Origin of the sequence: Photobacterium sp. 1_MG-2023 (assembly GCF_030547945.1) — a bacterium.
Taxonomy (GTDB): Bacteria; Pseudomonadota; Gammaproteobacteria; order Enterobacterales; family Vibrionaceae; genus Photobacterium.
In genome coordinates this window covers 1-45,872 of the sequence record NZ_JAUORR010000033.1, presented here as the reverse complement: position 1 = coordinate 45,872, position 45,872 = coordinate 1, and the positions used below count along the sequence as shown (strand labels likewise).

The window sequence follows — 45,872 nt, the reverse complement described above, 5'->3', positions numbered from 1 at the left end:
GCCCCGCCGATGTACAGCTCACCCACCGCGCCCTGCGGCAGCAGCTGCTGATGATCATCCAGCACATACAGCTGGGTGTTGCTGATGGGCTGACCAATCTCATTCAGGTTACGGCGTTCCGTTAACTTCCCTGCCGCATAGATACTCGCCTCAGTCGGGCCGTAAAAGTTATACAGCGCATAATGTTGGTGCCAGTACAGACAAGCCTCTGGGTCACAAGACTCACCGGCAAACAGGATTGTCTTTAAAGAATCATGTTGCTTCTGAGGTAACGCAGCCAAAACCACCGGCGGCACATACAGGATATTGAGCGCCTGCGAATCAATATACGCACTCAGTACATGCGGATCTCTCCGACACGATTCTCCCAGCAAATGTAACTCACCACCGAAAAGCAAACTATTCAACATTTCAGAAACAGACACATCAAAGGTGTACTGGCTGAAGCAGGAAACCCGGCTTCCTGAAAGGTCGAAATCATAAACAGCCTTCATCGATCGCAGCGTGTTTTCCGCACTCTGATGCGCCACCATCACGCCTTTCGGCTGACCTGTGGTCCCTGAAGTGTAAATCACATAGGCCAGATCTTCCGGCAACGGACCGTTGTCCAGATTTCCGTCCGGCATTCCCTGCAACGCAACACTGTCGGCCAGAATCATCCGCGCATCCTGTCCTGTCGACACGAGCGCCTCAACTTTCTCCCGCTGCGATGCATGAGTGATCACCAACGGCGCCCGGGTATCTCCTAAGATAAACGTACTGCGCTCTGTCGGGTATTCCGGCGAGATGGGCACATAAGCCGCCCCAGCCTTCAACACCGCCAAAATACTGATCACCATCTCCGGGCTGCGATCGAAATACAGTGCCACCAAAGTATCGGCGGGCAACGCTGCCTGATGCGTTTCTCGGTACACCAGCCTGATCTGCCGCGCCAGCTGGTTCGCTTTACTGTTCAGTTCACCGTAGGTCAGGGACTGCCCTTCAAACACCAGTGCAATGTTGTCCGGCGTCCTTGCCACCTGAGCCTCGAACAGCGCCGCCAGACTCTGGTCCTTCGGGTATGGTACTTCGGTCTGATTAAAAATGGTCAGTAAAGTGTGTTTTTCATCACCTGAAACCAGGTCAATTTCACCGACTGGCTTAGCATGGTTCTCAACAAAGGTCGTGAGCACTTTCACAACTCGCGCAATCAGTGTCTGACTCTCTTCCGGTGTAAAAAATGCGTCCAGAACATGGGCTGACAGGACGAACGGGCTGTCACGATCATAATCTTTCAGCCTCAGTAAAAGTGCCTGACTGATGCCTTGCTCATATACTCGCGTTCTTTGATGCCCGGAGCTTTCTTTACCAAAGGCTTCATAATTGACCGTCACGTTTGGCAATGCCCCCCCGTAATCACGCGCGAGCCGGCTCAGATGGGCTGCCGGATACCGGCAATGTCGCAAAGCACTGTTCAGTGTTCGCATACAGTCTCGAATGTAATCCAGACTGGCCGCCTCAGGAGTCACCGTTATCGCGACCGGATATTCATTTGAGTGCATCCCGACAACCTGCATGCCCTGACGTCCTTGCCTGCCATGAGTCACCGTACTGAAACAGAGCTCGGTTTGGCCGTTCATCTGTGACAACACCACACTCACTGCGCCAAACAACATCGCCTGCACCGTCACACCGTGTCGTTCGCAGTAATCCTGCATGGCATGCTTGAACGCCTCCGGCAAAGCCTGGGTTGAGTAATGACTCCCTTTCTTAAGATACCGGGCGGAAAGGCAAGTCATCTCATGCTTCTGAAAAAACGCCGCCCAATGCGCCTGATCTTTTTCATATCGAGGCGAGTCCAGATATTGTCTGGCCCGTTCAGCAACAGGCTGATATTGAGGAATATCGCTCAGCCACTCGTGGTTCTGCTGGTCCACAATATCCTGATAAAGCTGGTGTAAATACTGCTGAAGCTGGTACATCCCCGTACCATCGCAAATTAGATGGTGCAGCTTAATAAAAAGGTAACTGGTATGGTTATCCAACCTGATCAACGTCAACTGATGGAGGTTGTCTCCGAGATAGTCGAATGGCTGCGCCATATCCTCACTCAACCAAAGCTCCGCATCTGCTTTAGGTGTCGAACTGGCGCTAAAATCAACGATATGAACGGTATCGTCACCAATCTCAGGCGACAGGATTTGCCGCACCTCACCATCAGAAGAAACATTGAAGGTCAGACGCAGTGCATCCAGGTTCGCCACCAGCAGTGACCAGACATGCTGCAGAATCAGGGGATCAATATGCTTTGCTAACGTATAAGCCCCGACATTATACCGAGTACTTAATGGCGTCAGCGCCTGATCGTAAAAGATGTTTTCTTGAGTTGGATGCAAAGAAAAGGTCTGAGGAAACAAAATAATATCCTTTTAATAATTGAATCATTCACTTTGCACAGGATTTTATCAATTGATTTAAACTCAATTGGTATGGGAGGCAGACTATATTAAATGAGCATTACCGTGACATTTGAATGAACGGATGAACCAATAAACAACTTATATTTAACAAACTCTAAACGCATATAAATTGCAGTCATAATCATTCTGCCATTCAATTATACCTTTAGAGACAGGAAGAAAAATCCGCTGTTATTTTAGTGGTTTAATTTTTATTTTCAGAGCTAGATGGGCCTCACCTGCGCCCCGAGAAGATGCCTTCCATTTAATTCCACGTCAATACAGATAAAGATAGATTAAAGCTATAAATTGAAGTCAGTCGCAAATGATTAACTTAATATTAAATTGACATTAAAATGAAAAACAGAGAAACAAAAAAATTAACACAATAAAATGCTGATTACGCCCGCCCCCAACAAATGACAAAATCATTTATAATTATAACTATAGATAGAGACCCGAATCACTCCCTTTGCATCAACACCAACCCAACCCCTCTTAATGACGTGACCATCAATTATTTCAACTCATCATCACAGGAATTTTCAAAAATCATTATTTCCCATAAAACTTGTATTCAAATATTGATTGATCTGGCACAAAAAAGCGCGATGAATCGCGCTTTTCAATGTCAAATTCAATTCTCTGCAAGCTTACTGAACCAACTGAGTAAATTTCAAGTCTATGACCAGATAGGTTGCCGCGTACATTGCAGCGATTAAACCAACACTGACCCCCATAATCAGTTTTGGCGGAATCACCCGTCTCAACGGGCGACTGAGCGATGCTGCTTTTAAGTTGACCAACTGCAACTTTTCCTGATCGGCCAGCCGGTCTTCTCTGATCAATTGATAAATCGTATCTGCAATATCAGCGATTTTTTCATTGCCGCGATCAACGCGACCATATTTGCCTTTAAAGCCAACCTGCAATAAGAAGTACAGAAATTCAATCAGATGACGATAGCGCTTGGGATCCTGTCGTAAACGCTCAAGAATGGTGTAAAACTTATCACCACCTGAGGTTTCATTATGAAACTCAGCCAGCAGACTGTTTGTACTCCAGTTACTCTTCTCCCCCCACTCCTGACTGTACACGGCTTCATCTACCGCAGCACACACGCAGTAGCGCATCACGAGTAATGATGCACGATCCGTATTTGCCAGTAATAACCGCTTCTCTGATTCCTGGATCTCACGGCTGATCTGCTCGCGCAAAGGCGTTGGATCATCCAGCCAGGGAATCGAGGGAATACACGTCAGACAAGCCAGCACCCAGGTGAACTCGTCCACCAGCGTGTTGATCCCCATTTTCTGAATTTCCAGCTGTTTCACCGCAATGTTGCGCGGTACTTCTGGCGCCGGCATCACCTCCATGGGTTTGCCCGGCTCTGACTGGAAGAGGACGACGGTTACATCATCTTCAATTGAACTCATAATCTGACCGCCCACAATTGCAGTTCCAGATTCGGGAAGTCACCGGAAACATGCATCGCAATGCCAGACGAAGCAGCCAGCGCCTGCCATTCTTCAGAGGCTTTATCCAGCTCGAAGTAAGTAAACCCGGCATGATAGGGTAACTGTCTTGGCACAACCGGCATGGGTTTAATGGCAATCCCTGGTAACTGGTAGTTCACCAGATCACGAATATTCTCCAGGCTGCCCACTTTCGCCTGAGACACAAACCGGGTGTGCAGCACATCCAGCGTGACATCCGCTTTCACAGCCAGAATAAAGGTGGTGGTGTGGATAATTTCCCGATCAGCAATATTCGCGACACGGACACCGTATCCCTGCTCTTTCAGCACCAGTGGGATTGCACGCTGCTCCGACATCACGGTCAGGTTCATCCGGTTCCGGCTGATCAGCGACCACATACAATCCGTCAGTTCGCCCTGATTGTAAGGTAAATACGATTCCGGGCGTCTGGAAGGCGCGCACAAGGTTGCCAGCTCGCCTTCTGCCTGCAAGAGCACGCGATACAGGGTTTCAGGATGGACCCCTTCCAGGCCTGCGATATGCCAGAAAACCGGTTCCAGTCGGTTCACAACCTGCAGTAACATGAAATCGGCCACTGAAGAGACGCCCTGCTGATCCACCACCCCGAGGCGTGACACGATCGATTCAGCGCGATGCTTGAGCAAAGAGGCAAATTCAGTCACAAATTTAGTCAGTACAGCAGAAGCGCGGATATCCAGACAAGTCGGAATGAATTTATCATCCAGCAGCACCGTGCCGTCGCTCTTCACTTCAGAAATTTTCAGCACAGGAATAGACGTATACGCAGAGCGATCATCACTTTCCAGCATCAGCCGGAAGTTCAGACTGCCCACATGAATGGTTGTGGTATCTTCGCTGTCGTAGAGGCAATCGACAACTTGCTGTTCCTGTAAGTGATAACGGGCACCATCACCCGACTTCGTGTACAGCTCCCCCTGCTCAGACGGCAGCGGACAACACAGATAAACCACTTTATCGACGGTTGAAGAATCTACTTCGAGCAGTGCTGGCGCCGGGGCTTCTGCCGGGAGCGCAAAAGGGGTGCGATCCTGCAGGATCCCTTCTGCGACCGTGACGCCAATCTTGCCCATTTTCAACAATTCATGGTTGATTTCCAGTCGGCTGATCCCCCAGTTCAACGGTGCACTGAACGCGGTGAATAAGCTCATCTGCTGAGAATGAAACCGATCCAGTTGCTGGAAATGCTGCGGTTTCATAAACATCCCGTCTTGCCAGACAACAGGGTTATACAATGACATACTAACTTCCTTAGAAATAAATCTGCTCTACACCTTGGGTGTGTTCCACCGCTAACACGTTATTCTTCAACTTCACGTCCAGAAAATAACTTTTCCGTTCCTCGACCGTATGAATGGTTCGCCAACTGGTGCCATTGATCTCCCGGAAAGCCACGGCAAATCCGACAGCACGGGTTTCCGGCTGGAGTTTCAGAAACTCGGTTAAATCCTGCCCAGGCTCCAGCTGATACTCGTACCGTTTGATGTATTCATCTCCCAGTGCGGCTTTGTCATTTTCAAACAATGAGAAAAAATCCAGACTCCGGAAGAGGACGGGCGAAGAAAGCTCATAGACTCTCAGAATGGCTGGGGACGACAGCCCATTCGGGCGTACATTCAGACTCTTATCCGTCGAAATCTGCACTTCAATCTCTGCAGTTTCAGGGATCAAACCCGCTGTGTCTTTAAACTGTTCCCAGACGGCACAGCCGGAGAGTGCAAATGCCGCAAAACATCCCAGTAAGTAATTACGCATTTTGCTCCTGTGTGAGTTCTCTGTACTTTGCCGCAAGACTGTCGTTCAGAGCGTCTTCCGGTTCAGATTGCCATGTAGATTGCTGTTTCGCGAAGTACGCCTGATAGGCATGCCAGGTTCGCTGATTTTTCAGCCAGGTCCCCCGGTTTTCTGCATCAAAGACCGTTGGGGAGAGCGTTTCCAGATGCTGCTGAAACAGGGCTGCTTTCGCTTGATTCAGGCGCGCCCGATGAATCTCCAGCTCTTCCTGGATATGCTCAACCAGTTCTGAAGGATCAAGCACCGAGTCTTGATACAGCGACATCATGCTGTCGAGCAAGTGTGTTTGCGCCTTTCCGTGTTCCCCTGCGAAAGCCAGTGATTGATTGAGCTCCGAATTCATCACATTCAGGCAAGCTCTCAGACAAAGCCCCATTTGTTTGTACCAGTTGTCATCACACAGATGCCGGTGCTGCGCTGATAAGCCCAATCCATCGAGAAAAGCAGATTCAGCAGATTGGTTCACAGCAGTCAGCGCCCCGGTTGTAACAGGCAGACCAACCGATCGCGGTTCCGTCACGGGTTCAGCAACGGCTTGCTGTTTGGGCAGCACAGGTTCCGGCACATATTCCGGAGCGGGGGCTGACTGCTGGACCGGAGGCTTTGCGGCTGGTTTAGCTTGCGGCTTCGGTTGATCCGAGCCAAAATTCCAGTTTTCCGGGATCAGGCTGGGGATATCCATTTCTGAGTGAATGCTATCACTGTCATCCAGCATCTGGCGCTGTTGGTGGTGTTGCGTTAAGTCCACTTCAGGCTGAGGGTGTTCATCTTTCAGCAACGATTCAGACACGTCGTCTTCGTCCTGCAGATGATACAAAGGTTCCGTGGAATCCGCTTTGGTATCTTTCGGTAAGAACAGCTCTTCCACGGTGCCTTCTGTCATTTCCTCTGGTTTCGGCGGCAAAATGACATCCAGGGTTTCGACCGGGTCAATACTTTTCATTTCCGGCATGATGTCATCAGCAAGATTGATATGCTGGACCTGATTTTCAAAATGCACCGTAAACTCATAACGACCCACGGACACCGCGTCCCCTTCCTGTAAGGCAGAAGGCTGATTTTTCAAAGCCCGCTTCCCATTAATAAAGGTGCCATTGGTGCTGATGTCATTCAGATAAAACTCACCGTTATAACTGGTGATGAGCGCATGTGTCCCAGACAGGTATTTATTGTGATCTTCCAGGTGAAAATAACACTGAGCACTACGGCCGATACTTCCGCCCTGACTGTCAAATTCCATTTTCTTCACCCCGACGTATTCTTCCGGGGCACTGTTCACTGTGAGAATGAGCGTTTTGTGCGTCATAAGCGATTTAGAATAATAAGGATAGAGAAAACTCAATGCCGCCCAGGCCGTCATTCACAGGAATGATGAAAGTCGCCTGCGGCACTAACTGTAAATGAGCATCCGGGTTGCTGCCGATTTTCAGGACAGTTCCGGCATTCAGCAACAAACTTGCCTCAAAGGCATTTTTATCCGGTAGCTGGGTGCCATATTTAAACTGGTCTGAATCGACAATCCAGCGCTCGTCGTACTCACTGTAAGCCAGAGATACGCCCGCACCGATATAGGGCGTCAGCCAGCTCGCAATCGGAAACGCATACTGGGGCAACACCCTGAACTCATAGTTGGTGATTTCCTGGTAGATGCCATTCTGAGGTGCCGGAATGCTGTCCTGCAGATAATTCAAACCGAACCACCAGCGCCACCGGGCACTGTTATCATCAATGGGACGGGTATGGACCAACCCCCAACGCAGACTTTGGTTTTCACCGGCCTCACCTTCTTCTGCAGTGGAAGTAAAGTCGTAGTAAGCACCAGTCACACCAAAGCGCTCCCCCTTGGCAAAGGCAGTCGTCGCATGAATCAAACAATAAGAAACAAAAAATACTTTCAGAAGACGAGGCATAATGTTCGCGTTCACTAAATTAAAAACCTCTGAAAGATAAACGCATGAATTAATGAATTCAAGCCTTCATTGGCCCCTCTATAAATTTAGTTATTTTGCCTGCTGATAGTTTCACTTTCACTGACAAACCTGTGAATTTAACACCTCACTCCGCTTCCCTAACCACGTCATTCAAAACAAATCTGTCAGAATTATCTGAAATTGAATTGTGAAGTCTGTTCCACTTAATTTTTTTAGTGCACATTAAATTCTGTATTCCACATATGGAACACAAATCACAAACAATTTAAAAATCAATGCATTCAATAGGTTATATAAGAACAAAACAATCAATATATTATTTACAACAGCATCAGAAATCGGCAATATTTCAATAACAACGAATAAAAACAGAGACCTAGAGTGCAGGGGGAATGATTCTGTGATCTTAACCCAGCAAATATGTCATACACTTAGTTTCGTATACTTGATATGTTTAGAATGTTCTCAATTAAAGGGTGCTAAATACAAAACGAAGTTCGTTTATTGACAATAAACAGCCCCGAATGACGAATCGAAAGGGCAAGATGATTTAAAGGAATATCAATCAAATCCTCAGAGATGAAAAAAGAGAGAAAAATTCTCATCGGAAACTAAAAAAAGAACCCGATCTGGCCGTGGCTGCTCAGCGTTTTTCAGCTACCACAGATTTTATTGCTTATTATTTTTAAGTTGGCTAAATCACAATGAAATTCACTGATATTGCACTTCGACCAATATCGGCGCAGTCGCCAGTTGGTCAAGATCCACGCTCACTGGATCTGTTTTCTGATCTCAAGCGCAACGTGAACCGACTCAGCAGTGTCGTGTCCCCTGCGCCGTGGCGAGAGATTTTTTCTGCCGCCGAAATTTTGCTGACCTCCCACAGTAAAGATTTTCGCTGTGCCAGTTATTACTGTGTGGCAGCCTGCCGTATTGAAGGCTTAAAAGGCGCAGTGAACGGGCTGAGTGTGCTCAATGACCTCTGTATCGTTTACTGGCATACCGCCTACCCGAGTGTTCATAAACCCAATGCCAGAATTCAGTCGTTCGACTGGATTGCAGAACAACTGCCCATCGCTTTGAAAAAAATCCGGGTGACCCTGAAAGATCAGGCGCTGGTTGAATCCGGGCATCGTTTTGCCCTGAATTTAGAAAAAGAATTACAGCAGCAATTGGGCAGTCAGGCGCCCTCGCTGGGCCCGGTCCGTCGACAGTTTACGGAATGGAAAGACTATCTGGACGAACTGGCCGAAAAGGAAAAATCCAGAAAAAAAAGTCAGTCGACGGTCATGGCCGCTCCCACGCACCGACCTGAGACACAATCTCATACGAATCCAACGGAGACATCCGAAAAACCCCATAAAAACAAACAGAAGCTTCCGGTATGGTGCTACTGGTTAGCGACGGTGTTCATCTTGGGTTGCCTGGTGTTCTCAATTGCCGCAGTTCGCCAGTATCTTTATCAGCGGGATATTCCTGCCGCATCGGCTGCACAACTGGAAAAAATCACCGGGCAGCTGATTCTCGCGGAACCCTATTTCAAAAACCGGCTGAAAGAAGATGTTCTGGCCCGGACCAATGCGTTAATGCAGGACTGGACGGCTTTTCCGGAACGGGTCTATCACCACCAGATTCTGGAGCAGCTCGCAGAGAACGTGAATTTACTGTATCCGGATTCAATCGCCGCGAAAGCCTCTGTTTCGCAATATCACGCAGGGAAAGCGACGCTGTCCGGTGATTATCAGTCGATTAATCAACAATTTAAGAGAGCAAGGACCATCATTGCCAACGCCGCACTGGTCGATGACAGCGACAATACCAATGCCGCATATAAATTCAGTAATACTCTTTTCCCATTCCTTGGTCGCTTAGATTATTTGGAGAAAGGTCACATTAGCCAGGACGACATTTTAAAAGCACAGAAAACCTTAAGTGCTTACCAGTACCGGCTTATGGAAATCGCAAATCAATACAAAGAACAAAACCAATAACAACGACAGGCGGGTTATATCTTGATGCGTAAACTGAAAACTCCGGGAGTAGTGATTCTGCTCTCCGCCGTACTGCTTTCTGTACTCTATGGCGTATTCGCATACTTCGTTCTGGACTTATCTCCGGGTCATTACCTGACCTGGGGACCTATCGCACTGGTGTTTATCGCTGCAGTCCTGCTCTACATCGGCTATGAAGTGAAAAAGCGGAAATCCAGAACCAGTACAGACATCGAAACCGAAGAAGAAACACTGAAAGGTCTGCTGGCATCGCTGCTGAAGGGAAACAGCCACAAGCCGATTTACCTGTTGCTGGGCAATAAAAAGTCAGGCAAAACGTCCCTGCTGACCAGCTCACATGCGATCAAACCCATTGATCATAAAAATACCCTGCAGACAGATTATTTCGTCTGGTACGAGTCTGATCACGCCATTTACATCAAGCCTGCGCCACGGTTGATTTATCAGGATACGTCCAATACGGATCAGACACTGTGGAAAGCATTTCTGGATAAAATCATCGCAACCAAACCACGCAAACCCTTTGCCGGTTGCCTTTATGTGGTTGATCTGGAGTTTCTGATCACACAGGAAGAATCCCAGCGCGATTACATTCTGGATATCATCAATACCCGGTTAAGTGACATCACAAATATCACTTACAGTGCCCTGCCCGTGTATGTCTTCCTGTCGAAGATCGACAAACTGCAGGGGTTCAAAGAGTTTGTTTCCCTGAGTCCGCTGAAAGCACAGCTGGAACACCTGTCGATTTCGCTCAAAGATGCGAAAGGCACACTCAATGACATTTTTGACAACGGCTTCTACGCCATTCTGAGTAAGATGGAACAAAGCACACTGGATTGCGCGGCCATGGAACGCTCTCTGGTCAATAACAGTGCGCTGGTCACGTTCCCGAAACAGTTCGAGCTGTGTCATGACCTGCTGAAAAACACACTCAATAAAGTCCGCCTGGAAAAAGACGGCTTCCATATGGTCGATATCCGGGGACTGTATTTTACGTCCAGCCATCAGGGTGGACGGAAATACAACCTACTGGCCAAAGGCTGCAGTAATTATTTCAATGTCCCGATGATCGCGTCGGAACATGATCAACTGACAGAATCGCCGCTGTTTACCCGGTTTATTATCGATGAGCAGGTCCTGCCAGAAGCAAACTTTGCCGGTGAGAATAAGCGCCACCTCAAACAACTGATCCGTAAAAGCCGGATCACCATGGCCGCTTGCGTGAGTTTACTGGGTGTGAGTGGTTACTATTTCCTGACGACCACGCAAAATAATATCTCTATTATCAATCAATTGCTGGATGTGGCCGCCGATCAAACGCAGGAAGACAGCCGGGCACAACTGAGCCAGCAGATTGCGACGACCTCCAACGGCATTCAGCCACTCTATCTGGCCTGGGTGGATGCCAGCCGCCTGCTGGATGAGAAAATGATTGATATCAACGTGGACAAACTGGATAAAACGACGCAAATCGCTTATCGCCATTTGCTGGACAGCGTTCACGAAAAATTGATGCCACTGATTGAAACCCATATCCGTCAGAAACTGGCCCAAAACAATCTGTCTCATCAGGAAAAACTGCACCTGCTCAAAACCTACCTGATGCTGAGTGAAAAAAATAAGCGGGACTACAGCTTCATGCTGAAGTCTATTTCCCGGATCATCGCGGACGACTTTGGGACACAAGGCAGCTATGCCAATGTGAAAGACTATCTGGCTGTTTATTTCAAAACCAATTTTCCGGCCATTCAGATCAACTGGGATCTGGTCCGGACAACACGCCGTGAGCTGCTGTCTCAGTCTAAAGTTGATATTGCCTACAGCCAGATTCTGAACAGTGGCCGTGATGCAGATTTGGGTGTTCTGAGCATTCCGCGTGCGATTGGCTTTAATTTCGGGGAAGTATTCTCAACAAACAACGGCAATCAGGATGAGTTAAACATCAATAAAATTTACACCGCGACAGGTTTTACAACCTTCTACCGGCCGTTGTCTGAATCTCTGTCTCAGGATTTGATTGCCGACAACTGGGTGCTGGGACTGTCGAACAACACCCAGCCGTCTGAAGAAGAACTGAAAGCCTTCCAGGCTAAAGTGCGCCGCAAGTATACCGATGATTACATCAACGTCTGGCGGACAGCGATCAGTGATCTGCGCTTCAAGCGCTTCAGCAATATCGTGGATATGACCAACGCCATCGACATTATGTCTGGCCCGGCTTCGCCTTTAAGTACGATTCTGAACCTGCTGTATACCAATACCAAGTATTCGCCGGAAGCGTCTGCTCTGGCTCAGTTAGCACCGAAAGACCAACGTCTGAATCAAGCCGCTGATGCCTTAAAAGCGACGGCAGAGAAAGTGATTGAGCCGGATTATGAGCTCATGAACCGGGTCGAAAAAACATTCGCGGTCATTAATAACCTGCAAACCAGCGAAACTGAGAATTCTCAGGCCCCCTGGGATCAGGTCATCAGTTCCCTGAGTAATCTGCGTGCTTATCTGAAGCAAATTACAGATGCACCGAATGTTCAGCAAGCCGCGCTGGCAGCCGCAAAAGCCCGCATGCGTGAAACCGAAGCAGACCCGATTGTGCGCCTGAAACAAGTCGCGCAGAAAACGCCTGAACCGGTGAAAAGCTGGCTGAATGAAATCGCTCACCAAGCCTGGGCAACCCTGCTTTCAGAATCTGAACTGGGCATTCAGGAACTGTGGACCAGTAACGTATACAGCCAGTTCGCGCTGGTTGGTCAAAACAAATATCCGTTCAATAAACAGGCACCAACCGAGATTTCACTGACAGATTTTGAAGCGTTTTTTGCCGCGCAGGGTACGCTGGACGGGTTCATTAAAGATAACCTGTCGCCGTTCTACGATACCAACCTGTGGCAAGCCAAACGGGTGGACGGTGAAACGCTGAAACTGTCGCAGGAAATGATCACGCAGATGAAAAATTACACGATGATCAAAAACGTTCTGTTTGATCCGACCTCCAATAAATTCAAGATTGATTTCAGCTCACGCTTTATCGATCTGGACTCCAGTGCCATTCGTGCCAATGTCGATTTTGGCGGCGAGTCGCTGGATTACTACCACGGTCCGGCCAAGAGCAAACAATTTGTCTGGCCACCGGAAAGCAACGAGTTTTTCGTCAACGTCAATATTCAGGACATAACTTCAAGTGGAGAGCAGCACAAAAAAGCTAAAGAGGGATTTTGGTCCATCTTCCGTCTGTTGAACGAGTCAGAACTTCAACCAACAGCCGATGGTGGATTTAACGCGGACATTCTTGTATCGGGACGCCAAATGACGGTGAAGATCAAGCCGTCGAATTCTAATAATCCGTTCCTGCTGCAGGAACTCTACAACTTCGCTGTTCCAGAACAGATTCAGTAAGTTGGACGCCTAGGTTAATCAAAGTCGAGAATAAAGATAATGAGTACTTTACATAGCAACAGCATTGACAGAATTGATAGGAAGATATTGTCAAGTCTGCTGGTTAACGGACGTGAATCAATCGCCAATATGGCCCGCAGTGTGGGCCTTTCCAGAACAGCAGTGGCTGAGCGGATCACCCGCATGGAAAAGTCAGGCGTGATTGAAGGTTATACTGCGAAAATTGGTCAACAGAAGAGTTCGAGCTTAACCAGCTGCTATTTACTGATTAAATGCCAAAACGGCTGGAAGAAAAAAGTCTGTGACAGTCTCCGGGAAATCCCGGAGATCAAAACCATCAGCGTGGTCGGGGGTGGTTTTGACATCATCACCCTGCTGGAGGCCTCTTCTCTGCATGTGATGAATGAACTGTGCGACGAAGCGGAAAATATTGCCGGTATTAAGGAGTTACACACGACGGTCGTGTTCCATAGCCCAATTTGCCGCTGAAGCGCCGACGAATGTAGAAGCATCGCACTCAGTGAACTGAACCGCGCACTTCACTTTATCGTTCATCAGAAACAAATACAGGCACACCGCCCCGCTGCCAAGTGCAGCAGATGCCGTGTGCCTGTTTTCGATGAAAAAATCACACCGCGCCAATGACAACAACAGTTTCTTTCTCTCCCTGAACATGACCCAGCCAGCTCACCTGTCCCAGTTTGTTTGCGCCTGCCACGCCCAGAATACTGGCCGGTAAACCATCGGTTCTGACTTCCATTTTCAGATCCCAGGCCATCGGGTCGCGCAGTACAAATCGCATCAGCTCTTTTAACAGGACATAGCCCTGTTCACCCGGCAGAAAATGACAGTACTGCTCAAAGCTCAAATCATGAAACACCAGGTTAAACTTCCCGGTAATATCGGTCAGATGATCCCCTAGGTGATAATCACGCCCCAAGACACAATTGACATGGCCCAGTTGATTCAGCTGAGACGGCGCAATTTTCACTCGGCGGGGAATCCACTCTTCGATACTGACTTTATTGAGATTGAAGCAGTGAGCCACCACACCGGAAACCAGATTCGGGGAACGGGTGCGGGAAGAGAGCTGACCGATGTAAGACAGCAGCTTTGCCCTGTCGAAATGAAAGTCGCTTTCTTCACTCAGCTCAGAGGAGATACCAATCAGGTTGAACAGATTCCGCGACAGCGGATCAATCGCCCCGGATTCATACCGAACGTGATATCTGTACTTCTTCCAGATCCGGTAAAGATGCGACAAATACCGGTGATGAAAGAAGTCAAAAAAGTCTTTGACTGGGTTATCTTCCCCATCACGACCCGCCAGTTTTTCGGTATAAGCCGACGGCAGCGGCGAGCCTGTGCCGTGCAATCCCCCGAAGTTGACGATCAGGTTCGGCACGTCCCGGCCTCCCCAGTGCACCTGATCAAACTGCGTGATATCCGAACGGGGAAACCCTAATTCAGGAGAAATCCTGAAGCGGATAAACTCTTCCGACTGGGTTTTCGCCAGACCTACCGAGGCAAACTGCTCAGGGTATTTTTTCTTTGCGTTGGCCTCCAGCAGATACACCGCCTGAAAGAAGGCAAACTCATGGCTGGATTGTTCAATCTTCTCGATCATATGACCGCCTGCTTACCCTGATTACCGTCCCAGCGATAAATTTCACCGGTTTTCACATCGACCACTTCCAGCTCTGAAAATGAATTGATACTGGAATACAACGAGAAAAACTCATTCAGAATCGAAACCAGCAAGTACATATCGCCTTCATTGGCAAACATGGCTGAGTCCATCTGAAGTTCAATCAGATTGCCCCGGATCGGTAAGCCGCGATAAATCCGTTCAACCGGCTTCATACTGATCGCTTTGATGCCATTCAATCGGTTGGCCGAAGCCCGCTGAGACTGACGATCGCTGCGCGAGTGAAAGTCATAAATACTCAGCATCATTTTCAGCACATCGGTATCAATCAGCGACAGATAGTTCAGCGACATATTGGCAATCAGCTGCCAGTGCAGACTGCTGTCAATTTGCGGACTGACCGACACCGTCGGCTTGGTCAGGTTGGTGAAATCCGCATAGTTGGTCGACTTGTGCGTGGTGAAACTGATATCGCCCGGCGCTAATCGCTGAGGCAACTTGCCATTGGTACAGGTCAGCTTGATCAGCACGGTTTCGGTTTCCAGATTGGCAACGCCGGCATTGTGATCAAAGAAAGAGATGTAATGCGATAAACCTTTCCCGGTCACATGCTCCGAGACTTTCACATTGTAATAATGGCGCTGATGATCAATGCCCAGCTGATGCTCAAAAGATTCAAACGGCAGATAATCAACCTGACGCCGGTTTTCGTTACTCCAGCCGCGCACCTGATTCACCGAATAGACTTCAAAGTTCTGCTGACGGCTGCTTTGCGGGCGCACATGGTATTCGGTGCGTTTGTGATCCAGACGGATAGGGTCTGCATCCATATCAAAAACATTGGCAATCGGCGTACAGAACAGGCGCAGGTTTTTCTCCCGGATCGTCACTTCCGACGGCAAAGAACGAGAGAAATTAAATACCAGACTCATGGTGTTCTGGTTCGGCACCCCTTTCAGCCAGTCCAGCCCGACAATATCAAAGAACATGAATTTGTCGGGCATCGCAAAGTATTCCTGCACTAAACGGTAACCCGAAAACGAGTTGGGTCCGTAAGGCATCAGGGACTGATCATCATCAAACCCGACTTTCTGAATACAGGATGCCGGTAGTTTCCGGCTGCCGCCCCCGGCAAGGACCACTTCGACACTGTCGAGGTAACGAAACAGCCACAAATACAGAATGCGCGAAATATGAAGTTCGCCATGAATATGAAAACGAAGTGTATCTAACCCAATACGTGACAGCTCTACGCCACTGTCTGTCGTCAGTGTGATATTCAGATGGCTGTTGGACCGTGTATTTTGTTGTGTGACCGATGAGAGGATCAGCGGATACAGATCCACGTCATAACAGGTCCGGAAAATACACTGCGAATCGTCCACCTGTGTGCTGGCCATTTCATGGCCACGGGTGACCGTGGTTTTTTGCGTCACACTGGCTTCATGTGGTTTTAACTGCGCAATACTCATTGAAGGCACGGAGCGCAAATAATGCGGCCAGAGTAAAGCAATCAGGGATTGAGTCAGTTCAGGAAGCTCATCATCCAGCTTCTGGCGGAGTTTGCCGTTGAGAAATGCAAAACCTTCCAACAACCGTTCCACGTCCGGGTCATTGCTGCTTTCAGACAGAAATTTCGTTAACTGCGGGTGACTTTTGGAAAACTCAGAGCCTGCTTCTTTGAGAAAGGAAAGCTCGTCCTGGAAATACTTGCTATAAGTCATACTCGTCGGCTCTATACAGAAAACTTACCGTCTACGCCTACGGATAAGTCGATATTCATCATGGTTTTCTTGTCGTTGTGATACACCTCGCCACTGACGGCAAAATTCAGCTGCAGCGGATTATCCGCGTGGGGAATATACCGGACGACAACACCGGTTAATCGGGGTTCATATTTTTCGATTGTCTGTTTCACACTGTGCCGGATTTCCCTGACAATGTTGGATTTATCCGCCAGCACATCATTAAAATCAGGCAGCCCGTAATCCAGTGCGATCATGGCGTTGCCAGTATGCGTATTCAGCAAATCCGCCAGATGATAATGAATCGACTCAATCAGAAACTGAGTTGATCCGACGGTATCGTAGCTGTTTTTCGATTCACCCAGCTCAATGCGTTCCAGTAATCGGTAACCTTTATCCATTGATTTCCACAGAAATAATTGAGCGGCAGTCTGTCAGGCGCCTCAGAGAAGCGCATCACAGCCACCGCTCCTTAACGAATTACTGATCCAGTTTACCTACCAGAGACAGCTCGAAGCTTGCACCCATGTACTTGAAGTGCGGACGTACTGCCAGAGAGACACGGTACCAGCCCGGATCGCCTTCCACGTCAGACACTTCAACACGTGCTGCACGCAGTGGACGACGGCCACGAACCTCTGCCGGTGGATTTTCCTGATCAGACACGTACTGACGGATCCACTTGTTCAGTTCAATTTCCAGATCCGTACGCTCTTTCCACGAACCAATCTGCTCACGCTGCAGCACTTTCAGATAGTGCGCCAGGCGGTTGATGATGAACATGTACGGCAGCTGTGTGCCCAGCTTATAGTTGGTTTCTGCTTCTTTGCCTTCCGGCGTGTTGCCGAAGAACTTCGGTTTCTGAACCGAGTTGGCCGAGAAGAATGCCGCATTATCAGAACCTTTACGCATGGTCAGGGCAATAAAGCCTTCTTCTGCCAGTTCGAATTCGCGACGGTCAGAGACCAGTACTTCTGTTGGGATCTTGGTTTCAATACGACCCATGGATTCAAAGTTATGCACCGGCAGGTCATTCACCGTTCCACCGCTCTGCGGACCGATGATGTTCGGACACCAGCGGAATTTCGCAAAGGACTCGGAAATACGAGACGCCAGTGCATACGCTGAGTTCCCCCACAGATAGTGGTCATGACTCGCCGAAACATTCTCGTTATAGTCGAATGCTTTGATCGGGTTGTCGGCCACAGAATATGGCGAACGCAGCATGAAGCCTGTGGTACACAGACCCAGATAGCGTGAATCTTCGTGCTCACGCAGGCCGCGCCACTTGGTGTACTGCGGACCTTCAAACACAGATTTCAGATCTTTCAGGTTTGGCAGCTCTTCATAGCTGTCGACCCCGAAGAACTGAGGACCGGCAGAAGTCAGGAACGGCGCATGAGACATCGCACCCACGTTTGCCATGTATTCCATCAGTTTGATGTCTGGTGATGCAGACGTCAGTTTGAAGTCACAGATCACCGCACCCACAGGTTTACCACCAAACTGGCCGTATTCACGGGTATAAATCTGCTTGTACAGACCCGATTTCACCACTTCCGGCGCGTCGTCGAAGTCATCCAGCACTTCGTTTTTCTTCGCAGAAATCACTTCAATCTGAATGTTCTCGCGGAAGTCCGTCTGATCAACCAGATACTTCAGGCCACGCCAGGACGATTCGATTTGCTGAACCTCTTCTGAGTGCAGAATCTCATCAACCTGAGCAGACATCTTCTGATCAATCTCGGAGATCATCAGATCCACCAGCGACTGATCAACTTTGTCGGATACGTTTTTACTCAGCAGTTCAGAGATAAACGCTTCCACGCCCCGTTTCGCCACGTCAAAGCCTTCATCGGATGGCTTCATACGGGTTTCATTCAAAATACTGTCTAACAGAGAACCGGATTCAGCCAGTTGTGCATCCTGTTCCGGTGTCATCGCTTCAGTTGTCATGTGCCACCTGCTTATTCTTCTTTGTTTGCATCGATGCTCAGTTCACTGAGCAGTTTGTTTCGTGCTTCGTCGTCTTGCAGTACCTGAGCGATACGCTTACGGAAAGCCGGGACGTTACCCAGCGGGCCTTTCAGCGCAACCAGGGCTTCACGAAGTTCCAGCAGACTGCTGAGTTCAGGGACCTGACGGGCAATCGCTTCGGGAGAGAAATCTTTCACATTCTTAAACGTCAGATCAACGCCCAGTTGCGCACCTTCTTCGTCGCTCAGACGATTGGCAACATTCACTTTCACGTTTGGTGCGAATGCACTCAGTACATCGTTGAAGTTGTCTTTATCAATGCTGACCGGATCCCGATCTTCGATTGGTGTTTCGTCATCACGGCCCGTGAAATCACCAACCACCATCATATTCAGGGGCAGTTCGACCTCTTCCTGAGCATCGCCCGTGGCAGGCACGTACCGGATATTAATTCGCTCTTTCGGAGCGACTGAACCATCTTTAGACATAACTTGTCCTTCTTAGCAGCTATATGTTAATGAACGGCTTTCAGCCATTCTCTGTACTTATCGGGAAAGGCTTCTTCCCGTGAATAAATCTGAGTCAGTGTTGAAGACAGTAACTGCTCCAGTTCGGTATCCAGGTGTGGTTCCCAATAACTCAAATGAACCCGCTCTCTTTCCGGCCAGATCACTTCCAGGTGCGGTAACGCCAGGCTGAACAGCCCGTTGTTGTGCAGTAATTTGGCCAACTGCAGATGCAGGAGAAACTTTGAACGTCCGGACTGCGCCTCATCCAGTTTTGCCGAAGCAGAAACCAGCAGTTTTCCGAGCGCTGCGCCATCCAGATTGTCGCCATCCAGCTCACCCAGCAGCTCTGCCAGTCCTTCGCTGACGCCCTGCCCCGTACCTGACGGCCCTGCCGCCAGCCATTGCCGGGTGGCGTCATCCGCAAATGGGGTGGCATCCTCAAACGTCAGCGCATCAATGCCTTCCAGACGCTGTGTTAACCGGCGCGTCTCTTCGCGCACCGCTTCAGCGGCCGGGTCAAACCCCATCAGTTTAAGCATGTCAAACATCAGCCGGTGGCCGCTGAGCCAGAACGGTGTATTACGCAGGCTCTTTTCCAGACGCCGGTAATGCTCATCAACCGATTTGGCCGAGATAGCCGCCTCATAATCCGCCCGCGTGTCCTGATTTACCGGCAGACGCAGGGGCGTTTTGCCCTCAGCATCGTGCGGCGGTAATTCATCCACGTCCATCCAGGTCAGATAACGTCCAACCTGATACGCCAGCGGCATCGCCGGGTTCTGGTGGATCAGATGCTCTGCCATTTGCTCCAGCGACTTTCTATCGGTATCCCCGCTCAGCGACGTCATCGTTGAAGGGACAGGCGAAGTTGCCACCGGCTTCGGCTTGGCTGTCGGTGCCGCAGGAGCTTCCGCCACCGGAGCCGGTTCAGGCTCGGACGTGCTCACCTCGGGTGAAGGTGGCGCACCCATCTGACGGCTTTGGGTCGACAGTGCATCCCGGGCCCCCAGCATGGACGCTTCAGAACCTTCAAACACTTCGCTCATTGAAAAGCTGATGTCCTGACAGAGCGCAGCGCAAGCTTCCAGATCGGCGTATGCCGGGTTTTCCAGCTTCGGAACGACCCCCTCGATCTGTTTGTTCAGCCATTCAATCGCCCCGTCCCGGCCTCTGGCACGTGCCGGATACAGCGCCTTACCAAATTCCTCCAGGGCTGATTTCAGCAGCTGTAAGCCAGCTTTCAACCCTTCACAACCGTGGTGCTCTGCCCAGGCACGGCCCATGTAGGCCATGGCTTTCAGATCCTTGCTGTGCTGGAGCAGCACGATTTCTGCCTGTTGCTCCACCACCTGCCAGTCAACCGTTTCGCCAAAAAGCGAGCCAAACTTTTTCACTTCCGCTTCCATAAGCTCATAACACAGCTCATAGCGGGCATCTTCACCGACAGGCTGATCCGCACTGATGGGCGATAACAATGCATCCAGACGAGTGTTCAAATCACTCATGCTTCCCACTCCCAATCCGGTAAAACAATTGCGGTGACATTCTTGGCATTAATGCTCAACGCTCCCGCTTTAAACTGGGACTCGCTGCCCTGCTCAATATCTTGCTTTAATTGCGCTTTCACTTGCGCCAGTCGCTCGGGCGCAAATGTTTTCACGTCCTGATAGGCTTGCTGAATAATGCTTTTATCCACTACCAGATCAGACTGCAGGGACTGCCGCAGGATATATTCCCCGCGGCGGGCATACAGCAATGCGCCCATGGTGCGAATATCTTTGCTTTCCGGAAAAACTTTCTGCGCATTTTCAATCAGGGTGGAAGCGTCTTTAAAATTCGCTTCGTCCATCAAACTGGAGACCTGAGCCAGTGTTTTGACGACGGTCTGATACCGGACTTCACGGGCATAGTAATAGGCTTCCGCCGTTGCTTTTTGCCAAGCCGATTCAAAGGCCTGACGGGCAAACACAACATCACCGACTTCCATTAAATTCAGGGCTTCATCGGGTGTGATTGCACTTTCACGGTTGAAACCTTCATTTTGCAGCAAGGTATTGACTCGCCCCTGAGCACTGGCCAATTGTTTTTCAATATGCACAGAGTCACTGGCTTTTCCGCCCTGCATTAAACGGCGCATGGTAATCAGTTCATTTTTAATCGCGGTCAGTTGTTCCTGACGGATTTGGTGTGCTTGTTGCTCATCTTCCAGCACCGAACTTAAACGCAGATAAATTTGTTTTTCCCGTTCCGACTTTTTCCGGTCATATGCTTCAACAATCGCGACGGCTGTTTTAGAAAGCTCCGGTGTTTCCGACGTAAATTCATTTAAAAACTGGTAGGTGAACCATGAGGTATCGTCCGGCTGAAAGACTTTACCGTCGTACACAAAACTTGCTGGCTCAGATGGGACGACCGGGCTGTCCGCCTCAAATGCGAAGGTATACAGGTTTCGAAGCACCAGAAACGACACCAGTATCAACGTGGCGCAGATCAGGGTGATTTCCAGCGACTTCCAGCTGTCGACCGCCTCAAACGCGCTGTGTTTTTTCCTGCTTAAGACCAGATCTGCATTCCGCATGCTGCTGAATAAGGGTGCGTTCGACAGCGGGGTGTCCGAGTCAATCTGGCCCAGTACCTGGGCAAACTGAATCGGCGTATAACCATGGTAGCGAGGCTTACTGATCACCGATTGAATCGCTTTCCAGACATGAGGCGGAATCACAACCGGTCGTTTCTGGCCGTGAATCACCATGCCAATCTCCGCGCTGGCAGTGACGCCCAGATATAAACAATAGGCCAGTACAGCCAGGGAATACACGTCATCTTCCGGCTGACCAACCCCGGTCCGGACGTAATCCGGCGAGGCGTAGTTCAGGCTGGCTTCTGCATACTCACCGTCTTCGCCAATATATTGCGCGGCACCAAAATCAACCAGGCGAACCGCGTCATCCGTCCCAACCAGTACATTGGACGGTTTAATGTCCAGGTGGCAAACGCCCTGCGTATGCGCGTAATCCAGCGCGCCTGCCAATTGATAAATCAGCCATGCGATATGATCCGCACGGAAACCGCCCTGTTGATGGCGACTGATTTTCTGAGTCAGATTCTCGCCACTAACCCATTCCATAAAAAAGTAGGGGGTCGAAAATTCATGACCGACCTGAATAAATTTCACCACATTCGGGTGCTGACACACTTCGAGTTTGGTTGCTTCACTCAATAAAGCTTTTTCTGCGTCGGCGTTCCCGCGTTCCTGAACGGATTTACAGCAAATCACCTGATTGGGATCGTCTTTATCCGCCAGTTTGTACAATACAGTGCCACGGCCAGGCTTGGTGATTGTCTCCAGAATATCAAACTTCGCTCGCAGGCTTTCCTCCAGAGAAGGCTTGCTTGCAAGTTCCAATTCCATTTGACGTTTCTTTTTTTTCATCAGCGCACGGTTGATGACTTCATCAATCGCAGAAACGTGTTGATTACCAGACTCAGACAAAGGAGACACCAGCCATAATTGAACAGATGGCAGGAGTTTAGAATTCTCTTATTAAGTATTTCAATAGCCTATTTAAATTCCGACTTTTTGATAGCCAAGAAAGTCATTTTCACTATAAGAAAGCTCATAATGAAACATGCGAACAGTCAGAATCAGGACAGGTGATATCAGTGGGTTTGATTGGGATTTGATCTTGCTCACAAATCGAGATGGCATGCATATTAACCTTGAACTCAATGATTTTAAAGTCTAGTTTGAAATAATTTTAATCCTTCTCAAAAACAGTCGTCTTGCGAAAAATATCTGAATTTTCAACCGACTGAAATATCGGCATAACCATCATCAAAAGCCAACCTGAAAATAAAGTCACCTCATTCAATACATATTGCATTCAACGATATTTTCTCTCTTGAGTGTCCACCCAAGCAAATTGAAGCAAGATCAAAAAAAAGGCTCAATCGAGCCCTTTTTAATTTTGAACCAAAATTAAGCAACCACTAATTCCACACGGATATTACCGCGGGTTGCATTCGAATACGGACAAACCTGATGCGCCTTTTCAGCCAGTTGACTCAGCTCGTCCTTTGCCATGCCAGCCACGGAAATATGGAGTTCGACATCAATCGCAAAACCAACCCCTTTCGGGTTTTCACCAATACCAACCTGAGCCGTGATACTTGGCTCAGCAGGTAATTTGATGCCATCCTGCGCGGCCACAAATTTCATTGCCCCAATAAAACAGGCCGAATAGCCTGCGGCAAAAAGCTGCTCAGGGTTGGTGCCTTCGCCCCCTTGTCCGCCAAGCTCAGTTGGCGTACTCAGTTTCACTTTCAGTTTTCCGTCCGCTGACTCGGATGCTCCGTCACGCCCGCCAGTGGATGTTGCTTTTGTTGAATACAGAACTTTCATTACTTTTCTCCAGTCAGTGAATGCTATCGTTCATCAAAAATCGTTATCTTCACGCCTTCGGCGCAAAGGAAAGTGTCACCGTCATCAGGCTGATTGACAGCCAGAACGTTGATCTGGCAACCGTGTCCAAGCCTTCCTCGTTCAGGTTATCCAAGTAACTGTAGTTGATTCCGGCATGAGGTGACTATCCATGTGGGATTCTTTGCCGATCCGCAGCGCATCCGGCAACGTCCATTGCCACCGGATAAAAACGCGGATTCAACCGCAGGTAAAGTGCACCGGTTATCACCACAAATCCCAGATGCATCAGCCAGCCTGCTTCGTAAGATGCTGTGAGGTCTTTCAGCCCCGCAATCAGCAAGGGAGCCACCGCGGCAATCATGAAACCACCGCCCTGCATCAAAGCCGCCAGCGTGCCAGACGATTCCGCAGATTCCAGATGGTCCAGCGCCGTCACGATCACCAGAGCAAAACTTCCGCCCAGTCCGGCGCCGCATATCCCAACCCAGAACATGGGTAACATTTCAGGCCAGGCTGCCAGCCCATAAAAGCCCACCGCCTGGAATACCACAGTCAGAAAAAGCCAGGTGCGACGGTCCTGAGACCGGCGGGCCAGCACCGGCAGGCCAACCGCGCTGATGGCCTGACAGACCGAAAGCACCACAACCAGACTGGCGCTGTCCGACTGGCGCCAACCCAGCGACTGATAAAAAGGCGCCAGCCAGGCCACCAGCGTGGAATAGCCCGAATTCACCAGTCCAAAAGCGAGCATCAGCGTCCAGGTGCGCGGACGGCACAGTAATGCCTTCACGAGATTGCCGTCCTGCTTTTTCGATGCCGCAGCGACTAGAAATCGCATACTAAACAGCATAGCGACCAAAGCAGGGACCGCCAGCACGGCCAGTGACTGACGCCAGTTCAGGCCAATCTGCATCAAATGTGGCATCCCATAAGCCCCAAGGGCGCCACCGACCATCAGACAGGCAGAATACAGCCCGGTCGCCGGTGCGATATGCTTCGGAAAGGTTGCTTTTATCTGGCCCGGCATTGCCGACTGAATTAAGGTAACGCCAGCCCCGCAAAGCACTGCAGTCAGCAAGAAGGCCACCTCCGTGGTAACCGTGAATCTGAAAACACAGCCAGTCAGAATCGCGGTCAGCGCAGACAAAACGACAGGACGGGTGCCATATCGTGACAAAATCACTGGCGCGATAAACGCGCCCACTCCCATCAGAAACATCGGCAGTAAAGTCAACAGTGATGCGCTGTAAGCGCTCATCGACAGATCCTGCATGATGGTATTCAGGATGGGACCCGGCGCCACCAGAAACGGGCGCAGGTTCAGCCCGATCAAGACAATCAGCAGTAATCCGGCCCAATCTGAAATGCTGCGCTGTTCAGCCGAATGCTTCATGAGCCATCCGACTGCTGCTGAAATCTTTGCCAGTGCTGATATAAATGATGGACGTCCTGATCCGTTGTGGTGACGGGCTGATGCGATATACGTGCCCATTGTTGCTGTGCCAGCGGTTTTGACAGATCGGCTGCAATCTCAGCCGTCGACAGCCCGAAAGGTTCAGCCTGTTCATTGGCGTAGGCAAACACAATTTCGGTAATACCGCACATTCGCATCGCGGCCATACACATTGGGCAAGGCTGACCACTGGCATACACTTGACACCCCGCCAGCCTGGGCGATTGCAAGGCTTTGCCAGCCTGACGCAAGGCCAGCAGCTCGGCATGAGCCGTAGGATCACAATCGGCCTGCATCCGGTTCACACCCGTCGCAATGACCTGATCATCTTTGACAACCACAGCTCCGAAAGGGCGTCCGCCCTGTTTGACATTGTCTTCGGCCAGCGCGATTGCCTGCTGAAGGAAAGGATTCAGTGGGGTCATCAAATGCCTCTTGACTGCTTGTTTTCGTCGATGATGTGACTTGATCGGTTCAACTATACGGGGTCAGCCGCCTGAGATTAAATTAAATGCGGCACTACAAAGTATTCGAAAAACAAATACCTCGCCACAGAAGGCTATAGTCAAAAGACAGCATGAAGTCAGTGTCGGACAAGAGGAACGAGGCATGCAGAATCAAAATACCATCATGAAACAGCTGGGTTATCTGGGCTTACTGCCTTTTGTCGTGACGTTGCTCCTCGCGATTGCGGATATCCGGCTCTTCCAGCTGAGCGGTCATCAGATGTTTATTGCTTACAGCGCAGTCATTCTGAGTTTTCTGTCCGGCATTTTGTGGGGCAATGCCATCGACCACAGTTCACACCGGCTCAGCAAAAATGCGCTCATCCTCAGCAATCTCTTTGTTCTGCTGGCCTGGGGGGCCATCTTGCAGGGCAATAAGCATGCACTGATTGCGACAGGGCTTCTCGCCTTAGGTTATCTGGCCGTGTGGTTTGCGGAAAAGCTTATCCGGCAAACCGAAGGGGAAACGGCACCCGCAGATTATCAGCCACTCCGAGGCCGCCTGACTCTGGGGGCCGTTGTATTGCATCTGCTGCTCATGCTGTTCTGAGCCCAAAGGTGATGGGGCATTAATTCAAAAACATAGGAAAAAATGCCGACTGCCGTTGCACAGTACGAAGGCAAGAAAATTCGTTTAATGAACCAGAGACGGGGTCACCGTGATTGTGATGACATCTTCATACTGTCCGGCCGGTTTATTTCGGACATTCCCGATGCGGAACATCATTGAGTAGCGGTCGCCGACTGCGCTGGCGGGCTGCCGGAAGCTCAGTAAACTGCGCCCCGTCTGTAGTGGGACAGACCGGTTGTTGACGAAAAAGCCGTAATCCACATCCCACTGGCTGTCACCGGAATCATGCCGTAAGTGGCCCCGATTCTGAGACTGGAATTCAATCGAATAATCCGCCGTACTCTGAACCAGCAACTGCGGGGTCAACTGACGTGTTTCGCCCGTTTCCAGTTCTCCAAAATCCACCTGATACTGATGGCGGTCGTTGGTTCCCCACAAACTGACACGAGCCGTTTTGTTGACTTGCACCTGAAACTCAGATTTCGTTTCATCGTAGATATTGGTTCTGTTGAGCGGATACTCGACCGCTGAATACTGAAACAGATTACGATACTGGCCGTGCGACACATACTGTTGCGAAGCGAATTTCAGCTGATAATCAACCGTTCTGATTTCTTTCGGCTTCAGATCTCGGATCACAATCGCCAGCCCGTTTTCATATATAGCGCCCGAGTTTCTCCCTGCCAGAATCTGATATTCCAACTGCTGCGAACGCTGTGCTCCCCGAAACGCATTTTGCCGGGGTTTAATCAGCAACACGGTATCGCACATACCGTCAGGACTGTTATTTTTAAGATCAATTAAGTGATTCTGGATCAAAGCAAAACTGCCCGTCTCAAACATATCGTAATTGATATTCCTGCCTGAATTTTCCAGTCGGATGTTCTGCAACGACAAGTTACACGTTTTAGCTGCCCACACCGGCACCGAGCACAACATCAGGATGAAGCAAATGAAGTAAGTTTTCATTGTCCTGCCCTTATCTCACCAAGCCGGATGATGTTACCGGCACTTTCAGGGATCGAGAGGTTAAACGTAAACGGCTGCTGACTAAACACACTGACCCGATAGGCGCCGGGTTTCAGCCCGGTAATCGCAAAACGGCCTTTACTGTTGGTAAAGAAATCAACCGGCGCAAAATCCGGATCGCCCTGATGGACAGCACGCCCCTCAGTCAGCGGAATCGGCTTGCTGCTCACATCAAACAAGTACCCCAGCGCTGTCATGTTTGCGTCGGAGCCAATGGTTAACCGGTAACTGCTGCCGTGTTGCGGGTTAATCGCAAAACCCCCTTCGCCCAGATCGTAACCTATGGGTAAATCTTCCACATCATAATCAATCCGCTGCGGCCGGTAAGACACAATATCCGGATACAACATGGGCCCCAGAAAATCAGACTGAACGGCAAATGTGCCATCGACTTCCGGATTGATCATGACGGGACTTTCAGACAAAGAATCATGCACCGAGATAATGGCGAAGGCATCATTGACAGGACGCCCGATGGCAAAATCGGAGCCACTGAATGCCGTGGCACCCTGAATGCCCACCCGATTCAGGTTTGAATAGTTGCCGTCGACATCCACCAGACTATCGTGATCAAATGTCATGATATAACGGTTCCCGGTATAGTTGGCCGACACGCTGCCCGAAAAATTTTCATCGTCATTATTTTCAACCAGCGCAAATACACCGACACCGCCGACTGAACCGATATTTTCGTTATAGCTGTAACGAACCTGAGAGCGGGAATCGACCGAGTCATAACTGGCGCTCATCTGATGATTCGTATTGAGCAAGGCATCGATCGGAATAGAGGTTGCCAGAAAGAACTGCCATTCATCGGTATCCGGATCCTCATCATTTTCATACGTCGCCCGGATATTCCAGCTGGCAGCCGTTCCGAACCAGGAACCAGCGAGGGTCGGCGTGACCGCATAAGCCAGATCATGGCTGTACAGATAGCGGGCATTGGTGGCAATGCCCGCAGACAAACGGTCCGTCAGAAAATAGTTGTAAAACAAATCGACCCGATGTTCGACCCCATCCGGGTTTTCAACGAAGCTATCAATCTCGCTGTCGCTGATACTTGAAAATTTCGGTGAGTAATATTCATATTGCGCATTGAAGGTAAACACTTCAGATGGAGAAAACGCGTCATACTTCAGCCGCAAAGCATAACCGTCATCCAGTACCTTGTGCTGGCTGTAAGCAGCCTCAGCCCCAAATAAACCCAGAGCATTTGCAAATCCGGAGGTCACCCCCGCCTGCGTGACATGCTTTCTGGCCTGCATGTTTAAACCAGCCGTCACGGATTCGGTGATCCCGTAATCAAACCCGGCTGAGAAGACGTAATCCTCTTTATCATACTCCAGTTGGTCATCCACCAATTCACTGTCAATGCCCAAGGACACCGAGTATTCATATTCCCCGGCAGCCAGCAGGTTGATCCCAGTCGCGATATTGAATTGAATCACTTCCTGGCGGCCAGAAGGATCGGTGATGACCAACTGGATATTGTTCACCCCGGTCGTTAACGGCAGATCCCGGATATCGTATGCGCCGGGCGACAGACGAATGCTTCTCATCAGAATACTGTCAATATACACATCCACACTGGAAGGGCGTTCAATCACAAATTGCTGGTTTGCAATCGGGCGGACATTTTTCGTTGGAATGATGCCAAAATCACGGCTGATATTCAGACCAAAAATACTTTCGCCACTCTGAAAGCCATAGGTTCCAAAAAATAAATCCCCGTATGTCATCCGGGTCCCTTCATCCGGAAAGTCATAGGTGATTTGAGACAGCAGACGATAAACATTGCTGTCTTCATCATCAATATCGAAGGCAAAATCATTGAACAGGTTAATTTTCTGGTACCGCAACCCGGTTTCGATGACGTTACTGGAAAACCAGTCCAGCGCGCTTTGATCGTCATTCAGATAACTGGCAGATAAATAGTAATTGGCATAGCCACTGAAATCGTCAATCGGTCTTGCATTCACAAGGGTTTCATCCCCCTGAAACAAATACAGTCCGCTGTCGGTCAGCATGGATTTGGGAATCGAAATCGAGGTTTCAAGCGTGGTGGCACTGAGATCCAGATCAATCTGATGGGCCGCCAGATCATCACTATTGATAAATCCATCTTTCACAAGCGGCTGGATTTCCGACAGCTTCTCGGGCGTCAGTTTCTGGGATAAGAAGTTTGCGATGGTGTCGTATTGGACGAAGAGTTTTTTTTCGGGTGTGACTTTCACCACAGCCTCACCAACCGGCTGACCGTAAAAGTTCAGCAAACTGGAAAAGGTAATGGTTCTGGGGGTGACCAGATCTGTTGTCGCAAAACCGCTGATGCTGCCCAAAAACAGACCGCACAAGACAACAATTTGCGCACAGCATCCTTTTCTCATGGCTGCCTCTTTTTCAGTGTGACCTGTCCAAAAGTTCGGCCGGATAAGAGTGCTTTCGGCAAGTGAATTTCTGTTGTCTGCCCAGCAGGAATAAACGCATCCGATTCACTGTTGGCGATCAAATCACCGGTTAAGATTTCTGGCTGATTCTGTCCGGGGCTGGAAAAACTTAAATCGTAATGGCTGAGTTTTGTATATTTAGAGCCCAGATTCTGCACCATAAAGTCGATGCCATTGGGCGTTTGCCTGACCGAAATCGGAGTGCTTTGAAGCCGCTCCTGATGCTGACCACTGGCAACATGCACGATCACGTTGTAATTAATCTGGATCGCAATATGATTCCGTTGATTCTCAGTGTCCTGATTCATTGCTGAAAGCTGAACGCTGTAACTTTGAGACGTTTTTAACGGCGCAGTGCCTGTCCACATCAGCATCAAGACCTGTGAACGTCCGGGCGCAATGCGAAAAGCAGGGGGCATGACAATCAGATCGTCCCGGGTGGCCGGGGATGCCGAATAGCCATCGGGTTCAAAATGCAGTTGCATCACCTGTGCATCAACCAGCTGAGTGGCAGCAGAATTATTCCTGACCATCACCTTTGTGCTTCGCACGGCAGCATCTGACTGAATCTCATGAACCAGCGGGCCGACCTCAAGTGCCAGACATCCCCACGAGACACCCCAAAGCAGCGCAATGAACATCCATTTCATGTCTCATCCTTTCGCTTTAATTGACTTCTTTCACTTTTAATGAAAGCGGGTCACGAACCACTATGTCTTTGTTTAGCTTAAATATAGTCTTGGTTGAGCTTAAGGGAGGGAAAAATGTTGCATCCATGAAATTCGCAATGTCTTTACCGGCAATGGTCACGGGGCCCTTCGCTGTTTGTATCTGCCAGTCCGCCTTGGTTGCCCAGCCGTGTTTGTTACCCGCATTTTCAATCAGCACTTCCCACTGGCCATTCCCGATATTTTTGGCACTGGCAAGCTGTAAATTCGATTGAGCACGGTTCGGTGCAACCGTCACAACGGCATCGTAACTCACCGCCATAGAAACCAGGCTGCCGTCTTGCTGTTGATTCTGACTGTTTTCCGTCATGACCTGATTAAACTGGATGACGTAAGCTTTCGAGCGGGTTAATGCGGGATCACCAAGATATCGCAGCATCACCGCCTGCGTTGCCCCCGGTGCGATCATGGCTGTATCGGGAAGAATTAAAATGTCTTCATCCGCAGGCACGGCACGATATCCGCCATCTTCCCATTTGAGTTCCATGGGAACAATTTCAACCTGAAGCGGCGTTTCAAACTCATTTGAGACCATGAATTTCTGCTGAGCAAGACTGCCCGATGCGCCAATCTCAACCGTGACCGGCATAATGCCGAAGGCGAAACTTTTCATTGAAAATAGCATTAAGAATAACCAGCGCATAAACCCTCCTGATGAAATAAGTGGGAGCATTGCTCCCACTCTTTTTTATCCCAGCATCAATTAATGGTATTTCACTGGGGTGACTTTGAAGTAAGCGATGTCAAACTTGTGACCCGGCTTAACTTTCTTAAAGTCATAAGGTTTGCTTTTTACGACGATGTCCAGAGAATCGCCCATGAAGTTGTTGGCAAACATTTGATAACCCTTGTGACCATCGGCTTTGGTATCAAACTTGTAGCTACCCGACTGGATAACATATTCGACATCTTCATCACCATGGTGATCATACAGACCTTTCAGGCCATCGTTTTTGGTTTTCACCTGAACATCGGCCTTACGGGTATTACAGTAAATTTTCAGCTTTTTAGATTGTGACGTTGTTGGACTCCAGGCATTCAGTTTGCCCAGGTTGACATAATCCATACCATCAAACCGGCAATAGCACTTCTCTTCAACTTCCGCGATAATTTTCAGCTCACAGACATCGCCATTACAGCTACGGCCATTTTGTGGGCCGCGGTCACGTCCGTCGGCATGTGCAGTCATAGACAGTGAAGAAAGAACGAGTACTGTTGCAGCTGATAACATAAACTTATTCATGATAAACTCCATCATTGTTTAATAATTAACGCATTTATATTTATTTTACTGCTCTCACTTACAAACACTCACGGTTACAAAAATGAATGTTCATAAAAGACTTTTCGGATACAAATTAATTTTCAGTGTTTCTTCATAATGGCCAGCCATTTCAAGTTGGTCGATAAGATTCACCCGAAGCTGACCCCGACTCTCAAAGGGGACTTTTTCAATATTGACGATTTTTTCATGAGCCCTGCTTTTCTGACTCTCACCGTGAATATTTAATCCAGCCTTTGGAATTTCTAAAGAGTATTGATATCGAACAAGATAACCACCACTCTTTAATCCGCCATTCTGAGATGAAACCGATATATCAAAAGGCGAGTTACAATAAAAACCGAAGGATATTGTTTTTGCTGTGACATCAGATAAATCAACTGAATCCATCAGATTGTAAATACTGCACTTTTGACTGATTTTACCCTTCAGGTTTAATCTCACACTTTCATTTGCGGATGCTGACATTGTCACCAGGCACAATATGATTCCAATTTGTTTTTGAAATATCTTGTTGTCTGACATTCTCGAGCACCGCTTCTCATCTCTCTTATTAAATATTCTAGCGTGTCTTTTTCACCGTAAAGTATGAGAAAAGTATGAATATGGTCTCGCCATCCACTCAAAGTTGAAATCCTATGGTCAAGCAAATATGGGAACAAGACACAGAAACAAAAAAGGAGGCATCGCCTCCTTTTTTATCATCATTGAATAAAATTGACAGTTTAATGTTGCAAGAAAAGCTGTTCCCTGGCCCAATCGCGCGCCTGACGACGGTTCTTGACATCAATTTTTTTAAACGCATTATATAAATGCGTCTTCACTGTACTTTCACTCAGAAATAGTAACTCTGCAATTTTTGCGTTGCTCTCACCTTGTAAGATCAGCTTCAATATATCTTCTTCTCTTTTTGTTAGTGTCATTGGTTTTTGACTGACTGCATTTTGCCTTTCCAGCATATCTTCCCTGTAGGATGCAATTAAGTCGGCCATCACCTGACGTGAGAACCAATATTCACCGGATGCGACTTTCTGCGCGCCGGCAATCCAAAACTGAAAGCTGGTGTCCTGAGGAAAAATGCCATAGCAATTTTTCCACTGGCGAACGAGCTGGTAGTCATAATCGGGTTGCACATTCGCCAGAATCAACTTGTTCGTCTGTTTCCACAACTTTTGCGTCAGCAGACGAATCGCATCGATTTCCGGAACCTCAACATCAAGAATCAAGATCGCGCTTCCTTGCCTCACGAAGCACTCTAATTCTGAAATTTCAGACACTTGCACAATATCAAGCGCCCCTCTGTTTTTCAGCACATTGCACAGCGCATCACTCTGAATGCTTTTTTGGGTGTAGAACACAAACTGAGGATTACAACACATGACGGCTTTCCTATATCACTCAATCCTTGTAATTATCTACCTAGCAAATAAGTTCACTTATCTCATTGTTGAGAATATTGAGACAGAGTTAATAAGCAACTGTTAATAAAGGATTTTCCAGTTATTCCGGAAAGGATGAAAGGATTAAATTATGGCACACTTTGAGACAGTGTTAAGAAAGTGATAGGCACTGCTGTACCAGCGCCAGACTGGCGTTCTGACTGCGCTCGCAGACTGTGGCTTTATGCCAGCGTTCTTACGAAAATTCAGACGAAAAAAATCGCCAAGTGATCAGCGGTTTCTTTGAATGTGGCGGAGCCAGAACAAGGTATAGGGGGATTTTCAAATCCCGGATTCGCTCCTGCAGCGTCAAAACGAAAAAGCCCCGTCTGATGACGGGGCTTTCGAATGTGGCGGAGAGATAGGGATTTGAACCCTAGATACGCTATTAACGTATGCCGGTTTTCAAGACCGGTGCTTTCAACCACTCAGCCATCTCTCCGTAAGTGCGGCGAATATTACGGGTTACTGGCCACTCTGTAAAGTAAAAAAAGTTCAACTGCTCAATATACAACCAACCCTAACTTTGGGCGGTTCCTGAATGCGCAGATCGGGTGAAATCAAATCAATAACACGGATCATGCGTCTAAATCTGAAGCCACAAAGCCTTCAAACTGAGTGGTGCCCGCCCTCAGGATTCCCCGTAACGCAACCGGGTGCAGCGCGTAGCTATCTAATTCGGACAGTCTGGCCCAGAAGAATTCCAGGTGAGGCTCTCGCGAGACAACAGGCAGCGCTTCTGTTCTCCCCACCAGAGTTGCCCGAAAGATTAAAGCGATTTCTGTCTGATGCTGGTCGCCTTCAACCCAGTCGTTTTCCGCAACACCAATCAATGCACCGATCCGCGCTTCAAGTCCGGTCTCTTCAAAAATCTCTCTGGCGACCGTGGCAGACGCCGCTTCAGCAAAATCAACATGCCCGCCGGGCAAAAAACTCAACGAATCACCAACACGTTTCACAAGTAATACCTGATCCGCAATCTGGATCAGTGCCCGGGATGAATAATGCAACGTCACGCTCTGTTTCCCTTCTTCATTTGCAGCAGGCTCAGCTTAACCACATGCTGAAACGCTTGCCAGAACTATGCTAACCTTTTGGCTTCAATTACCTGATAAGGTTCAGCGCAATGAAAATTTTTAGTAATTTCGAAAGCGGCAACATTCATGTTGTCAAAGCCGATCAACCTGATGATATTCAACTCAAGATCAACAAAGACCATCAGTCTGATTTTTACCAATGGTTCCACTTCCGTCTGGAAACTCAGGCTCAGGTTGAACATGCTTTCGAGTTACAGGATCTGGCCACATCGGCGTATCCGGAAGGCTGGAAAGATTACGATGTCGTTGCCTCTTATGATCGGGAAGAGTGGTTCCGTATCCCGGCTGAGTTCGATGGCGACACCCTGAGATTCCGGGTGATTCCGGAACAGCGCTCCATGTACTTCGCTTACTTTGCTCCTTACAGCTATGACCGCCACCTGGATTTACTGCATCAGGCGCAGATGAACTTCAACTGTGAGCTGGAAACCTTAGGCAGCACACTGGACGGGAACGATATCAGTTTACTGATAGTCGGCGAACCAGGCGACACCAAGAAAAAAATCTGGGTGATTGGTCGCCAGCATCCGGGCGAAACCATGGCTGAGTGGTTCATTGAAGGTCTGCTGCAGCGGTTACTGGATGAAACCGACACCGTGGGCCGCGCATTGCTGGACCGTGCCGTGTTCTACATCGTCCCGAACATGAACCCGGATGGCAGCATTCGTGGCCATCTGCGTACCAATGCCGCGGGCGTGAACCTGAACCGTGAGTGGCTGTCACCAAGCCTGGAGAAAAGCCCGGAAGTGTATGTTGTACGCGAGCGGATGCAGCAGACTGGTGTGGATATGTTCCTGGATATTCATGGTGACGAAGCAATTCCATACAACTTTGTTGCAGGTTGTGAAGGGATCCCATCCTATGACGAGCGTCACGCCACGCTGGAGCACAACTTCAAACAGGCACTGCTGACCATCACGCCGGAGTTTCAGGATGATGTGGGCTACGATAAAGATGCGCCGGGTGAAGCGAATCTGAGCATGGGAACGGCCTGGGTCGGGGAAGCATTCAAGTGCCTGGCATACACAGTAGAAATGCCATTTAAAGACCATAACATTCAGCCGGATGCCTTCTATGGCTGGTCGCCGGAGCGCAGTCTGGCCTTTGGTCAGGACATGCTGGCCGCTGTTCGTGCTGTCGTTGATCAGCTGCGGTAAGGCACAAAACCGTTCAGCCACGCTGTGCGCTTCAAGCCACCAAAGCCAGTGCGTTGTCACTGGCTTTTTTTTCACCCGAATTGATCGCTTTTCCAGCCCGTGGATTCAAGGCCGAAAAGGCGAAAGATACTCCGGTTTCATCGCCTGTCAAAGCTGATTTTTGGTCTTGCCACAACTTCCTGTCACAAATCCGCTCTTGCTCACAAAGCGTGATTGATCTGCTTTGTCGGGATCTGAAAGCTCTGATAAAGATATGCCTGATTTCGACGCATCATGCTTTCAGGAGGTTATTGTGTCTATCAACTCACTTGATTTTTCAGATATGGCTGACGCCACACACAAGTGGGATCAGCAAGACGAAACTGGCTCATCAGCCAAAGTCTCTGCCAATAAACGTCAACAAGCTGCCGCGAGACGCCGCATTGAAATGCTGCGTGATATTCGCGAATGCGGACTCACCATCGAGGAAGCCAAAGAGCTGGGTTTACTGCACTGATTCCAGCAACAACACGTTTCGAAGTACCTTCCTAAATTCAGGCTAATGCATTCGATTGGCATTAGCCTTTGATACCTTGCTGACCTGCAAGTAATCATCGGTTTCACCGATTGCAATAATGACTGAACAGCACTTTCCTGTCTGCCAAATTCTCAGTACATTAGGCACATTCTGGATATCAATGGGAAATCACCATGTCGACAATGACAACCCGCTGCCCGCATTGCAAAGGGCTGAACCGTGTCCCGGTGGCACGCATGAATGACAACGCAACCTGTGGCAGCTGTAAGGCCGCACTGCTGGATGGCAAACCGCTGGAAGGCACACCAGACAACTTTCAGGCACTGTTGCAAAGTGAACAGCCAGTCATCGTCGATTTCTGGGCCCCCTGGTGTAATCCATGTGTTGGCTTTGCGCCCATTTTTGAAGATGTGTTTGCCGAGCGAAACGGACAGGCACGTTTTGTCAAAATTGATACGGAAGCTCAACAAGAACTGGCGGCGCAATATCGCATTCGCAGCATCCCAACCATCATGGTGTTCAGACAAGGCAAGCCTGTCGATACGCTGAATGGCGCCCTGCCGAAATCTCATTTTGATCAATGGCTGAATCAGGCACTGACGAAATAATCTTTGCTCAGAATACGGCCTTGCGCCGTATTCTGTTTCATTCAGTCATCAATTCGAGCTTTGGACGCACACGACCCGCTAAAGCATGTCACACCATACGTGACCCTGTCACCGATCTGCAACCCAATCCCCTCTCTGGCAAACAAGACTGGACGGATACGACTCCTTAAGAAAATCAACACTGAGTCAAATGTGAAGTCAGTAAAAGCTGTGCAAAGATCTCAGCCTTAATGCAATGTCTTTTGCCTCTTTTTTCCTATAATTAACATCATGTTAGGAAACGGGCCGATCGAATATGCAACACACCCCTTATCGTATTGGTATTTTCATGGCGGGATTTCTGGTGCTGACTGGTTGCAGCAGCCTGCCCCGTTCACTGGGTTTTGGGAACACCTACAGCATGTATGGCACGACCCAGGAGTTTCTGAGTGAGAGTGAAGCCCGGATCAATGGCGCAGTCATTGACCAGGGGAGGTACTATCCGAAAAGTGCCTATTCCTATACTTATCGTTATTGCAGTGCCGCCCCTGAACAGGCTCGCGAGGATATCGCAGAATATCAGAATCTGGCCAAACAGGTGTGCGATGCCAACGGTGGCAACATGGTGCATCTCCAATCCGGCTCCTGGTGTGTCGCCGAGGCGAATACTGAAGCGGAACGCCCGCTCTTTTTCGCGGCCATCAATAGTACAGAACAATGGGCCGACCTTTGTCTGGATGGTCCTTTTGTCACGTTAAAAGTCATTGAAAATGATGGTGCTCCAGACAATGAATGGTACTTATCTGCCATGGCGCTCGGCTATCAGCCTTATACGATTGACCGGGAGCTGGTGGACGTTCCTCCGGAAACCATTATCCAGACCGAAGCAGCCAAAGCGCCTGGCAGCAACGGGACCTGGACGGCCGAAAGCGAACATATTTATACCAGCATTGGTGAGCGTGTCTGCTTGTTTGAAAAACCCGGCCGGGGAAATCTGGGGTATACCTACCGGGGAACCGTGCAAAATTCAGCGAATGGCAAAGTCCGGGTGCTGATCACTGAGAAATTCAGAGGGGATATTCGTACCGCACCTTATCTCGAGCCTCTGGAGTGGCATAACGAAGCCTATATCACCGCCAACGCGAGTTCGTGGTTTGTGTGTTCGACTTAGATTTCAAATCCAAAAAAGCCCGGTCACTTCAAAACCGGGCTTTGAATTGAAGCAGGCAAACTTCGGGTTAAACCACAAATTTCTTCATCGCGTGATTGAGGTCTTCGACCTGTGATTGAATGGCCTGAGACGTCTGATTGGCAACAGTGCAGTTCCCGGAGACATCATCCGCAGAAGAAGACAACTGATGCACCAGCTCAGCGACAGACTGTGACACATTAGATTGCTGCTCGGTGGCGACGGCAATATCACTGACTTTCTGAGAAACTTCATTCATGTAACGCACCGTGTCGCGCAGCATTTCATTGGCCGTTGCCGTTTGCTCCGTCCCGACTTTCACCAGTGACTGACTCTGCTCAATCACTTTCACAACCTGCTGGGTGGATCCCTGAATCGCTTCAACAATGGCATTAATTTCTGTCGTTGATTCGGTCGTCCGCTGTGCCAGCAAACGCACTTCATCGGCAACCACTGCGAAACCACGGCCAAGATCACCGGCTCTGGCCGCTTCAATGGCTGCATTCAGTGCCAGCAGATTGGTTTGCTCCGCAACGCCCTGAATCACCTCTGTGACATGTTCGATCCGATCGCTGTCAGCACTGAGCTGCTGCACCATATCACTCGCCTGACTGATTAATGCGTTCAGCTCTGAAACCGTTTCATGGTTCTGCGTCAGCACTTGCTCGCCGTTGGTCAGTAATGACGAAGCGTTCACCAAATCTTCCGACGCCAGTTGAGTGTTCTGAGCCGTCTCGTGCGCCGTCGCGGACATCTCTTCAATCGCAGTGGCAACTGAGTTAATCCGCTCTGCCTGCTCGCTGACCTCACCGGCTGTATCTGAATTGGTGGCCAGTAACTGATCCATACTGGCATTCACGGCATTTGCCTGATTCGACACCCCAGTGACCAGCCCGGATAAGGCAACTGACATCCGGTTCACCGCTTCAATCAAGGTCGCAATCTCATCAGAGCCCCGGTTCGCCATGGCCTGCCCTGAAAAATCACCGTGAGAAATTTCTTCGGCACGCTGAACCACGCTGCGCAGGCGTGTCCCAATGTCACGGCCCAGCCAGGTTGCGATCACCAGTGAACACAAGCTGGCAATGGCCGAAATGGCAATCAGCAACATCACCACTTTCTGAACACTGCTGCTGATCGCTTCACCGCTCTGAGTCGCAACGGTTTGCTGTTCCTGAACAACAGTTTCAATCGTCATTGCCAGCTGCTCAACCGCCAGCAAGGTTTCAGTTTCTAACTGGTAGTACGCTTTATTCCAATCCTGTGCCTGACGCTGCATAACCACATCCGTCGCCATCGGCAAATACAAGTCCTGCATTTCTTTAAACAGGGCCCAAAGACTCTGCTGGCTGTCACTCAAACTGTCTTTCTTGCGATCAATTTCAGAAACAGCGCGGTTATTCTGGCGTAAGTAATCCTCAAATTTATCCAGATTCTCCTGATTCGCATTGATCAGAAACGCGCGCAGCTCACCGACCCCGTTCGATAAAGTCGTGTAAGCATCGGTAAACAGCTTCATCAGACGCTTCCGATCGCCTCCAATCAGGTTTCCTTCTTCTTCATTAATCATGGCCTGAAGCTGATCCAGCGCGACTTCTGCCAGCGGTGCCGCTTCAGACTGAAGGAGATGATGTGCCGGTAAATTCTCTGGGGTATGGCTCAGGGTCGCGACAGCCAGTTCACTGGCTTTCAGGGCTGCCCAGTCCATGCGAACCAAATCCAATTGTTCCTGAGTCAGATGCTGCGCTAATCGCGTTATCTCTTCATCTACCTTGGCAAATGCATCATCCATCTGCTGACGGTATCTGTCCTGACGTACTTCATCAGCAGCCAGCATATAGGCACGCAAACTGGATAAAGAATATTCTGCATTTTGCTGAAGAGATCGGCTGGCATCAACGGTCGGCAAATCCACATTCAGCAATGAGTTTGCGTGGGTTTCGACTTTAGACACCTGAAGATAAAGGAGAATCGCAGCCGCAAGAAAAAGTGCGGTCAATAAAAGGAAGCTTATCCTCAGCTTCCTTGCAATGGATAATTTCATACTGGCTTGTCCGTTCACATCAATGTCCCACCAATATAATGATAGTGAATTTGATTGTGAACGCTTTGTCATCAAAGTATGAATTTTTTCAGCATGTCATGCGGAAAATGTCTAAAAAGCACACAATACATTAAATCTTTTGAATATTTATGCCGCCGTCACATCCATTTCATTGAGCTGCCTGATACATTTCATTGAACTTTTTATGCACCAAGATCAATACTTAATAGCATAAATCTGTGGTTTATTGATTTTTTATGCTAAATGGACATAAAAACTTGATCAAAGTCACACCCCGTACCTAAACGATCAGTATAATCGCAAATCAAAATAATTATTAATTCGAATATTTTTACGATTTGTTCAGGGTATCCAAATGACTTCGACTCACTCCCATCCAAGCCTGAGTCGGCTTGGTGCGTCCATCAAAATGATCTGTCTGCCTGCTTCGCTGCTTGCATTCACGCTGCCAGCCATGGCCGAAGATGCAGCCAATGCCGTCGCCGAAACGGATCTTGAAACCATTGTGGTGACGGCTTCAACACTCAAAGTGGAAGCACCGCTGGCGGAAACACCACGCACGATGGCAATTGTTGATCAGGAAAATCTGGAGAAGAATCAATTCCAGAAACTGGATGAAGCGCTCCGCTATCAGGCCGGTGTACTCTCCTCACCTTATGGTTCAGATACAGATACAGACTGGTTTAAAGTCCGTGGTTTCGATGCAGCAACTTATTTAGACGGGAACCGCCTTTTCACGACGGGCTATTATGTCTGGACATTGGAGCCGTTCGGTCTTGAACGGGTTGAAATTCTGAAAGGTCCGGCGTCTGTGCTTTATGGTGAAGCCCCTCCGGGTGGTGTTGTGAACGCGATCAGCAAACGTCCGACCGATACACCGGAAGGCAATATTCAATTCCAGACCGGTAACCGTCACCTGAAACGTCTGGGCGTCGACATTTCGGACGATGCCAATGACGACGGCAGCGTGCGCTATCGGTTGGTCGGTCTGGCCAGTGAGCGTGACGGGACGCTGGATGGCACTGACAACAACCGGTACTACTTCGCGCCGAGTCTGACCTGGGACATCTCTTACGACACCACGATCACTTTCCTGGCGAGCTACAAGGAAGACAAGGGGGTGCCAACCAACCCGTTCTTCCCGGTTTACGGCACCTTAACAGATACACCGCAGGGTAAGATTGATCCGTCGACCAATCTGGGAGAGCCGGATTACGACATCAATCAAAACAAACAAATTGCATTGAGCTACGAATTAAGCCATCAGTTGAACGATACCTGGAACATCAAGCAGAATGCACGATATGCCCACACGGATTTGCTGCTGCGCAGCACGTATGCTTTCAGCAGCGACAGTTCAGCCGAGCTTGCGCGGGGGCTGACGTACAAAGACGGCACAACCGACAGCTACAGTCTGGATAATCAGGTGATTGGCACCTGGTATGGGGATCGAACTGAAAATACCTTGCTGATGGGACTGGATCTCCAGTACTTCAAAAACAAAGATGGTTCGAACAACAGTGCAAATATGGGAACGATCAATGCCTTTGATCCTGTGTACGGGCAATTTACCCCCGCCAATCCCAATGCAACAACCTATGCCCGAATCAAAAAAGAACAAGCCAGCCTGTATGCAAAACATCAGTTGAAGTTTGACGGAAAGTGGATTGCAACCATCGGTGGCCGGTTTGATGATGTCAGCGTGAAAAACGACGGTAACGACATTTCGACCGATAATTTTTCGCTGAGCGGCGGACTGATGTATCTGTCTGATATCGGGCTTTCTCCTTACATCAGCTATGCTGAATCTTTCGAGGTGATTGCATCCATCGACCCGACGACCAACAAAGTTTACAAACCGCTGGAAGGGGAACAGGTTGAAGCGGGTGTGAAATATACACCAGCGTTTATCGACGGTTACGTGAATCTTGCCGTGTTTAGCATTGAACAAAACAATGGTCTGGTCACTTCCGAAACCTCCAGTGCAAAGACACAGGCCGGGGAAGTGAACTCCCGAGGCGTTGAAGTAGAAAGTATCCTCAAGCCAACTGAGGAGATGACACTGGCGGTGAACTACACCTACAACAAGAGTAAATATAATCCGTCTGAAGGTGCCCCTAAACAACAAACTGCCCTGATCCCGCGCCATATGGCCTCAGCTCAGGCTGATTACAACTTTGCTCAGTTGGGTGTGGAAGCTCTGACGCTTGGTGGCGCGGTCCGGTACATCGGTTCATCTGTCGGCTACTATTCCGGAGAGAAGCTCAACGTACCCGCTTATACCGTCTTTGACATGCGCGCGCAGTATGACATCAACAGTCAATGGCAAGCCCAGCTGAACGTCAGTAACCTGTTTGACAAAGCATATGTCTCAGCGTGTGACTACTGGTGCTACTACGGTGAAGAGCGCAGCGTGATTGCGACCCTGAATTACCGCTGGTAATTCTTCCCCCCTGCTTTCACACTGTCGCCCCCCGGAACCCTGCTCTGTGAGCAGGGTTTCTTTTTTTGAACCAAATCCCGCCACCACGACAAATTAAACCTTAAGTGATACAAATCACATCACTTAAGGTTGATTTCATGATTTCTCATCAAGCTGTACCGATCCACACAACGCTCGCAGAGATTGGTGAATCGCCGGTCTGGCCGGACCTTTGTGATCCCGTCGCCTTTTCCGGGAAAAACTGAGCCTGTCTTTAACGATGCACTGTTGAATCAACCTTTTAGCGTTCAGGCGGACGAGCTATAATTCCCGGCATTCAGGCGCGAACGAATTCAGACAGAATGGAAAATGAAAATAAAGCCAACGCCGTCAGCCGTATTATTGAAATAGTGACGCAGACTGCCGGCCATGAGCAGCCCGTGCCCTTACCGGATCTGATCTTTCATTCTGATATCCCTAAACCGACGTATCATCGGTTGGTTCAGCAGTTGGATGAAGAAAAATTTCTGACTGCAGATGAGCGGGGGAATGTGTATCCGGGCGCTGAACTTAAACGGATTGCGCTGAACCTGAACAACCATAATGAGCGCCGCGCTCAGTTGCAGGCGATTTTACACGGGTTGTCCCGGCGGGTGAATGAAACCTGCGGCATCGCCATTCCAGATGGCAATGGGATGGTCTATCACGAGCGGATTCAGACCAACTGGCCGCTGCAAATCGTGCTTCCGCTGGGCATGAAAACACCGGTCTGGGCGACCGCATCCGGCAAACTCTTCCTTAGCACACTGACCAAAGCGCAGCGTGACCGGATCTTTGATCAGACCGATCTCATCAAGCTGGCCAAAAATACCCACACAGAGCGGGAAAATCTGGAACAGGAACTCCGGTTGATCCGGGGTCGTCAGGTCAGTGTGGATAACGAAGAATTCATCGATGGACTGGTGGCTGTGGCGATTCCAGTATTGTCGGAAGACGGGAAGTTTCTGGCTTCCCTGTTCTGCCATTGTCCGAAAACCCGGAAGAATCTGGATCAGTTACTGACTTTCTTGCCGGATCTGTCGCGAACACGGGATCAGCTTCAGCAGTTTCTGATGTCGCAGTAAAAAACGACGCTCAGCCATCAGCCATCATGAGATCCATAATTTCATCTGCGGCTTCCCGCATCGCCGGGAGATGGCTTTCCAGATCCATCAGCGATTGCCGCACCATCGGGCTGTGGCAGAACAGATAGCCCAGCGTTAAACCATCCCGTGCGATGGGCACAGACACAGCAGCCATGCCATCAATAAACTCGCCATTATCGCGGCCATAACCCAGCGCTTGCACGGTTTTCAGTTCCTGCTCAAGCTGCGCTTTCTCAACCAGAGTATGTGCAGTGAAGACTTCCAGCGCGATATTATCCAGAATCACCTGACGAACATGATCCGGCAGAGTCGCCAGATACAATTTTCCGGATGCCGTGGCGGCCAGCGGGACACTGCTACCAATCGGCAGGTTAATTTGCAGCGGCCAGTTGGTCTGAACCCGCTCAAAATAAAGCATTTCGATACCGTTCGGCACAGAAACGCCGCAGGTTTCCCCAATCTGAGCAGACAGTTTTTCTAACACCGCGGTTCGCTGGGATGCAAAAACCTTATTGCGTAATACGGCCAGAGCCATCTGGCGGAATTCTGGCCCGGCGATGATTTTTCTGAGCATATTTTCGCGCAAAATGCCCAGCGTTTTCAGCTGAGCCACCAGTTTTCCGGTCGCCAGTTTCGGCAAGTTCATTGCTTCTGCGAGTTCATGCTGATCATACAGACCTTCATGTTCAGAAATAAAAGACAGAATTTGCAAGACACGTTCAATGGTCGACCCTTTTTCTTTCCGGGCCGCGGGCTTATTTGTCGTCATGGGCTTCAATCGATTTCTTTTTGAACCAGGTTATACCAATCAAAGTAAGTCAATGATCAGAAATAGCGCAGGAAAAATGTTTGAGAACAAGGCGGATTTTTTAGATAAGTAGTTATTCTACAATCAAAAAATCTAACGCAGTGATCAAACATTTGAACAAGCTAGGATGACCAGTGATTGACTGCGATTGGTATTATACACTTCATTGGTGCTGATCAATAACAGGATCACGAACGACGCTGTGAGCGCGCTGTTTTGCCACAATGCATCGTTTCACAATCCAATCATGCCGACTGAAATAAATCGGACCCATCCCGTTCTAATGACCCAACAGATTTCAATGAAAACGAAGGATACATGTCATGGCGCTCAATCAACCTCAACCCGGCACGCCTTTTCCATCAATCCCGGTACAATTGCGTTCTGGTCAATCCATCTCACTGGGAACGCCAGCCCAAGGTGCAGACTGGCGGCTGGTCGTGATCTATCGGGGTAAGCACTGCCCGCTCTGTACCCGTTACCTGAATCAGTTAGAGACCTTGAAAGCTGATCTGGCTGAAATCGGAGTGGATATCATCGCCGCCTCCATGGACAGTCAGGCACAGTTGGAAGCCCATCTTGAAGCACTGGATGTCTCGTTCCCGATTGCCTACGGACTCACCATTGCGCAGGCTCAATCGCTCGGGCTTTATCTGTCTGAACCCCGCTCCGCTCAGGAAACCGATCATGTCTTTGCGGAACCCGGTTTGTTTGTCATCAATGCAGAAGGCAAAATTCAAATTGCAGATTACTCCAATATCCCCTTCGCCAGACCCGATCTAAAAACTCTGGTCGCTGGTTTGCAGTGGCTGCGCACACCAGAAAACAACTATCCGGTTCGTGGGACGTATCAGGGATAAATCCGGGCTGAATCATTGGGATGGGGGTATGGCGCGCTTAAGAACAGTGCCGAACTCAGCATTTAAAATGCGCGCCAAAAAAATATTTCCCCACGTAAAATCATGAATTTATGTCATTCCCGCGCAGGCGGGAATCCAGTGTTTCTGAGTTCAAATGCCTGATGTAGGTCATGTGAGAAGTTGGCAAAGTCACTATTGGACATCAATGTGCCAGTGCTTTTTCTTATTGAGCAAACCACCAATTACGACAGCTATTGCAAAGAATGTTGTGGACAGCTAGCGCGAGCAGTAGACTTGCTCTAGCTAGAACACCTGACTTTGGGTGCGCACTAAACATGAACCTTTGATGATGCGACCGCAAAATCGATATTTAATTTGATGGAGATAGAGAATGAACGGTAGTTGGGCTAACTTCTTTCCGTACTTTGCTGGAGCTTTCAAGCTTATTGTATTAGCGATTGGAGCCTACTTCGCGATTAAATGGCATTTTGATGAAGAGAAGCGGGTGAGAAAATCTAAAGGTGTGGTATTTGATAAACCAAGCTTTATGAAAAAGTTGGCCATGATGCTAGCCATCCCAGTCCTGCTCACTCTTCTCATCATTTTCGTGATTTATGCGACGAACTGGTTTCTCGACTGATGAACTTTATTGATACGAGCAATATTTAACAATTTCAAATCGTATACTCGCACAGTGAAAAGGCTTGTCCGATCAAATAGGTCAATCAAGACACCAAATGTTGGATCAACTTTTAAGCTCTCAATTGGTTTGGGGCATTTATCATTTTCAAAACCAATCATTCCTGGGGTTGTGATTCCTTTTTATGTCGTCAAAGTAAAATGCCTTTTGATTCTTTGGTTTGGGCTGGTTGTAATTCCTTTTTATAACGCCAAAGCAAAATACCGTCATTCCCGCGAAGGCGGGAATCCATAGAGCGCCGGGTTAAAAGCACACAAAAATCTTCATTGAACAGATAAAATCACAGCAAAGTTCAGTCCTTCAATAGAATCATTCACTGCGCCCAGACGAGAATTCAGCGCATGAAAATCACTGGGTTCCCGCCTGCGCGGGAACGACGAATTTCATACAATTCATCCATGAATTTTCCCTAGAGCTGTGATTCATTTTTCTATCGTCAATGCAAAATACCGTCATTCCCGCGAAGGCGGGAATCCATAG

Annotated in this window: 38 protein-coding genes and 1 tRNA gene; 12 read left to right on the top strand and 27 right to left on the bottom strand. The window is 49.0% G+C overall.

From position 1 onward, the window contains the following. The 6 genes from Q4579_RS20320 to Q4579_RS20295 form a co-directional block, all read right to left on the bottom strand. Nucleotides 1-2,396, bottom strand: a 2,396-nt coding sequence (locus Q4579_RS20320; RefSeq protein WP_303566604.1) for an AMP-binding protein, incomplete at its 3' end; no start/stop codon positions are given. Between the two features lie 695 nt (nucleotides 2,397-3,091). Next, the gene (gene icmH, locus Q4579_RS20315) at nucleotides 3,092-3,874 is read right to left on the bottom strand and encodes a type IVB secretion system protein IcmH/DotU (protein WP_303566603.1); all 783 of its coding nucleotides are present in this window, start codon (nucleotides 3,872-3,874) and stop codon (nucleotides 3,092-3,094) included. Continuing rightward, nucleotides 3,871-5,196: a type VI secretion system baseplate subunit TssK gene (gene tssK / locus Q4579_RS20310; RefSeq protein WP_303566601.1), complete on the bottom strand. Its 1,326-nt coding sequence runs from the start codon at nucleotides 5,194-5,196 to the stop codon at nucleotides 3,871-3,873. The genes icmH and tssK overlap by 4 nt, the downstream gene beginning before the upstream one ends. A gap of 10 nt (nucleotides 5,197-5,206) precedes the next feature. Continuing rightward, nucleotides 5,207-5,710, bottom strand: a complete 504-nt coding sequence (gene tssJ, locus Q4579_RS20305; protein ID WP_211651367.1) for a type VI secretion system lipoprotein TssJ — start codon at nucleotides 5,708-5,710, stop codon at nucleotides 5,207-5,209. Continuing rightward, nucleotides 5,703-7,055 carry a type VI secretion system-associated FHA domain protein gene (locus Q4579_RS20300; protein ID WP_303566598.1) on the bottom strand — a complete coding sequence of 451 codons (1,353 nt, stop codon included), beginning with the start codon at nucleotides 7,053-7,055 and terminating at the stop codon, nucleotides 5,703-5,705. The genes tssJ and Q4579_RS20300 overlap by 8 nt, the downstream gene beginning before the upstream one ends. Before the next feature lie 7 nt (nucleotides 7,056-7,062). Then, entirely contained in the window at nucleotides 7,063-7,659 is a 597-nt protein-coding gene (locus Q4579_RS20295; protein WP_211651365.1) for a hypothetical protein, read from the bottom strand. A gap of 725 nt (nucleotides 7,660-8,384) precedes the next feature. Between Q4579_RS20295 and Q4579_RS20290 the strand changes: the two genes are divergently transcribed. The 3 genes from Q4579_RS20290 to Q4579_RS20280 are packed head-to-tail and all read left to right on the top strand — an operon-like array spanning nucleotide 8,385 to nucleotide 13,577. Beyond that, nucleotides 8,385-9,671: a type VI secretion system ImpA family N-terminal domain-containing protein gene (locus tag Q4579_RS20290; protein ID WP_303566596.1), complete on the top strand. Its 1,287-nt coding sequence runs from the start codon at nucleotides 8,385-8,387 to the stop codon at nucleotides 9,669-9,671. 24 nt (nucleotides 9,672-9,695) lie between these two features. Further along, complete coding sequence (tssM, locus tag Q4579_RS20285) at nucleotides 9,696-13,088, top strand: type VI secretion system membrane subunit TssM (RefSeq protein ID WP_303566595.1); 3,393 nt, start codon at nucleotides 9,696-9,698, stop codon at nucleotides 13,086-13,088. Nucleotides 13,089-13,127: 39 nt separating this feature from the next. After that, nucleotides 13,128-13,577 carry an Lrp/AsnC family transcriptional regulator gene (locus Q4579_RS20280; RefSeq protein WP_211651362.1) on the top strand — a complete coding sequence of 150 codons (450 nt, stop codon included), beginning with the start codon at nucleotides 13,128-13,130 and terminating at the stop codon, nucleotides 13,575-13,577. A 139-nt stretch (nucleotides 13,578-13,716) separates the two neighbouring features. Here Q4579_RS20280 and tssG read toward each other — a convergent pair whose 3' ends face one another. The 10 genes from tssG to Q4579_RS20230 all read right to left on the bottom strand — a co-directional run bounded on the left by tssG (nucleotide 13,717) and on the right by Q4579_RS20230 (nucleotide 25,268). Then, nucleotides 13,717-14,715, bottom strand: coding sequence for a type VI secretion system baseplate subunit TssG (gene tssG / locus Q4579_RS20275; protein ID WP_303566594.1), 999 nt, complete (start codon nucleotides 14,713-14,715; stop codon nucleotides 13,717-13,719). Next, entirely contained in the window at nucleotides 14,712-16,460 is a 1,749-nt protein-coding gene (gene tssF, locus Q4579_RS20270) for a type VI secretion system baseplate subunit TssF (RefSeq protein ID WP_303566593.1), read from the bottom strand. The genes tssG and tssF overlap by 4 nt, the downstream gene beginning before the upstream one ends. Nucleotides 16,461-16,471: 11 nt before the next feature. Next, nucleotides 16,472-16,882, bottom strand: a complete 411-nt coding sequence (tssE, locus tag Q4579_RS20265; protein WP_303566591.1) for a type VI secretion system baseplate subunit TssE — start codon at nucleotides 16,880-16,882, stop codon at nucleotides 16,472-16,474. A gap of 79 nt (nucleotides 16,883-16,961) precedes the next feature. Next, nucleotides 16,962-18,437, bottom strand: coding sequence for a type VI secretion system contractile sheath large subunit (tssC, locus tag Q4579_RS20260; RefSeq protein WP_303566589.1), 1,476 nt, complete (start codon nucleotides 18,435-18,437; stop codon nucleotides 16,962-16,964). Nucleotides 18,438-18,448: 11 nt separating this feature from the next. Continuing rightward, complete coding sequence (gene tssB / locus Q4579_RS20255) at nucleotides 18,449-18,946, bottom strand: type VI secretion system contractile sheath small subunit (protein WP_211651357.1); 498 nt, start codon at nucleotides 18,944-18,946, stop codon at nucleotides 18,449-18,451. Nucleotides 18,947-18,972: 26 nt separating this feature from the next. Then, on the bottom strand, nucleotides 18,973-20,472 hold the full coding sequence (tssA, locus tag Q4579_RS20250; protein ID WP_303566587.1) for a type VI secretion system protein TssA: 1,500 nt from the start codon (nucleotides 20,470-20,472) through the stop codon (nucleotides 18,973-18,975). Then, on the bottom strand, nucleotides 20,469-22,379 hold the full coding sequence (locus Q4579_RS20245) for a protein kinase (RefSeq protein ID WP_303566586.1): 1,911 nt from the start codon (nucleotides 22,377-22,379) through the stop codon (nucleotides 20,469-20,471). The genes tssA and Q4579_RS20245 overlap by 4 nt, the downstream gene beginning before the upstream one ends. Before the next feature lie 567 nt (nucleotides 22,380-22,946). Then, nucleotides 22,947-23,369 carry an organic hydroperoxide resistance protein gene (locus tag Q4579_RS20240; RefSeq protein ID WP_211651353.1) on the bottom strand — a complete coding sequence of 141 codons (423 nt, stop codon included), beginning with the start codon at nucleotides 23,367-23,369 and terminating at the stop codon, nucleotides 22,947-22,949. A 184-nt stretch (nucleotides 23,370-23,553) separates the two neighbouring features. Next, a complete protein-coding gene (locus Q4579_RS20235; protein ID WP_303566584.1) occupies nucleotides 23,554-24,783 on the bottom strand; it encodes an MFS transporter in 1,230 nt (409 codons plus the stop codon). Beyond that, nucleotides 24,780-25,268 (bottom strand): nucleoside deaminase, encoded by a 489-nt coding sequence (locus Q4579_RS20230; protein WP_303566583.1) that lies wholly within the window; start codon nucleotides 25,266-25,268, stop codon nucleotides 24,780-24,782. The genes Q4579_RS20235 and Q4579_RS20230 overlap by 4 nt, the downstream gene beginning before the upstream one ends. 184 nt (nucleotides 25,269-25,452) lie before the next feature. Between Q4579_RS20230 and Q4579_RS20225 the strand changes: the two genes are divergently transcribed. Continuing rightward, on the top strand, nucleotides 25,453-25,899 hold the full coding sequence (locus Q4579_RS20225; RefSeq protein ID WP_303566582.1) for a DUF3429 domain-containing protein: 447 nt from the start codon (nucleotides 25,453-25,455) through the stop codon (nucleotides 25,897-25,899). Between the two features lie 84 nt (nucleotides 25,900-25,983). Here the strand turns inward: Q4579_RS20225 and Q4579_RS20220 are convergent, their stop codons facing one another. The 9 genes from Q4579_RS20220 to Q4579_RS20180 all read right to left on the bottom strand — a co-directional run bounded on the left by Q4579_RS20220 (nucleotide 25,984) and on the right by Q4579_RS20180 (nucleotide 33,861). Then, nucleotides 25,984-26,889, bottom strand: coding sequence for a hypothetical protein (locus Q4579_RS20220; protein WP_303566581.1), 906 nt, complete (start codon nucleotides 26,887-26,889; stop codon nucleotides 25,984-25,986). Beyond that, the gene (locus Q4579_RS20215) at nucleotides 26,886-29,336 is read right to left on the bottom strand and encodes a fimbria/pilus outer membrane usher protein (RefSeq protein ID WP_303566580.1); all 2,451 of its coding nucleotides are present in this window, start codon (nucleotides 29,334-29,336) and stop codon (nucleotides 26,886-26,888) included. Before Q4579_RS20215 ends, Q4579_RS20220 begins: the two co-directional genes overlap by 4 nt. Continuing rightward, entirely contained in the window at nucleotides 29,333-30,046 is a 714-nt protein-coding gene (locus tag Q4579_RS20210; protein WP_303566578.1) for a fimbria/pilus periplasmic chaperone, read from the bottom strand. The genes Q4579_RS20215 and Q4579_RS20210 overlap by 4 nt, the downstream gene beginning before the upstream one ends. A 16-nt stretch (nucleotides 30,047-30,062) precedes the next feature. Next, nucleotides 30,063-30,767 (bottom strand): hypothetical protein, encoded by a 705-nt coding sequence (locus Q4579_RS20205; RefSeq protein WP_303566575.1) that lies wholly within the window; start codon nucleotides 30,765-30,767, stop codon nucleotides 30,063-30,065. A gap of 60 nt (nucleotides 30,768-30,827) precedes the next feature. Beyond that, nucleotides 30,828-31,367: a hypothetical protein gene (locus Q4579_RS20200; protein WP_303566574.1), complete on the bottom strand. Its 540-nt coding sequence runs from the start codon at nucleotides 31,365-31,367 to the stop codon at nucleotides 30,828-30,830. Nucleotides 31,368-31,457: 90 nt separating this feature from the next. Continuing rightward, the gene (locus Q4579_RS20195) at nucleotides 31,458-31,931 is read right to left on the bottom strand and encodes a hypothetical protein (protein ID WP_303566573.1); all 474 of its coding nucleotides are present in this window, start codon (nucleotides 31,929-31,931) and stop codon (nucleotides 31,458-31,460) included. Nucleotides 31,932-32,131: 200 nt separating this feature from the next. Beyond that, a complete protein-coding gene (locus Q4579_RS20190) occupies nucleotides 32,132-32,785 on the bottom strand; it encodes a LuxR C-terminal-related transcriptional regulator (RefSeq protein ID WP_303566571.1) in 654 nt (217 codons plus the stop codon). Between the two features lie 411 nt (nucleotides 32,786-33,196). After that, nucleotides 33,197-33,287, bottom strand: a tRNA-Ser gene (locus tag Q4579_RS20185). A 136-nt stretch (nucleotides 33,288-33,423) separates the two neighbouring features. Next, nucleotides 33,424-33,861, bottom strand: coding sequence for an NUDIX domain-containing protein (locus Q4579_RS20180; protein ID WP_303566570.1), 438 nt, complete (start codon nucleotides 33,859-33,861; stop codon nucleotides 33,424-33,426). A 110-nt stretch (nucleotides 33,862-33,971) separates the two neighbouring features. Between Q4579_RS20180 and Q4579_RS20175 the strand changes: the two genes are divergently transcribed. From Q4579_RS20175 to Q4579_RS20160, 4 genes are all read left to right on the top strand, one after another. Next, nucleotides 33,972-35,099 carry a M14-type cytosolic carboxypeptidase gene (locus Q4579_RS20175; RefSeq protein ID WP_303566569.1) on the top strand — a complete coding sequence of 376 codons (1,128 nt, stop codon included), beginning with the start codon at nucleotides 33,972-33,974 and terminating at the stop codon, nucleotides 35,097-35,099. Nucleotides 35,100-35,391: 292 nt separating this feature from the next. Beyond that, nucleotides 35,392-35,595: a hypothetical protein gene (locus Q4579_RS20170; protein ID WP_303566568.1), complete on the top strand. Its 204-nt coding sequence runs from the start codon at nucleotides 35,392-35,394 to the stop codon at nucleotides 35,593-35,595. 194 nt (nucleotides 35,596-35,789) lie between these two features. Next, on the top strand, nucleotides 35,790-36,224 hold the full coding sequence (gene trxC, locus Q4579_RS20165) for a thioredoxin TrxC (protein ID WP_303566567.1): 435 nt from the start codon (nucleotides 35,790-35,792) through the stop codon (nucleotides 36,222-36,224). Nucleotides 36,225-36,519: 295 nt separating this feature from the next. Continuing rightward, the gene (locus tag Q4579_RS20160; protein WP_303566566.1) at nucleotides 36,520-37,374 is read left to right on the top strand and encodes a hypothetical protein; all 855 of its coding nucleotides are present in this window, start codon (nucleotides 36,520-36,522) and stop codon (nucleotides 37,372-37,374) included. A 67-nt stretch (nucleotides 37,375-37,441) separates the two neighbouring features. Here the strand turns inward: Q4579_RS20160 and Q4579_RS20155 are convergent, their stop codons facing one another. Next, nucleotides 37,442-39,436, bottom strand: coding sequence for a methyl-accepting chemotaxis protein (locus tag Q4579_RS20155; RefSeq protein WP_303566565.1), 1,995 nt, complete (start codon nucleotides 39,434-39,436; stop codon nucleotides 37,442-37,444). 376 nt (nucleotides 39,437-39,812) lie between these two features. Between Q4579_RS20155 and Q4579_RS20150 the strand changes: the two genes are divergently transcribed. Then, on the top strand, nucleotides 39,813-41,900 hold the full coding sequence (locus Q4579_RS20150) for a TonB-dependent siderophore receptor (RefSeq protein WP_303566564.1): 2,088 nt from the start codon (nucleotides 39,813-39,815) through the stop codon (nucleotides 41,898-41,900). 341 nt (nucleotides 41,901-42,241) lie between these two features. Continuing rightward, complete coding sequence (locus Q4579_RS20145) at nucleotides 42,242-43,003, top strand: IclR family transcriptional regulator (RefSeq protein WP_303566563.1); 762 nt, start codon at nucleotides 42,242-42,244, stop codon at nucleotides 43,001-43,003. Between the two features lie 10 nt (nucleotides 43,004-43,013). Here Q4579_RS20145 and Q4579_RS20140 read toward each other — a convergent pair whose 3' ends face one another. Then, nucleotides 43,014-43,793, bottom strand: coding sequence for an IclR family transcriptional regulator (locus Q4579_RS20140; protein ID WP_303566562.1), 780 nt, complete (start codon nucleotides 43,791-43,793; stop codon nucleotides 43,014-43,016). Between the two features lie 362 nt (nucleotides 43,794-44,155). Here Q4579_RS20140 and Q4579_RS20135 point away from each other — a divergent pair, with 362 nt between their 5' ends. Beyond that, complete coding sequence (locus tag Q4579_RS20135; RefSeq protein WP_211651332.1) at nucleotides 44,156-44,692, top strand: peroxiredoxin-like family protein; 537 nt, start codon at nucleotides 44,156-44,158, stop codon at nucleotides 44,690-44,692. A 391-nt stretch (nucleotides 44,693-45,083) separates the two neighbouring features. Next, entirely contained in the window at nucleotides 45,084-45,332 is a 249-nt protein-coding gene (locus tag Q4579_RS20130) for a hypothetical protein (RefSeq protein WP_303566560.1), read from the top strand. The last annotated feature ends 540 nt before the right edge of the window (nucleotides 45,333-45,872 follow it).

Excerpts from the sequence above, each read along its gene's own strand:
- icmH (WP_303566603.1), bottom strand. The coding sequence starts at position 3,874 with ATGAGTTCAATTGAAGATGATGTAACCGTCGTCCTCTTCCAGTCAGAG.
- tssK (WP_303566601.1), bottom strand. The coding sequence starts at position 5,196 with ATGTCATTGTATAACCCTGTTGTCTGGCAAGACGGGATGTTTATGAAA.
- tssJ (WP_211651367.1), bottom strand. The coding sequence starts at position 5,710 with ATGCGTAATTACTTACTGGGATGTTTTGCGGCATTTGCACTCTCCGGC.
- Q4579_RS20300 (WP_303566598.1), bottom strand. The coding sequence starts at position 7,055 with ATGACGCACAAAACGCTCATTCTCACAGTGAACAGTGCCCCGGAAGAA.
- Q4579_RS20295 (WP_211651365.1), bottom strand. The coding sequence starts at position 7,659 with ATGCCTCGTCTTCTGAAAGTATTTTTTGTTTCTTATTGTTTGATTCAT.
- Q4579_RS20290 (WP_303566596.1), top strand. The coding sequence starts at position 8,385 with ATGAAATTCACTGATATTGCACTTCGACCAATATCGGCGCAGTCGCCA.
- tssM (WP_303566595.1), top strand. The coding sequence starts at position 9,696 with ATGCGTAAACTGAAAACTCCGGGAGTAGTGATTCTGCTCTCCGCCGTA.
- Q4579_RS20280 (WP_211651362.1), top strand. The coding sequence starts at position 13,128 with ATGAGTACTTTACATAGCAACAGCATTGACAGAATTGATAGGAAGATA.
- tssG (WP_303566594.1), bottom strand. The coding sequence starts at position 14,715 with ATGATCGAGAAGATTGAACAATCCAGCCATGAGTTTGCCTTCTTTCAG.
- tssF (WP_303566593.1), bottom strand. The coding sequence starts at position 16,460 with ATGACTTATAGCAAGTATTTCCAGGACGAGCTTTCCTTTCTCAAAGAA.
- tssE (WP_303566591.1), bottom strand. The coding sequence starts at position 16,882 with ATGGATAAAGGTTACCGATTACTGGAACGCATTGAGCTGGGTGAATCG.
- tssC (WP_303566589.1), bottom strand. The coding sequence starts at position 18,437 with ATGACAACTGAAGCGATGACACCGGAACAGGATGCACAACTGGCTGAA.
- tssB (WP_211651357.1), bottom strand. The coding sequence starts at position 18,946 with ATGTCTAAAGATGGTTCAGTCGCTCCGAAAGAGCGAATTAATATCCGG.
- tssA (WP_303566587.1), bottom strand. The coding sequence starts at position 20,472 with ATGAGTGATTTGAACACTCGTCTGGATGCATTGTTATCGCCCATCAGT.
- Q4579_RS20245 (WP_303566586.1), bottom strand. The coding sequence starts at position 22,379 with ATGGAATTGGAACTTGCAAGCAAGCCTTCTCTGGAGGAAAGCCTGCGA.
- Q4579_RS20240 (WP_211651353.1), bottom strand. The coding sequence starts at position 23,369 with ATGAAAGTTCTGTATTCAACAAAAGCAACATCCACTGGCGGGCGTGAC.
- Q4579_RS20235 (WP_303566584.1), bottom strand. The coding sequence starts at position 24,783 with ATGAAGCATTCGGCTGAACAGCGCAGCATTTCAGATTGGGCCGGATTA.
- Q4579_RS20230 (WP_303566583.1), bottom strand. The coding sequence starts at position 25,268 with ATGACCCCACTGAATCCTTTCCTTCAGCAGGCAATCGCGCTGGCCGAA.
- Q4579_RS20225 (WP_303566582.1), top strand. The coding sequence starts at position 25,453 with ATGCAGAATCAAAATACCATCATGAAACAGCTGGGTTATCTGGGCTTA.
- Q4579_RS20220 (WP_303566581.1), bottom strand. The coding sequence starts at position 26,889 with ATGAAAACTTACTTCATTTGCTTCATCCTGATGTTGTGCTCGGTGCCG.
- Q4579_RS20215 (WP_303566580.1), bottom strand. The coding sequence starts at position 29,336 with ATGAGAAAAGGATGCTGTGCGCAAATTGTTGTCTTGTGCGGTCTGTTT.
- Q4579_RS20210 (WP_303566578.1), bottom strand. The coding sequence starts at position 30,046 with ATGAAATGGATGTTCATTGCGCTGCTTTGGGGTGTCTCGTGGGGATGT.
- Q4579_RS20205 (WP_303566575.1), bottom strand. The coding sequence starts at position 30,767 with ATGCGCTGGTTATTCTTAATGCTATTTTCAATGAAAAGTTTCGCCTTC.
- Q4579_RS20200 (WP_303566574.1), bottom strand. The coding sequence starts at position 31,367 with ATGAATAAGTTTATGTTATCAGCTGCAACAGTACTCGTTCTTTCTTCA.
- Q4579_RS20195 (WP_303566573.1), bottom strand. The coding sequence starts at position 31,931 with ATGTCAGACAACAAGATATTTCAAAAACAAATTGGAATCATATTGTGC.
- Q4579_RS20190 (WP_303566571.1), bottom strand. The coding sequence starts at position 32,785 with ATGTGTTGTAATCCTCAGTTTGTGTTCTACACCCAAAAAAGCATTCAG.
- Q4579_RS20175 (WP_303566569.1), top strand. The coding sequence starts at position 33,972 with ATGAAAATTTTTAGTAATTTCGAAAGCGGCAACATTCATGTTGTCAAA.
- trxC (WP_303566567.1), top strand. The coding sequence starts at position 35,790 with ATGTCGACAATGACAACCCGCTGCCCGCATTGCAAAGGGCTGAACCGT.
- Q4579_RS20160 (WP_303566566.1), top strand. The coding sequence starts at position 36,520 with ATGCAACACACCCCTTATCGTATTGGTATTTTCATGGCGGGATTTCTG.
- Q4579_RS20155 (WP_303566565.1), bottom strand. The coding sequence starts at position 39,436 with ATGAAATTATCCATTGCAAGGAAGCTGAGGATAAGCTTCCTTTTATTG.
- Q4579_RS20150 (WP_303566564.1), top strand. The coding sequence starts at position 39,813 with ATGACTTCGACTCACTCCCATCCAAGCCTGAGTCGGCTTGGTGCGTCC.
- Q4579_RS20145 (WP_303566563.1), top strand. The coding sequence starts at position 42,242 with ATGGAAAATGAAAATAAAGCCAACGCCGTCAGCCGTATTATTGAAATA.
- Q4579_RS20140 (WP_303566562.1), bottom strand. The coding sequence starts at position 43,793 with ATGACGACAAATAAGCCCGCGGCCCGGAAAGAAAAAGGGTCGACCATT.
- Q4579_RS20135 (WP_211651332.1), top strand. The coding sequence starts at position 44,156 with ATGGCGCTCAATCAACCTCAACCCGGCACGCCTTTTCCATCAATCCCG.
- Q4579_RS20130 (WP_303566560.1), top strand. The coding sequence starts at position 45,084 with ATGAACGGTAGTTGGGCTAACTTCTTTCCGTACTTTGCTGGAGCTTTC.